The sequence below is a fragment of the Flavobacterium sp. CSZ genome (assembly GCF_015350725.1).
GTDB lineage: Bacteria > Bacteroidota > Bacteroidia > Flavobacteriales > Flavobacteriaceae > Flavobacterium.
The window spans coordinates 1-57671 of the sequence record NZ_JADKPQ010000014.1; the positions used below are offsets into that span (position 1 = coordinate 1).

General features: G+C 33.7%; 56 protein-coding genes, 1 tRNA gene and 1 pseudogene (1 of these 58 running past the window's edge). 29 read left to right on the forward strand and 29 right to left on the reverse strand.

Annotation, left to right across the window (positions count from 1 at the left end; translation table 11 throughout):
- Positions 1-201: 201 nt before the first annotated feature.
- A complete protein-coding gene (gene pafA / locus IRZ78_RS16195) occupies positions 202-1821 on the forward strand; it encodes an alkaline phosphatase PafA (protein ID WP_194617537.1) in 1620 nt (539 codons plus the stop codon).
- A gap of 132 nt (positions 1822-1953) precedes the next feature.
- Here the strand turns inward: pafA and ald are convergent, their stop codons facing one another.
- Complete coding sequence (ald, locus tag IRZ78_RS16200) at positions 1954-3072, reverse strand: alanine dehydrogenase (protein WP_194617538.1); 1119 nt, start codon at positions 3070-3072, stop codon at positions 1954-1956.
- A gap of 201 nt (positions 3073-3273) precedes the next feature.
- On the opposite strand from ald, the gene IRZ78_RS16205 reads away from it, so the two are divergent.
- Positions 3274-3732 carry an Lrp/AsnC family transcriptional regulator gene (locus tag IRZ78_RS16205; RefSeq protein ID WP_173972809.1) on the forward strand — a complete coding sequence of 153 codons (459 nt, stop codon included), beginning with the start codon at positions 3274-3276 and terminating at the stop codon, positions 3730-3732.
- 114 nt (positions 3733-3846) lie between these two features.
- Here IRZ78_RS16205 and IRZ78_RS16210 read toward each other — a convergent pair whose 3' ends face one another.
- A complete protein-coding gene (locus tag IRZ78_RS16210; protein ID WP_194617539.1) occupies positions 3847-5295 on the reverse strand; it encodes a glyceraldehyde-3-phosphate dehydrogenase in 1449 nt (482 codons plus the stop codon).
- A gap of 208 nt (positions 5296-5503) precedes the next feature.
- Positions 5504-6904 carry a trypsin-like peptidase domain-containing protein gene (locus IRZ78_RS16215; RefSeq protein WP_194617540.1) on the reverse strand — a complete coding sequence of 467 codons (1401 nt, stop codon included), beginning with the start codon at positions 6902-6904 and terminating at the stop codon, positions 5504-5506.
- Between the two features lie 159 nt (positions 6905-7063).
- Between IRZ78_RS16215 and dapF the strand changes: the two genes are divergently transcribed.
- The 4 genes from dapF to IRZ78_RS16235 all read left to right on the forward strand — a co-directional run bounded on the left by dapF (position 7064) and on the right by IRZ78_RS16235 (position 10730).
- A complete protein-coding gene (gene dapF, locus IRZ78_RS16220; RefSeq protein ID WP_194617541.1) occupies positions 7064-7846 on the forward strand; it encodes a diaminopimelate epimerase in 783 nt (260 codons plus the stop codon).
- 66 nt (positions 7847-7912) lie between these two features.
- Positions 7913-8446 carry a GNAT family protein gene (locus tag IRZ78_RS16225; RefSeq protein ID WP_194617542.1) on the forward strand — a complete coding sequence of 178 codons (534 nt, stop codon included), beginning with the start codon at positions 7913-7915 and terminating at the stop codon, positions 8444-8446.
- A gap of 10 nt (positions 8447-8456) precedes the next feature.
- A complete protein-coding gene (mltG, locus tag IRZ78_RS16230) occupies positions 8457-9497 on the forward strand; it encodes an endolytic transglycosylase MltG (protein ID WP_194617543.1) in 1041 nt (346 codons plus the stop codon).
- A gap of 579 nt (positions 9498-10076) precedes the next feature.
- Entirely contained in the window at positions 10077-10730 is a 654-nt protein-coding gene (locus IRZ78_RS16235) for a peptidoglycan-binding protein LysM (protein ID WP_194617544.1), read from the forward strand.
- A gap of 47 nt (positions 10731-10777) precedes the next feature.
- Here IRZ78_RS16235 and scpA read toward each other — a convergent pair whose 3' ends face one another.
- The 10 genes and pseudogenes from scpA to dnaA form a co-directional block, all read right to left on the reverse strand.
- Entirely contained in the window at positions 10778-12919 is a 2142-nt protein-coding gene (scpA, locus tag IRZ78_RS16240; protein ID WP_194617545.1) for a methylmalonyl-CoA mutase, read from the reverse strand.
- A 44-nt stretch (positions 12920-12963) separates the two neighbouring features.
- Entirely contained in the window at positions 12964-14328 is a 1365-nt protein-coding gene (locus tag IRZ78_RS16245; RefSeq protein WP_194617546.1) for a methylmalonyl-CoA mutase subunit beta, read from the reverse strand.
- A gap of 23 nt (positions 14329-14351) precedes the next feature.
- Entirely contained in the window at positions 14352-14687 is a 336-nt protein-coding gene (locus IRZ78_RS16250) for a septum formation initiator family protein (RefSeq protein WP_194617547.1), read from the reverse strand.
- A 154-nt stretch (positions 14688-14841) separates the two neighbouring features.
- Positions 14842-15450: a uridine kinase gene (udk, locus tag IRZ78_RS16255; RefSeq protein WP_194617548.1), complete on the reverse strand. Its 609-nt coding sequence runs from the start codon at positions 15448-15450 to the stop codon at positions 14842-14844.
- A gap of 377 nt (positions 15451-15827) precedes the next feature.
- Positions 15828-16709: an SDR family oxidoreductase gene (locus IRZ78_RS16260; RefSeq protein ID WP_194617549.1), complete on the reverse strand. Its 882-nt coding sequence runs from the start codon at positions 16707-16709 to the stop codon at positions 15828-15830.
- A gap of 77 nt (positions 16710-16786) precedes the next feature.
- Complete coding sequence (locus IRZ78_RS16265) at positions 16787-17914, reverse strand: methionine aminotransferase (RefSeq protein WP_194617550.1); 1128 nt, start codon at positions 17912-17914, stop codon at positions 16787-16789.
- A 46-nt stretch (positions 17915-17960) separates the two neighbouring features.
- Positions 17961-18308, reverse strand: a pseudogene (locus IRZ78_RS16270) (energy transducer TonB); the annotation flags it as partial.
- Positions 18309-18518: 210 nt separating this feature from the next.
- Complete coding sequence (locus tag IRZ78_RS16275) at positions 18519-19232, reverse strand: SAM-dependent methyltransferase (protein WP_194617551.1); 714 nt, start codon at positions 19230-19232, stop codon at positions 18519-18521.
- 69 nt (positions 19233-19301) lie between these two features.
- A complete protein-coding gene (locus IRZ78_RS16280; protein WP_194617552.1) occupies positions 19302-19766 on the reverse strand; it encodes a low molecular weight protein-tyrosine-phosphatase in 465 nt (154 codons plus the stop codon).
- Positions 19767-19775: 9 nt separating this feature from the next.
- A complete protein-coding gene (gene dnaA / locus IRZ78_RS16285) occupies positions 19776-21203 on the reverse strand; it encodes a chromosomal replication initiator protein DnaA (protein WP_065451227.1) in 1428 nt (475 codons plus the stop codon).
- Between the two features lie 187 nt (positions 21204-21390).
- Here dnaA and IRZ78_RS16290 point away from each other — a divergent pair, with 187 nt between their 5' ends.
- Positions 21391-21795 carry a thioesterase family protein gene (locus IRZ78_RS16290; protein ID WP_173971691.1) on the forward strand — a complete coding sequence of 135 codons (405 nt, stop codon included), beginning with the start codon at positions 21391-21393 and terminating at the stop codon, positions 21793-21795.
- Between the two features lie 31 nt (positions 21796-21826).
- Here IRZ78_RS16290 and IRZ78_RS16295 read toward each other — a convergent pair whose 3' ends face one another.
- The 3 genes from IRZ78_RS16295 to ribD form a co-directional block, all read right to left on the reverse strand.
- Positions 21827-22459: a YigZ family protein gene (locus IRZ78_RS16295; RefSeq protein ID WP_194617553.1), complete on the reverse strand. Its 633-nt coding sequence runs from the start codon at positions 22457-22459 to the stop codon at positions 21827-21829.
- A 233-nt stretch (positions 22460-22692) separates the two neighbouring features.
- On the reverse strand, positions 22693-23295 hold the full coding sequence (locus tag IRZ78_RS16300; RefSeq protein WP_194617554.1) for an HAD family phosphatase: 603 nt from the start codon (positions 23293-23295) through the stop codon (positions 22693-22695).
- Positions 23288-24337: a bifunctional diaminohydroxyphosphoribosylaminopyrimidine deaminase/5-amino-6-(5-phosphoribosylamino)uracil reductase RibD gene (gene ribD, locus IRZ78_RS16305; RefSeq protein WP_194617555.1), complete on the reverse strand. Its 1050-nt coding sequence runs from the start codon at positions 24335-24337 to the stop codon at positions 23288-23290. Before ribD ends, IRZ78_RS16300 begins: the two co-directional genes overlap by 8 nt.
- Positions 24338-24443: 106 nt before the next feature.
- Between ribD and IRZ78_RS16310 the strand changes: the two genes are divergently transcribed.
- The 3 genes from IRZ78_RS16310 to prmC all read left to right on the forward strand — a co-directional run bounded on the left by IRZ78_RS16310 (position 24444) and on the right by prmC (position 26691).
- A complete protein-coding gene (locus IRZ78_RS16310) occupies positions 24444-24929 on the forward strand; it encodes a GNAT family N-acetyltransferase (RefSeq protein WP_194617556.1) in 486 nt (161 codons plus the stop codon).
- A 4-nt stretch (positions 24930-24933) separates the two neighbouring features.
- Entirely contained in the window at positions 24934-25743 is an 810-nt protein-coding gene (locus IRZ78_RS16315) for a hypothetical protein (protein WP_194617557.1), read from the forward strand.
- An 81-nt stretch (positions 25744-25824) separates the two neighbouring features.
- Complete coding sequence (gene prmC, locus IRZ78_RS16320; RefSeq protein WP_194617558.1) at positions 25825-26691, forward strand: peptide chain release factor N(5)-glutamine methyltransferase; 867 nt, start codon at positions 25825-25827, stop codon at positions 26689-26691.
- A gap of 188 nt (positions 26692-26879) precedes the next feature.
- On the opposite strand, the gene IRZ78_RS16325 is transcribed toward prmC, so the two are convergent.
- Positions 26880-28124: an ABC transporter permease gene (locus IRZ78_RS16325; RefSeq protein ID WP_194617559.1), complete on the reverse strand. Its 1245-nt coding sequence runs from the start codon at positions 28122-28124 to the stop codon at positions 26880-26882.
- 202 nt (positions 28125-28326) lie between these two features.
- Between IRZ78_RS16325 and hisS the strand changes: the two genes are divergently transcribed.
- From hisS to IRZ78_RS16385, 12 genes are all read left to right on the forward strand, one after another.
- Positions 28327-29754, forward strand: a complete 1428-nt coding sequence (hisS, locus tag IRZ78_RS16330) for a histidine--tRNA ligase (RefSeq protein WP_194617560.1) — start codon at positions 28327-28329, stop codon at positions 29752-29754.
- 302 nt (positions 29755-30056) lie between these two features.
- Positions 30057-30127 (forward strand) — tRNA-Trp (locus IRZ78_RS16335).
- 472 nt (positions 30128-30599) lie between these two features.
- Positions 30600-31178 (forward strand): nucleotide exchange factor GrpE, encoded by a 579-nt coding sequence (locus IRZ78_RS16340; RefSeq protein WP_194617561.1) that lies wholly within the window; start codon positions 30600-30602, stop codon positions 31176-31178.
- Between the two features lie 78 nt (positions 31179-31256).
- Entirely contained in the window at positions 31257-32369 is a 1113-nt protein-coding gene (gene dnaJ / locus IRZ78_RS16345) for a molecular chaperone DnaJ (protein ID WP_194617562.1), read from the forward strand.
- 163 nt (positions 32370-32532) lie between these two features.
- Complete coding sequence (locus IRZ78_RS16350) at positions 32533-33462, forward strand: ATP-binding cassette domain-containing protein (RefSeq protein WP_194617563.1); 930 nt, start codon at positions 32533-32535, stop codon at positions 33460-33462.
- Positions 33463-33540: 78 nt separating this feature from the next.
- Positions 33541-34857, forward strand: a complete 1317-nt coding sequence (locus IRZ78_RS16355) for an ABC transporter permease (RefSeq protein WP_194617564.1) — start codon at positions 33541-33543, stop codon at positions 34855-34857.
- Positions 34858-35059: 202 nt separating this feature from the next.
- Positions 35060-36223 (forward strand): sigma-54 dependent transcriptional regulator, encoded by a 1164-nt coding sequence (locus IRZ78_RS16360; RefSeq protein WP_194617565.1) that lies wholly within the window; start codon positions 35060-35062, stop codon positions 36221-36223.
- Between the two features lie 100 nt (positions 36224-36323).
- Complete coding sequence (locus IRZ78_RS16365) at positions 36324-36989, forward strand: DEAD/DEAH box helicase (RefSeq protein WP_194617566.1); 666 nt, start codon at positions 36324-36326, stop codon at positions 36987-36989.
- A gap of 69 nt (positions 36990-37058) precedes the next feature.
- Complete coding sequence (locus IRZ78_RS16370) at positions 37059-37874, forward strand: alpha/beta fold hydrolase (protein ID WP_194617567.1); 816 nt, start codon at positions 37059-37061, stop codon at positions 37872-37874.
- Positions 37875-37902: 28 nt separating this feature from the next.
- Positions 37903-38121, forward strand: coding sequence for a DUF2007 domain-containing protein (locus IRZ78_RS16375; protein ID WP_072961853.1), 219 nt, complete (start codon positions 37903-37905; stop codon positions 38119-38121).
- A gap of 65 nt (positions 38122-38186) precedes the next feature.
- On the forward strand, positions 38187-38990 hold the full coding sequence (locus IRZ78_RS16380; protein WP_194617568.1) for a Cof-type HAD-IIB family hydrolase: 804 nt from the start codon (positions 38187-38189) through the stop codon (positions 38988-38990).
- 12 nt (positions 38991-39002) lie between these two features.
- Entirely contained in the window at positions 39003-39530 is a 528-nt protein-coding gene (locus IRZ78_RS16385; protein ID WP_194617569.1) for a GNAT family N-acetyltransferase, read from the forward strand.
- 102 nt (positions 39531-39632) lie between these two features.
- Here IRZ78_RS16385 and IRZ78_RS16390 read toward each other — a convergent pair whose 3' ends face one another.
- On the reverse strand, positions 39633-40151 hold the full coding sequence (locus IRZ78_RS16390) for a hypothetical protein (protein ID WP_065451486.1): 519 nt from the start codon (positions 40149-40151) through the stop codon (positions 39633-39635).
- A 504-nt stretch (positions 40152-40655) separates the two neighbouring features.
- Between IRZ78_RS16390 and mtaB the strand changes: the two genes are divergently transcribed.
- Positions 40656-41990 carry a tRNA (N(6)-L-threonylcarbamoyladenosine(37)-C(2))-methylthiotransferase MtaB gene (gene mtaB, locus IRZ78_RS16395; RefSeq protein WP_194617570.1) on the forward strand — a complete coding sequence of 445 codons (1335 nt, stop codon included), beginning with the start codon at positions 40656-40658 and terminating at the stop codon, positions 41988-41990.
- A 203-nt stretch (positions 41991-42193) separates the two neighbouring features.
- Here mtaB and IRZ78_RS16400 read toward each other — a convergent pair whose 3' ends face one another.
- The 10 genes from IRZ78_RS16400 to IRZ78_RS16445 all read right to left on the reverse strand — a co-directional run bounded on the left by IRZ78_RS16400 (position 42194) and on the right by IRZ78_RS16445 (position 49305).
- A complete protein-coding gene (locus IRZ78_RS16400) occupies positions 42194-42607 on the reverse strand; it encodes a hypothetical protein (RefSeq protein ID WP_194617571.1) in 414 nt (137 codons plus the stop codon).
- A gap of 205 nt (positions 42608-42812) precedes the next feature.
- A complete protein-coding gene (locus tag IRZ78_RS16405; protein WP_194617572.1) occupies positions 42813-43322 on the reverse strand; it encodes a hypothetical protein in 510 nt (169 codons plus the stop codon).
- Positions 43323-43431: 109 nt separating this feature from the next.
- Positions 43432-44148 (reverse strand): 3-ketoacyl-ACP reductase, encoded by a 717-nt coding sequence (locus tag IRZ78_RS16410; protein WP_194617573.1) that lies wholly within the window; start codon positions 44146-44148, stop codon positions 43432-43434.
- Positions 44149-44262: 114 nt separating this feature from the next.
- Positions 44263-44850 (reverse strand): phospholipid scramblase-related protein, encoded by a 588-nt coding sequence (locus IRZ78_RS16415; RefSeq protein WP_194617574.1) that lies wholly within the window; start codon positions 44848-44850, stop codon positions 44263-44265.
- 130 nt (positions 44851-44980) lie between these two features.
- Positions 44981-45346: a TonB-dependent receptor plug domain-containing protein gene (locus IRZ78_RS16420; RefSeq protein WP_194617575.1), complete on the reverse strand. Its 366-nt coding sequence runs from the start codon at positions 45344-45346 to the stop codon at positions 44981-44983.
- 92 nt (positions 45347-45438) lie between these two features.
- Complete coding sequence (locus tag IRZ78_RS16425; protein ID WP_194617576.1) at positions 45439-46380, reverse strand: hypothetical protein; 942 nt, start codon at positions 46378-46380, stop codon at positions 45439-45441.
- A 2-nt stretch (positions 46381-46382) separates the two neighbouring features.
- Entirely contained in the window at positions 46383-46883 is a 501-nt protein-coding gene (locus IRZ78_RS16430; protein WP_194617577.1) for a sigma-70 family RNA polymerase sigma factor, read from the reverse strand.
- Positions 46884-47195: 312 nt separating this feature from the next.
- Positions 47196-47714 (reverse strand): hypothetical protein, encoded by a 519-nt coding sequence (locus tag IRZ78_RS16435; RefSeq protein WP_194617578.1) that lies wholly within the window; start codon positions 47712-47714, stop codon positions 47196-47198.
- A gap of 5 nt (positions 47715-47719) precedes the next feature.
- A complete protein-coding gene (locus tag IRZ78_RS16440; RefSeq protein ID WP_194617579.1) occupies positions 47720-48556 on the reverse strand; it encodes a hypothetical protein in 837 nt (278 codons plus the stop codon).
- Between the two features lie 38 nt (positions 48557-48594).
- Positions 48595-49305: a TPM domain-containing protein gene (locus tag IRZ78_RS16445; protein WP_194617580.1), complete on the reverse strand. Its 711-nt coding sequence runs from the start codon at positions 49303-49305 to the stop codon at positions 48595-48597.
- A 220-nt stretch (positions 49306-49525) separates the two neighbouring features.
- On the opposite strand from IRZ78_RS16445, the gene IRZ78_RS16450 reads away from it, so the two are divergent.
- The 6 genes from IRZ78_RS16450 to IRZ78_RS16475 all read left to right on the forward strand — a co-directional run bounded on the left by IRZ78_RS16450 (position 49526) and on the right by IRZ78_RS16475 (position 57016).
- The gene (locus tag IRZ78_RS16450) at positions 49526-50407 is read left to right on the forward strand and encodes a PPK2 family polyphosphate kinase (protein ID WP_194617581.1); all 882 of its coding nucleotides are present in this window, start codon (positions 49526-49528) and stop codon (positions 50405-50407) included.
- A gap of 194 nt (positions 50408-50601) precedes the next feature.
- Positions 50602-52059 (forward strand): hypothetical protein, encoded by a 1458-nt coding sequence (locus tag IRZ78_RS16455; protein WP_194617582.1) that lies wholly within the window; start codon positions 50602-50604, stop codon positions 52057-52059.
- Positions 52060-52155: 96 nt separating this feature from the next.
- Complete coding sequence (locus IRZ78_RS16460; RefSeq protein ID WP_194617583.1) at positions 52156-53937, forward strand: cytochrome c peroxidase; 1782 nt, start codon at positions 52156-52158, stop codon at positions 53935-53937.
- A gap of 322 nt (positions 53938-54259) precedes the next feature.
- Complete coding sequence (locus IRZ78_RS16465; protein ID WP_194617584.1) at positions 54260-54850, forward strand: porin family protein; 591 nt, start codon at positions 54260-54262, stop codon at positions 54848-54850.
- A 127-nt stretch (positions 54851-54977) separates the two neighbouring features.
- Positions 54978-56027: a histidine kinase gene (locus tag IRZ78_RS16470; RefSeq protein WP_194617585.1), complete on the forward strand. Its 1050-nt coding sequence runs from the start codon at positions 54978-54980 to the stop codon at positions 56025-56027.
- A gap of 275 nt (positions 56028-56302) precedes the next feature.
- Positions 56303-57016 (forward strand): LytTR family DNA-binding domain-containing protein, encoded by a 714-nt coding sequence (locus tag IRZ78_RS16475; RefSeq protein WP_194617586.1) that lies wholly within the window; start codon positions 56303-56305, stop codon positions 57014-57016.
- 2 nt (positions 57017-57018) lie between these two features.
- Here IRZ78_RS16475 and IRZ78_RS16480 read toward each other — a convergent pair whose 3' ends face one another.
- Positions 57019-57671 carry the 3' portion of a DUF6268 family outer membrane beta-barrel protein gene (locus IRZ78_RS16480; RefSeq protein ID WP_194617587.1) on the reverse strand. It continues 283 nt past the right edge of the window, so only the last 653 of its 936 coding nucleotides appear in the window; the start codon falls outside the window, past its right edge; it ends in the stop codon at positions 57019-57021.

Genomic DNA, 57671 nt, shown 5'->3' on the forward strand with positions numbered 1-57671 from the left:
GCGAAGCCTGCCCAAAACCTCTTTTGCAAAAGATTTAGCGGATAGCCGGGTCCGCCGCAGCGGAGATACCCAAATAAATTTATGTGTAATTTTCTGTAATAATTTCTGTTAAATTATAATCGTTTTTAAGTTTTAAATTATTGTGGGTTAGCCTATCTAAATGTGAATCTGTATTTTTGTATTAAATATTATAATTGAAGTATGAAAAAAAGTATTGTATTGTTGACATTGTTTGTTATTTCAAATTTAAGTGCTCAACAGCGACCTAAGTTGGTGGTAGGTATTGTAGTAGATCAGATGAAAATGGAGTATTTATATCGGTTTTCGGATGATTTCTCGCCAAACGGATTTAAGAGATTAATGAATAATGGATATACTTTTCAGAATATGCATTATAATTATATGCCTACTTATACTGCTCCGGGACATGCATCTATTTACACTGGAACTACACCAGCGACTCACGGAATTGTGGGTAACGAATGGTTTAGCAGAATGCTTGGCAAGCAAGTGTATTGTACAGATGATGCAGGTGTAAAAACGGTAGGTGATGGTACTGCTGAAGAAGGAGCAATGTCTCCTAAGAATTTACAAAGTACTACTATTACGGACGAAGTAAGAATGGCTACTAATTTTGAGGGAAAAGTTATTGGAGTTAGCCTTAAAGATCGTGGTGCAATTTTACCGGCGGGTCATTTTGCAAATTGGGCTTTTTGGTACAGTAAAACGGGTTCTTTTATCTCTAGTACTTTCTACGGAGAAAAATTGCCGGAATGGGTTACTGAGTTTAATAATGAGAAACATTATATGCATTACATTAATAAAGGTTGGGATTTGTATAAACCTGTTTCTACGTATAACGAAAGTTTACCAGACAATAATCCTTATGAGGGTAAATTGTACGGAAGTGCAGCTCCTGTTTTCCCGTATGATTTAAAATCAATGTTTGAAAAGAATGATGCCGGAGTTCTAAGAGCAACTCCTTTTGGAAATGATTTATTGGCTGAATTTGCTAAGAAAGCTATTGAAAAAGAAGAATTAGGAAAAGATAATATTACAGACTTTTTGACTGTAAGTTTCTCTTCTACTGATTATGTAGGTCATTTATTAGGGCCACGTTCTATGGAGTTACAAGATACTTATTTAAGATTGGATCAAACTATTGCCGACTTCTTAACTTATTTAGATAAAACTGTAGGGAAAGGAAATTATTTACTTTTCTTAACTGCAGATCACGCTGGTGCTGAAAACGTGATTTATTTGAAAGACCGAAAATATAATGTAGATAATTATCCGTCTAAAGATGTGAAAAAGAGTTTACAGGATTTCTCTGTTAAAACATTTGGAGTTGATTTGATCTTAAATTATTCAAATTTCAATGTTTTCTTTAATAAGCAAATTATTAAAGATAAAAAGTTAGACTTAGTAAAAGTTAAACAAGCCTTTAAAGAATTTTTGATTTCACAGCCACAAGTTAAAAAGGTTTATACTGAAGAGGAAATATTGGCTAATTCAGGAAATGACTATTATTTAAATTTTGTTGCAAAAGGTTTTGATGTAACTCAAAATGGAGATTTGGTTATTATAGATAAGCCTGGAGATATTGAATATTCGACTACAGGAACATCTCACGGAACACCTTATAGCTATGATACTCATGTACCGGCTATTTTTTACGGATGGCATATTAAAAAGGGAGAATCTTATGATAAGAAAGCCATTACTGAAATTGCTCCAACAATAGCACAGAAAATTAAAGTTACTTTTCCAAATGGGACTGAAGCAAAAGTGTTGCAAGAAGTATTAGATGAGAAAAAATAGTTTTCACTATTCGAGATAAAATAAAAACCTGCCATAATTTGTGACAGGTTTTTTTTATGTCTAAAAAAAAGACTTTTCAATTAAGAAAAGCCTTTAAATAGTGTTTAGTAAGCACTTATTTTAATGTTAGCACTATGCGTTTGCTAACACTAACTCTTCGTTAAAAGGAAGATTCCAAGCTTCAGCAACTCCTTTGTAAAGAATTTTTCCGTTAGCGATGTTTAATCCTTTTTTCAATTCTTCGTTTTCGCTACAAGCTTTTTCCCATCCTTTGTTTGCTAATTGTACTGCGTACGGTAAAGTAGCATTCGTTAAAGCTAAAGTAGAAGTATAAGGAACTGCTCCTGGCATATTCGCTACACAGTAGTGAACAATATCATCAATGATAAAAGTTGGGTTCTCATGTGTTGTAGGGGTACAAGTTTCGATACATCCTCCCTGATCAACAGCAACGTCAACAACAACTGTTCCCGGACGCATTAATTTAAGCATATCACGAGTGATTAAGTGAGGTGCTTTTGCTCCTGGAATCAAAACTGCTCCAACAATTAAATCTGCTGTAGCTATTGCTTTTGTAATATTGTAGTGATTAGACATTTCAGTATTTACGTTTGCAGGCATAATGTCATCTAAATAACGTAAACGTGGCAAGCTTAAATCCATAATAGTTACCTGAGCACCTAACCCAGCAGCCATTTTTGCAGCCTGAGTTCCTACGATTCCTCCGCCTAAAATTAAAACTTTAGCAGGAGGTACACCTGGAACACCACCTAAAAGAATTCCTCTTCCTTTTAATGGTTTTTCAAGATATTTAGCTCCTTGTTGGATAGCCATACGGCCAGCAACTTCAGACATTGGTACCAATAATGGTAAACTACGGTCTGCTTTTTCTACTGTTTCGTAAGCTAAACATACAGCACCTTTCTCAAGCATTGCATGAGTTAATGGCTCTGATGAAGCAAAGTGGAAGTAAGTAAATAATAATTGATCTTTTTTGATTAGTGGATATTCAGATGCAATTGGCTCTTTTACTTTGATGATCATTTCAGCAATAGCGTAAACTTCTTCGATAGTTGCTAAAACTACAGCACCTGCATTTGTATATTCTTCGTCACTAAAACCACTTCCTAAACCAGCAGTTGCCTGAACATAAACTACATGTCCGTGTTTTTTCATTTCAGAAACTCCTGCAGGAGTTAAAGCTACACGGTTTTCGTTATTTTTTATTTCTTTTGGAACACCTATTATCATTTTTGTTGGATTTTTTTGTTTTTGTTGAGATTCTTTTACAAAACTACAGATAGAGAATTTATTATGGATTAAGGACCTATAAATAAGAAAATATTATTTTATTTAATACTTTTACAGAAAAATATTCTATTTGAGAGTGTTTAAACTCGTCGAAAGAGAAAAAATGACTTATTTTTATTAATTACAGAAAACGTTTTCGTTATGGCTTTAGATGAAATTGACAAAAAAATCTTACGTCTCTTACAGGAAAATGCGCACTACACGCTAAAAGACATCGCAAACAAAATAAATTTGTCTTTAACCCCTGTTCATGATCGGGTAAAACGTCTTGAAAAAGATGGAGTTATTGAAAAGTATGTTTCGATTTTGAATAAGAAAAAACTAGGTAATAATCTTACGGTTTATTGCCAGGTTACTTTAACGAAGCAAACTTATGACACATCAGAAGGATTCAATCAATCAATTCTTGATTTACCAGAAGTGGTAGAGTGCAATTATGTTTCAGGAAATTTTGATTATATGCTAAAAATTATCATTCCGGATATGGAAAGCTATCATCAGTTTCATCAAAAAAAATTATCGGTATTACCGGAGGTTTCTCTTATCAATACTGTTTTTGTAATTTCTGAGGTAAAGAGTACAACTGTTTTACCTATATAATTCTACAAGTTCTATTCTGTTTTAAGCCATTAAGATCTTGTTGAGTAGTTTCTAAGAAAAAACCACCAGACATGGCCTGATGGTTTTAGATAAATGGTTGGTTTTGGTTTTATATTAATAGTAAGTAAAACGTCTTACTTTGGCAATGTATTTTGCTAATCTAATTACCTGGTGGCTATAACCGTATTCGTTATCATACCAAATATATAGTATAACATTTTTTCCGTCTTTGGATACAATTGTAGCATTACTATCATAAATAGATGGAGCAGATGTACCAACAATATCAGATGATACTAATTCGTTGTTTAATGAATATTTTATTTGCTCGACCAATTCTCCTTCAAGAGCATATTTTTTCATGATTTTATTAATGGCAGGAATCGAAGTTGCTTTTTTAACTTCTAAATTCAAAACTACCAAAGAACCATTTGGTACAGGTACTCTAATAGCGTTTGAAGTTAATTTCCCTTCTAATGATGGTAAAGCTTTTGCAACAGCATTTCCGGCACCAGTTTCGGTAATAACCATGTTTAAAGCTGCAGCTCTTCCGCGACGGTATTTTTTATGCATATTATCGACCAGATTTTGGTCGTTTGTGTAAGCGTGAATAGTTTCTAAGTGCCCTTTTACAACTCCTAATGTATCTTCAATTGCTTTTAAAACAGGTGTGATAGCATTTGTAGTGCAGGAAGCAGCCGAAAAAATATTTATTTCATCAGGATTATATTGGTTGTGATTTACACCGTGTACAATATTCGGAATTCCTTTTCCGGGTGCTGTCAATAAAACTTTACTCGTTCCTGGTGATGTTAAATGTCTTTTTAAAGCTTCTTCAGTAGTAAAAGCCCCGGTATTATCGATCACTAGTGCATCATTGATTCCGTATTGGGTATAATCAATTTCTTCAGGGGAATTTGCAGTGATAATATGTACGGTTGTTCCGTTGATAATCAATGCATTGTTTTTTGGATCAGCAATCACAGATCCCTGAAAATCGCCGTGAATAGAATCATATCTCAAAAGAGAAGCTCGTTTCTCTAATGTAGATGCATCATTTTTATCACGGGTTACAATCGCTCTCAGTCGCAATTGGTTTCCTTTTCCGGTTTTAGACATTAATTCTCTTGCCAATAAACGTCCGATTCTTCCAAAACCGTATAAGACAATATCTTTAGGCTGGATTTCTTCAGATGATTTGGCTTTTTTCAATTTTTCGAAAACAAAATATCGAGCATCAGGATATTTTTCATCTTCTAAACGATATTCGTAAGTCAGTTTTCCAAGATCTAATTTCGCAGGCGGAAGATCTAATGATAAAATAACTTTTGCGATTTCAACCGAATCAAAAATGGTGATAGGTTTGCCTACAAACTCACCTGCATATTGATGCAAATTGATAATATCGCTGACATTTTTATCCAATAACTGATTTTTGAATAAAACCATTTCAATGGATTTGTCATACCATAAATCGCTTATGATTTTAATTAATTCGACACCAGCTCTTCTTCGGTCGACTTGTAATGATACCTCTTTTTGGTACAAAGATTTTTTGCTCATAATTGATTAAATTGAAAAAATAAATACACGAATATTTTTAAATTTTGCGCAAAAGTATCTATTTCAATCGATTTCGTAAACTATTTTATGATTTATTTTTGAAAAATAAAAAAAGCCACCTTATTGCTAAGATGACTTTTTTTGAGTTTTCAGTGTCAGTCTCAGTGATCAGTTTTTTGCGACTGAAGACTGCGACTGTAAACTGTGATTAAATAATAATTCTAAGGATTTCTCCGTTTTTATTGATCATTTCAAGACGTACACTTTGTCCTTCATCTTTTCTGTTTAAAAGTTTAGAAACGGTCTCGATATTTGTTGCTTTTACATTATCAATACTCAGGATAATATTACCTTGTAATTCGTTTTGATATTGCATTAAATTTTCATTGTTGATATTTCTGATTTTTACACCATAATCAATTCTGAATTTCTTTTTGTCGGCAGCATCAATATTTTCTAATTCAATTCCTTTAAATTCGGTACTAAAGAATTCATTTTTACTCAAAGTTACCGGAACTGTTTTCGTTTTGCCGTCTTTAATATAAGTTACTTTGACAACATCATTTGGTCGTTTTGTATTGATGTATCCTGAAAGATCAGCATATGTTGCAATATTTTGATCATCAAGTTTTACAATAATATCTCCTTTACCAAGGCCTGCTTTTTCTGCACCTGAATTTTTAGAAACTTTACTAATGTAAAAGCCTTGGGTTTCAGTAACGCCTAATTCTTTTGAAGCTGTACTGTTCAATTCTCCGCCTTCGACACCCAGAATTCCTCGTTGAACATTTCCAAATTCCATAATATCTTCGATAATTTTTCGGGCAATATTAGAAGGAACAGCAAATGAGTAACCAACGTAAGAACCTGTCATAGATGAAATCATGGTATTAATACCAATTAATTCTCCTCTCGTATTCACCAATGCACCACCACTATTTCCTGGATTTACAGCAGCATCAGTTTGAATGAAAGACTGGATTCCGTTAGTGTCTAAATTTCTGGCTTTCGCCGAAACAATTCCGGCAGTTACAGTAGAAGTTAGGTTATATGGATTTCCAACAGCCAAAACCCATTCACCAATTTTCACAGAATCTGAATTGGCAAAGGCTGTATAAGGTAGTTTTTCATTAGCATCGATTTTTAGTAACGCGATATCCATTTTAGAATCGGTACCAATTAATTTTGCTTTATATGACTTTTTATTGTTTAAAGTGATTTCTATTTCTGTAGCATCTTTGATCACGTGATTGTTCGTGACAATATATCCATCTTCAGAAATAATGACACCAGATCCGGTTCCAACTTGCTCTTGTTGCTGTTGGCCACCGTAGCCATAGAAAAATTCTAGCATAGGGTTGCTAACTGTTCTTCGCGAAACATTTTTTACGTGAACAACAGTGTGAATTGTTTTATCTGCGGCAGCTGTAAAATCGACCGTTTCAGCAGATAAAGCAACATTTTTTCCAAACGAATTAGGGGCAAGAGTTACAACAGAATTTTGTCTTCCAAAAAAAGAATTGTTGCTTTCAAATAATAACTTGTAAGCACCAAGTGTAGTAGCACCACTGAGTAGTGAAACCAAAAATAAGGTTGAAAGTCTTTTCATAGTTATATTATATGTTTAAGTTGTTATAATTTATGTTTATGTAATTTCATGTAAAAATAATTCAAAAAATTAACGAATAAAATGGTTTAACGCTCTTTAACATTGATTAACATTTCATTAATTTTTTGTTCGTACTTTTGTATTACTAATGTAAAAAAAATGCAAATAGAATTTTATAAATATCAGGGTACAGGAAACGATTTTGTAATGATTGATAACCGTTCAGATTTCTTTCCAAAAGATGACATTAAATTGATTGAACGCCTGTGTGACAGACGTTTTGGAATAGGAGCAGATGGACTTATCCTGCTTGAAAATGATACTGAAACTGACTTCAGAATGGTGTATTATAACTCAGATGGAAATCAGAGTTCAATGTGCGGAAACGGCGGTCGTTGTTTAGTGGCTTTTGCTAACCAATTAGGCGTGATTAAGAACGAAGCTACATTTATAGCAACAGATGGTTTGCATCACGCTTCTGTAGGCGATGATGCTATTATTTCATTGCAAATGATTGATGTTGATGAAGTACAAAAGAAAGAGTCTTATACTTTTTTAGATACCGGTTCTCCGCATCATGTTCAAATTGTTAATGATTTAGAACATTATAATGTAAAAGAGAATGGTGCTGCAATTCGTTATGGTGAATTATATGGAGAAAAAGGAAGTAATATCAATTTTGTGAAAAAAGTTGATGATAGTACTTTTTCACTTCGTACTTATGAAAGAGGAGTGGAAGATGAAACCCTGGCTTGCGGAACAGGAGCAACAGCAGTGGCGATAGCAATGAACGCTATAGGTCAAACAGATAAAACTTCTATAAACTTAAATGTTGAAGGAGGAAAACTTGTTGTGTCTTTTGATAAATTAGGAGATCATTTTACCAATGTTTTCCTTACTGGTCCTGCAAAATTTGTTTTTAAAGGTACAATAGAGATATAAAAATTCAAATTCCAAATTCCAAGAATAATAATCTAAAATCATCAATCTAAAATCTGAAATACATTAATGATCACACTCAAAGGAGAAAATATTTATCTACGCGCATTAGAACCCAATGATCTGGAGTTTGTTTATGCAATGGAAAATGATGAAAGCATTTGGGAAGTCAGTAATACACAAACACCTTATAGCCGGTTTTTAGTTCGTCAGTATCTCGAAAATGCACAACAGGATATTTACGAAGCCAAACAATTGCGTTTGGCAATCTGTCAGGATCAGGATTTTCCGGCGATTGGATTAATTGATTTATTCGAATTTGATCCAAAAAATAACAGGGCGGGTGTTGGAATTGTTATCCAGAAAGGCGAAAATAGAAATCAAAATATTGGTTCTGAGGCTTTAGAACTTTTAATCAAGTATTCTTTTCGTAATTTAAATTTACATCAGTTGTATGCAAATATAGATGTAGGAAATGTAGCAAGTATAGCTCTTTTTACTAAATTTGGCTTTGAGAAGATAGGAATCAAAAAAGATTGGATTTTGCTTAATAACCACTATCGAGACGAAGCAATTTTTCAATTAATTAATAAACAAATTTAAACTTTATACTTTGAGCTTAAAAAAAATCATCACAATAACTGCTGTAGCCGTAATTTCAGTTTTAATGATTTACGGATTTATTTTAATTAGTAAAATATTCAGTGCCAATACTAAATTTGAAGAAAAGGAACTTTACGTTTACGTTCCTTCAAATGCAAATTATACAGATGTAAAGAAAATATTAGCGCCTTACATTAAGAATTTCGACAATTTTGAAATGGTAGCCAATAAAAGAAGTTATCCTGAAAATGTAAAGTCAGGTCGTTTTTTACTTAAAAAAGACATGAATAATATCGATTTGGTTCGTGCAATGAGAGCCAATATTCCTGTAAAATTATCTTTTAATAACCAGGAACGTTTAGAGAACTTTGCCGGAAGAGTAGGTGCAGAGATCGAAGCAGATAGTTTATCTTTAATAAAAGCGATTAAAGACCCGGCTTTTCTAAAAGAAAATGGTTTTAATGAAGAAAATGTTTTTGCGATGTTTATCCCAAATACTTATGAGATTTATTGGAATACTTCTGCAGAGAAATTCCGTGATAAAATGATTAAGGAATACCATAATTTCTGGACGGCTGAAAGGATTGAAAAAGCCAAAAAACAAGGTTTAACTCCGGTTCAGGCTACAATTTTAGCTTCTATTGTTCATAAAGAATCGGTTAAAAAAGATGAAAGACCTCGTATTGCTGGTGTATATTTGAATCGTTTGCGTTTAGAAATGCCATTACAAGCAGATCCAACAGTAATTTATGCTTTAAAACTTAGAGATAATAATTTTGATCAGGTGATCAAGAGAGTTTTTTATAATGATTTGGTTATGAGGTCTCCATATAATACTTACGTAAATATAGGACTGCCTCCGGGACCAATCGCTATGCCTGATATCACAGCTGTTGATGCAGTTTTAAATCCTGAAAAGAATGATTATATTTATTTCTGTGCCAGTATAGATCGTTTTGGATATCATGAATTTGCATCAACTTATGAGCAACATCAAATAAATGCAAAAAAATATTCAGACTGGATCGCTAGCCAGGGAGTTACAAGATAATTTCTTTTCATTATTAATGATTAAAAATAGTAAAAAACCGAGGCATAAAGCTTCGGTTTTTTTTATGCTATATACTTAGGTAGTTTTATTTGAAAAATAATTATTTTTTTGACAAATACAGAAGATTATTTAATTGAAGATTTTCTCAATTTTGATTCTCATTTTTAAAAATACAATCAAAAATTATCAATTAATATTCTCTATTTTATTTATACTTTAAAATTGAAATTTACAAAAGATTATATTTTAGTTTACATAAATTTAATGAAAGAACCAAATTTAAATGGCATAAATTATCTTTAAAAATCCCAAACGTTTGGTAAGTTTAATCTTGCTATTTTAACTAATTTGCTAAAAAAATGATAAAAATTGCATTTTTTAGATTTATATTTTGGTGCTTTTCAAGCAAAATAAAAGTCTTGCTTTTCTCCTCGTAATCTGCATCAATAAAGGGATTAGTGGCTATATTTATATTCTTAAAAATAAGTAACTTGTTGATTTACAGGGTTGTTTTGTATTTCTTATCTTTGCACCGTAGAAATTTCAAAGAGGTGACAGTGATTTGAAGAAAAACAATTTATGATAAAGAAGTGGTATTTTTATGCGAGTTTGATCGTTATTATTACATTTTTAAGTTTGGGTTTTAAACCCTTTAATCTGGAAACCAAACCTTGGTTTTTAATAGAAAAAACAGATGGATCAGAATACGTGTTTCCATCGCAAGAAGAGGATGATTATCCTACAATAAAAAAGGTAAATGTTCTATTTACAGAAAAACGCCTAATCAGTTTTAAAGAAGCGGTAGCCTTTAAAGAATCTCAGGGAAAATACCGATTGGTAAATTCGTTAGGTTATATGGGTAAATACCAATTTGGTTCTAAAGCTTTAAGAGCTGTTGGTGTTAAAAATGACAAAGCCTTTTTAAAAGATCCTGCATTACAAGAAAAAGCATTTATTGCATTACTGTCAAAAAACAAATGGATTTTACGTAATGAAATAGAAAAGTATGAAGGCAAGATTATCAGTGGTATCGAAATTACCGAATCGGGAATTTTAGCCGCTGCACACCTTGGAGGAGCTGGTTCAGTCAAAAACTTTTTTAAAAATAGAGGAAACAGGCATTTTAGAGATGCTTACGGTACTTCATTAAAAAGTTATATGAAAGCCTTTGGAGGTTATGATCTTTCTCGTATCGAAGCAAATAGTGATGCTACAATACACGATCAAATTTAGATTAAGCATAAGCAAAAAAATCCCGAATAGATTCGGGATTTTTTTTTTTAGTCAATTAGAATTTCCAGAATTTTAATAGCCGCTTCGCTAATTTTAGTTCCGGGCCCAAAAACGGCAACCGCTCCAGCATCAAATAGAAATTGATAGTCTTGTGCCGGAATTACTCCTCCCACAATAACCATGATATCTTCACGTCCGTGTTTTTTAAGTTCTTCGATAACTTGCGGGACCAATGTTTTGTGGCCTGCTGCTAAAGATGAAACGCCTAAAATGTGTACGTCGTTTTCAACCGCTTGTTTGGCAGCTTCGGCAGGAGTTTGAAAAAGTGGACCTATGTCGACATCAAAACCCACATCGGCATAACCAGTTGCCACTACTTTTGCACCACGATCATGACCGTCCTGTCCCATTTTGGCAATCATAATTCTCGGACGTCTTCCTTCTTGTTTGGCAAAGGCATCTGCTAATTGTTTTGCCTTTTCAAAATTCTCGTCGTTTTTTATTGCTGCACTATACACACCGCTAAAGGATTTAATTTGCGCTTTATACCTGCCAAAAATACTTTCGAGAGCATCACTGATTTCGCCTAATGTTGCTCTGTTTCGAGCGGCTTCAATAGCAATTTCTAATAAGTTTCCTTGTCCGGTTTTAGCACAAAGTATTAATTTTTCCAGTGATTGATTTACTTTTTTAGTATCTCTTGTTGCTTTTATTTGTTCCAGTTGCGCTAATTGCTGTTTGCGGACCATTTGATTATCCACATCTAAAATATGCAAAGGATCTTCTTTTTCCAGACGATATTGGTTTACTCCTACAATAATATCTTGTCCGCTGTCAATTCTTGCTTGTTTTCTGGCTGCAGCTTCTTCGATTCTTAGTTTCGGAATTCCCGCTTCAATGGCTTTTGTCATTCCGCCAAGTTCTTCAACTTCTTCGATCAGTTTCCAGGTACTTTTTAGAATTTCATTTGTCAGGCTTTCAACATAATAACTTCCTCCCCAAGGATCAACGGTTTTGGTAATTTTAGTTTCTTCCTGTAAAAAAATCTGTGTATTACGGGCAATTCTTGCCGAAAAGTCTGTTGGTAATGCAATCGCTTCATCAAGTGCATTGGTGTGTAGGGATTGAGTTCCTCCAAAAGCTGCTGCAGTTGCTTCGATACAAGTTCGGGCAACATTATTGAAAGGATCTTGTTCAGTTAAACTCCATCCACTGGTTTGGCAATGTGTTCTTAAGGCTAATGATTTATCACTTTTAGGATTAAATTGCTGAACTAATTTTGCCCAAATCATACGACCGGCACGCATTTTGGCAATTTCCATAAAGTGGTTCATTCCAATTGCCCAAAAGAAAGAAAGGCGGGGAGCAAACTCATCAATCGTCATTCCTGTAGAAAGTCCGGTTCGAATATATTCTAAACCGTCTGCCAAAGTATAAGCCAATTCAATATCAGCCGTTGCTCCGGCTTCCTGCATATGATATCCCGAAATAGAGATAGAATTGAATTTGGGCATTTTTTTGCTCGTAAATTCAAATATATCGGCTATAATCTTCATAGAAGGTGTTGGCGGATAGATATAGGTGTTACGAACCATAAATTCTTTTAGAATGTCATTCTGGATCGTTCCTGATAATTTCTCTATTGCTACACCTTGTTCTTCGGCAGCCACAATATAAAAGGCCATAATGGGCAGAACAGCTCCGTTCATCGTCATCGAAACCGACATTTCGTCTAGCGGAATCTGATCAAACAAAACTTTCATGTCTTCGACAGAATCGATAGCAACACCGGCTTTCCCGACATCTCCAACCACTCTTTCATGATCTGAGTCATAACCGCGGTGTGTTGGTAAGTCAAAAGCGATAGAAAGTCCTTTTTGTCCTGCTGCAAGATTTCTTCTGTAAAAGGCGTTACTTTCTTCTGCAGTAGAAAATCCGGCATATTGTCGAATCGTCCACGGGCGTCTAACGTACATAGTAGCATAAGGGCCTCGCAAATTGGGCGCAAAACCTGCTCCAAAATCAAGAAACGCTAAGTCTTCGATATCTTTTTCAGAATAAGTTTCTTTAAGCTCGATTCCTTCGGCAGTAGTGAAGTTATGAGTTATAGCTTCGGGGTTATGCGTCGGTTCGCTTAACTCATGACTTTTAAATTCTAACTTTATATGTTTAAGGTCTTTTCTTATCATGGAAATACTCTTTTGAGTAGTTTATTAATTACTTTGAAAAATGATTATTCAAGTTCCAATCGTTCTTGTTCCAGCTTTTCGGCTAATCTTTTTTCGATTATCGGGGTAATTAATGTTTTTCTTGGTTTTATTTTTACAAAAGGAAACAACTCTAAATCGTGTTTCATTCGGTCTTCTTTGTTGGGATATTTATTTGTTCCTAATAAAACTTCTTTTTTAGAATCAAATAATTCCTGTTCTTTTGTGGCACTTTCCTGGATTTTCTTTTTGATGGTTCCATCGTTTAGAAGTTTTAAGAATCCACCGCTGGCTTCAATATCTTTAAATAAAGCCAGACTTTTTTCAGCCAATTGCATGGTCAGACTTTCTATGTAATAGCTTCCGTCAGCTGGATTATTGACTTTGTCAAAGTAACTTTCATGTTTTAAAACCAACAATTGATTTCTGGCAATTCGGTCACCAAATTCGTTGTCTTTATGGTATAAGGAATCGTATGGTAAATTTGCCAGAGCATCTGCGCCACCTAATATAGCCGACATACATTCTGTTGTGGTGCGAAGCATATTTACATTGTAATCGTAAATAGTCTTATTGCGTTTGGTTGGCGTTACCAAAAAATGACATTCTAAATCAGGATTGTATTCTGAAGCGATTAATTTGAAAAGCATTCTTAAAGCGCGAAGTTTTGCAATTTCAAAAAAATAATTTGTTCCAACCGATATTTGAAAAACAATTGGTTTTGTAATTGTGGGTAAACGATTCAAATATTCGTTGGCATGTGCTAAACTATACGCAATTTGTTGTGTAATATTAGCACCGGCATTTTGATACAAACCGGAATCTATACTTATTAAGTTGAGATTTGTAGTTGCTTTTGCAATTTTTTCGATCGTTTCGAAATTATTTTTATCAGAGGTTGTAAACCAGTTCCCTTCTCTTGCAAAATGACCAATTGGGTCAATATTGCAATAAAAAACAGCTTTTTTCTGGATCGAAATGGTATCTAATACTTTTACGAAATCGATTGAAATAAAAGATAAATTGAAGTAAACAGTTCTATTTTCTAAAGGAAGAGTTTCTAATAATTTTTGAATATCTATTTTTTCGTTTTCGATAGTAAAACGTAAATTTTCAGCACCTCTTTCGATAGTGTTTATGGCTCTTTGAATCGATTTCTCGATATCATAGACAAAGATGTTTTGACAAATTTTAAAATTAGATGCCTCAGTTTTAACCGAAGCAGCCTTAGAAAATTCATCTATATGATAAAACGGTTTAACCTGAATGTCTTCCGGAGAATTCCAAATTACGGTTTCGTTATAATCTGCTCCATCTAATTCAAACTGAATTTTTTGTTTCCATTGTTTGGATGAAATCGGATTAAAATCGTCGAATAGGGTAGTAGCCATTGGGTTTGTGTGCTTTTTTCTGATTATTCTTTTGTATCTTGAATGGTATCTCCTTCAAATTGAATGATGTAAATATCTTCGCTGTCTTTTTTCATGTAATATTTTTCGCGAGCATATTTTTCTATTTGTTCAGGATTTTTAAGCTGCTTGATCTGTTCTTGATCTTTTTTTATTTCGTCCTGATAATATTTTTTGTTGTCTTGTAATTCGTTAATCTGTCCGTCAAGAAAACGATGATCAAAATAAGAGTAATTGTCTAAAAATAACATCCAGACTACGAAAAAGAGCAAAACCCAAACATATTTATTGCTCATTAATTTGAACCAGCGTTTGTCTTTATATGGGTTTTTTAATTTCATTTTCTCTTTAACTAATTACTTCTTTTAATTTCGATTGGTGTTCTAGCCCCGATGGAGCCGGTATCCTTTTTATGCCCGCCACAGCGGACATAAAAAGATAAAGGCGAGAGCGGGAAATAGCTCCTCATTCTATGGAATAAATTTACGATAAAAATTATGAAATTCGTTGATTAATTACAGCGCGAACTACATCAATGGCTACCGTGTTATATTTATCGTTTGGAATAATAATGTCTGCGAAAGCTTTTGACGGCTCGATAAATTGCTCATGCATAGGTTTTAAGGTGTTTTGATAACGTGTTAAAACCTCGTCGATATCACGTCCGCGTTCTGAAATATCGCGTTTTAAACGACGAATTAATCTTTCGTCAGAATCAGCATGAACGTAAACTTTAACATCAAAAAGATCACGAAGTTCCGGATTGGTCAAAATTAGAATACCTTCGACAATCATTACTTTTCTTGGATGCGTTGATACCGTATCGTCTGTTCTGTTGTGTTGTATGAAAGAATAAACAGGCTGATCAATAGTTTGGCCTTCTTTTAATGCTTTTAAATGTTTTACCAATAATTCAAAATCGATCGCACGTGGATGATCAAAATTGATTAATGCTCTTTCGTCGAAAGACAAATTATGGGTTTCTTTATAGTAGGAATCCTGAGAAATTACGCCAACTTCAGTGTCTGGTAATTCGTTCATAATTTGATGTACTACTGTTGTTTTTCCACTTCCTGTTCCTCCTGCAATTCCAATAATGAGCATATATTTTTTGTTTGATATTTGTTTGGCAAAAATAATAATTTAAGTGAATTGTCTGAACATATTATTTATTTAAACCATATAAGTGATATAAGTAAATTTAAGCAGCAAAATATTTAAGTAAAATGATATTTTAACTTAAGTTAGATTGCTCTTATGTTAAAAAGATTGCGATTTTTATGATCGAAATATAATTTTTTTGTTTAAAACATATAAGTTAATATTAGTAGCGCGATATCTTAAATAAAACCATACTTAACTGAACTTATATTATTTATATGATAAAGATAAAATAAAAAAATCCCGAAAGTAAACCTTCGGGATTTGGTGCAATCAGTATAGTTTTAATAAAATATTCTGAATTTAGTAAGCACGTAAAATTATTTATTCTTTTTTGCTTTTATCATCATTTCAAGCTGATCCCAAAGTTCTTCAGGAATTGCCTCTAATAAATTAAATTGTCCAGCGCCTTTTAGCCATTCGCCACCATCAATAGTGATAACGTCTCCGTTTACATAAGCTGAAAAATCAGAAACTAAGTAAGCGGCTAAATTGGCTAATTCCTGATGATCGCCTACGCGTTTCAACGGCACTTTTTTGGCCATGTCGAATTTTTCAGCAAGATCTCCGGGTAGTAATCTGTCCCATGCGCCTTTTGTTGGGAATGGTCCCGGTGCAATGGCGTTAGAACGAATTCCGTATTTCGCCCATTCTACAGCCAAACTGCGTGTCATGGCCAAAACTCCCGCTTTTGCAGTAGCACTAGGTACCACATAAGCTGAACCTGTCCAGGCATAAGTGGTTACGATATTTAATATTGTAGCCGATGTTTGTTTGGTATCGATCCAGTGTTTTCCAAAAGCCAGTGTACAGTTTTTTGAACCTTTTAATACGATATCTATAACACTATCAAATGCATTTGCAGATAGACGCTCAGTTGGAGAAATGAAATTTCCGGCAGCATTGTTCAAAAGAACATCTACTTTTCCAAAAGCTTTTAAAACTTCCTGAAGCATATTCTCAACTTCTTCATAATGACGAACGTCGCATTGAAGCGGTAAGCATTTTCCTCCAGTTTCGGTTTCAAGTTCGGTGGCCGTATTTTTTAGCTTTTCTAAATCTCTTGAAGTAATGGCTACCTGAGCGCCTAATTCTAAGAAATATTTGGTCATGGCTTTCCCTAAACCGCTTCCTCCGCCTGTTACTACTATGACTTTACCTTTTAAAGCGTCATCTCTTAACATTTTATCTGTATAGCTCATATTTTTTTCTTTTTATTACAATATTAATTAAATAAATAGGATGCACGCATAATAATGTTATAAAATTTTGATAAACTTTATATATCACATAATTTTTTTGCTGCCGATTCTAAAGTAAAATCATTTTTGGCGAAGCAAAAACGTATTAATTTTTGGTCTTTATGATCTGAATAAAAAGTAGAAATTGGAATTGCAGCTACACCATGATCTGTGATTAATTTTTTGCAAAAAGTAACATCGTCATCCTTTGAAATGTTTGCATACGATGCCACCTGAAAATAAGTTCCTTCGCAGGGTTTTAGTTCAAAATGGCTATTTTGAAGCAGTTTCTGGAAATAATCTCGTTTTTCCTGATAGAATTTTCCAAGTAAATTGATGTCAACAACATTTAAATATTCACTTATGGCGGCTTGAGAAATACTATTTACGCTGAAAACCAAAAACTGATGTACTTTTTTGATTTCTTTCATTAAATGTTCGGGTGCAACGGTATAACCAATTTTCCAGCCTGTAATATGAAATGATTTTCCGAAAGAAGAAACCATAATACAACGATTTAAAAGGAAATCTTTGGTATGAGCTGAAAGGTGTTTTTCTTCGAAAGTAATATATTCGTAGACTTCATCAGATAAAACAATAATTTCAGGAAATTTAGAAAGTAATTTTTCCAGTTGAAGAAAATCATCTTCTGTCAAAATTTTTCCCGTTGGATTATGCGGATTATTGATGATGATCATCTTGGTTTTTGATGAACACGCTTTTTCGATCGTTTCCCAATTGGGTGTGTAATCATCATTTAATGCTACGCGAACGGGTTTTGCATTACACAATAAAACTGGAGATTCGTATGAATCGTAGCTTGGATCCAGAATAATAACCTCGTCGCCGGTTTTTACCAAAGCTAAAATCGTAGTGAAAATTCCTTGCGTTGCACCCGCGGTAACCAAAATTTCTGTTTCTGGAACAATAGTTCTGCCATACGAACTCTGAACCAGTTTAGCAATTTGATTCATCAATGGCGGAAAACCTGCCATTGGTGTATATTGGTGAACGTTTTCTTTGGATAATCTCGCAATAATATCAGTTAATCTTTCATCTACAGGAAAATTTGGAAATCCCTGCGAAAGATTAATGGCATTATGTTCGGATGCCATTTTAGACATTACTGTGAAAATGCTTGTAGTTACGTCTGGAAGTTTACTCATGATAAAGTTTGATTAGGGGAAACTTGTGAGTGAAATGCTAAATAATCTAATTAGATTTAATAATTATTGGTACTGAATATAAAACTCTTATCTTTTTACCATTTTGTTCTCCAGGAGTCCATTTTGGACATTTTTTTAGAACTCGAATTGCTTCAGTTCCTGTTCCATAACCTGCATCTCTAAGGATTTTTATATCAGTTAATGAGCCATCTTTTTCAACTACAAATGTTGCGTAAACTTTTTTTCCATTTAAGTTAATGTTTGCAATTTCGGCGTCTTGAGGGTACTTGAAATTATTGTTAACAAATTTGAAAAATTTCTCCATACCTCCGGGAAAGTCTGGTTTAACTTCTATACCCGCAGTATTGTAAACAGCATTGTCGTTATCAGTTATAATAGTTTGTGAAGATTCTGGTCCATCTAGTACTAAATCTGAGTCACTATGACTACCACTCTTAATTTTAACAATAGGTATTTCTGAGCTTTTTGTTTGCGAAGCTTTTGTTTTTGAATCCTTTTTAGTGCTTTGTGAAAATGTATTTTGTACAAAGCAAATCAAAATTAGTAATAGAAACTTTTTCATTATGATGGTTTTAAAGTTAGTTTACATTTTGTGAATAATGAAAATCGTAGGTCGATTATGTAAGTCAACTTTTAGTTTCTTCCAGTCAGCCACACGCATGGTTTTAATAAATTCTGTTGGTAACGTAATATCCGTCGCAATACAAAGATGAGTGGAAGGATTTACGATTTGCAAAATATCTTCAACCAATTTATTGTTTCTATAAGGAGTTTCAATAAAAATTTGAGATTGGTTTTTATCCTGAGATAATTTCTCAAAGTGTTTCAATGCCGATTTTTTTTCGTCTTTATCTATTGGTAAATATCCATTGAAGGTAAAACTTTGTCCGTTCATTCCGGACGCCATCATTGCTAATAAAATAGATGAAGGTCCAACAAGGGGTACAACCTGAATTCCTTTTTCGTGTGCTAATTTTACAATTACAGCTCCGGGATCAGCAACTCCGGGACATCCGGCTTCGCTCATTAAGCCTACATTTTTTCCTTCTAATAAAGGTTTGATGAAGTCTAAATGTTCGCTTGGTTCGGTACGTTTATTAAGTGTGAAAAGTATTAGTTCTGATTGCTTTTTTTCTGGAGAAACTGCTTTTATTGATTTTCTGGCCGTTTTCTCGTTTTCAACAATATAATGATCTATAAAATCGATACTTCTTTTTACGGTTTGAGGCAAAACATCCATAGGATCGCTTTCGCCCATTGTAGTTGGAATTAAATATAGTTTCCCTGGAAGTTTCATTTGTGATGGTTTAGGATTAAAAGAAAAATGTACTTCAATTATCAGTTAAGTAATTAAAATACATTAAAATTATGAATGTTTTTCGATAAGTTTTGTGGCAATTATTTCGGCAGCTTCGTCTAGCATTTGATAAACGCTGTCGAAACCATTTGCAGTTCCGTAATAAGGATCTGGAACATCTACGTTTTCGTCCGGAAATAATTCGTTCAAAATAAGATGTACTTTGTTTTTGTGTTCCGGAGTTTTGGCTAAATGAATGACGTCTCGGTAATTTGAACTATCCATAACATAGATATAATCAAATTCGTCAAAATCAGCTGTTTTAAATTGTCTGCCTTTTTGGCCATCAATACACAGGCCATTTTTTTTGGCAACAGCTATAGAGCGTTTGTCCGGTGAATGACCCACGTGCCATGATCCGGTTCCTGCAGAATCAACTATAAAGTTTTCAGGTAATTTTGATGCTAAAATACCTTCGGCTAAAGGTGATCTGCAAATATTTCCCAAGCAAACCATTAAAATTTTTACTGGCATGATTCGCGTTTATAGCGTTAGTTTTTTGTTGATGTCTTCTACAAATTTCTTGAATTGTTTGTCTGTAGAAACTAAATTGTCAACGGTTTTACAAGCGTGCAATACGGTAGCGTGATCGCGATCTCCAATTTGTGATCCAATGTTTGCCAAAGAAGCTTTTGTAAATTTCTTTGCGAAAAACATCGCCAATTGTCTTGCCTGAACAACGTGCCTTTTTCTGGTTTTAGACTGAAGTGTTTCAATATCCAACTGGAAATAATCAGACACAATTTTTTGGATATAATCAATAGAGATTTCTCTCTTTACGTTTTTAACAAATTTCTCTACAACGCTTTTTGCTAATTCGATCGTTACTTCTTTTTTATTGAAAGAAGATTGTGCGATCAATGAGATAATGGCGCCTTCAAGTTCTCTAACATTCGATTTAATATTACGGGCAACATACTCGATAATATCTTCCGGCATTTCGACACCATCACGATACAAAATATTTTTCAGGATTGAAATTCTGGTTTCGTAATCTGGCTGGTGCAATTCGGCAGATAATCCCCATTTAAAACGAGATAACAAACGCTGTTCGATATCCTGCATGTCAACAGGAGCTTTGTCCGAAGTCAAAATTACCTGCTTTCCGTTTTGGTGCAAATAGTTGAAAATGTGGAAAAATACGTCCTGAGTTCCTGATTTTCCAGATAAAAATTGAACATCATCAATAATCAAAACGTCGATTAATTGGTAAAAGTGAATGAAATCGTTACGATTATTCTTTTTAACCGAATCAATATATTGTTGTGTGAAAATCTCGGCAGAAATATATAAAACCGTTTTTTCAGGATATTTGTCTTTTACTTCTACACCTATAGCATGTGCTAGGTGTGTTTTTCCTAAACCAACTCCACCAAAAATCAATAAAGGATTAAATGATGTTCCTCCAGGTTTGTTGGCAACTGCCATACCTGCAGAACGAGCTAAACGGTTAGAATCTCCTTCAAGGAAATTGTCAAAACTATAATTAGGATTTAACTGCGATTCAATTTTTAAATTTCTGATTCCCGGAATTACAAAAGGATTCTTAAGTTCGGGATTCAGGTTTTTAAACGGAGCATCAACCTCTTGAGGTTTCATTGGCACTCTGTTGGAACTTGGCAGCTGTTCGGTAAAAGGCTGTTTATTTCCATAAGTGTTCTCCATTTTAATTTTATAGAGTAACTTTGCGTTTTTTCCCAGTTCTTTGGTAAGCGCAACTTTCAATAATTTAACGTAGTGTTCTTCTAACCATTCGTAGAAAAATTTACTTGGCACTTGAATATATAACGCGTTGTCGGTTAGCTCAACTGATTTGATTGGTTCGAACCAAGTTTTATATGCTTGATCTTGAATATTGTCTTTTATAAAGGACAAACAGTTTTCCCATACCGATTGAGCAGTTTTAGTCATAGATTCAGATAAATTTTTTTATTATTGATAAAGATTCTCCTAATAAAAAAGGAGCAATTTTATTCCGTATTTCGGGATAACAAATATGTGAACAAATTTCTGTAAAAAAAAATATTTTGGGCTCTAATTTTATAAAAAAAAGTTGTAAGTGAACTTTTGGAATTTAATTTTTTTTAATATATAAATAATGAAAAATCATCAAACGCAAGTGCGTGTTCGTTACTCAGAAACCGATCAAATGGGAGTCGTTTATCACGGAAATTATGTCCCTTATTTTGAGATAGGACGCGTGGAATGGCTTAGAAACAAAGGGATTTCGTATAAAAGTATGGAAGAAAGCGGAATTGGTTTGCCTATTGTTTCGATGCAAATAAATTATAAAAAATCAGCACGCTATGATGAGCTTCTTACAATTCATACAACTTTCAAAAGTCAATCCTCAGTCAAGATTGAATTTGACTGTGAGATTTATAATGAGGCGAATGAGTTATTAACAACTGCGGTATTTATTTTAGTATTTATTTCGTTAAAATCGGGTCGTCCAACTGCCCCTCCGGATTATATTTTAGAATTGTTTAAAACACTTGAATAATTGTTAAAATGAGATGGGTTTTTGTATTAATTTATATAATTTTAATATCGATTTCAAACATTAAATCAAAAATGTCGAATACTGATTCGGCATTTTTTTTGCGCGTCTTTGTCTTGATTTTGCCAATTGGTAAACCTGAATCTTCGTCAATTTCCATTTCCTGAGATGTGATTTCCAGCTTTTTTTCTTTGATAACCCGCATTACTTTGTTCATGTTTTTGTAATCAAAAGAGATTAAAAAGTGAATATCAATTGTTTTTTCTACGATCTCACAAACTTCAAGAGTCAATTGAGCCGTTGTTTTGTAAGCGGCAATTAATCCGCCAACACCTAATTTTATTCCTCCAAAAATCCGAACTACGACTACCAAAACGTTTGTCAGGCCAAAAGATTGTATTTGTCCGTAAATTGGTGCTCCGGCAGTATTGCTTGGTTCGCCATCATCATTGGCGCGATATGAAATTTTTGGCGCAGTACCAAATTGGTACGCATAACAATAGTGTACTGCGTGCGGATGTTGTTTTTTTAAAGTTTCGATGATGGGTTTTACTTCGTCTTCGTGTTCTATAGGAAAGGCGTAACCAAAGAACTTGCTTCCTTTTTCTTTAAAAAGTACTTCTTCAGATTCAAAGGCTATGGTTTTATAAGTGTCGTCGTATTCCAAAAGTAAAATTCTAAATTATATTTAATGTTTTTTTGCAGAGTTGATTTTACCGCAAAGTTTGCCAAGGTTTTATTGTTAACTGTCTGTTTGCAAGCTTAAAAAGTTCGCAAAGCTAAATCAATACAAAGCTTTGCGAACTTTGTATTCGTAATTCGTTAAAATCTTCGCGAACTTTGCATATCCCGATAGCTATCGGGATTGCGTCTTTGCTGTAAATTCTCTCCAAATTCAATTTACAATATCTTTTTCTCAAATAAATCAACCACATCTTCCTGACCCACTTGCAGATTCCAAACATGGAAACCTAAAGCGGCGGCTGAATCTGTGTTTTCTTTTTTATCATCGACAAACAAAGTGCGCTTTGGGGATAGTTCGTGTTTGTTGATCAGGTATTGAAAAACTTCTGCGTTTGGTTTGCGCATTCCAATTTCAAAAGAAAAATAAACTTTTTCAAAACATTGATAGAAATCGCTGTAAAACGAAATGCCGCTTTTGTTTTCGAAAGTAGCGATATGAATAGAATCTGTATTGCTCAATAAAAACAAACGGTATTTTTTTGAAAGCATTTGTAGAAACTCTAATCGATATAATGGAAAATCTGCTAAAACCGCATTCCACGCTTTTAAGATTTCTTCTGTCGAAGCATTTGGTAATTCTTTCTGGAAACCTGCCAGAAAATCATCATGCGATATGTCTCCTGTTTCGAACAAAAGATTCAAACGATCCAATTCTGCATTCCATTCGGTCATGCCCAATTGCTGCAATCCTGAAATGGTCGCTTGTTTATCTAAATTGATAAAAATATCTCCAAAATCAAAAATTATAGTATCAATCATGATTTCTAATGTTTAATAATTCGTCGCTTTGAATGTACGTTTTGGTTGGATTATTCTTTTGAATAATTGGTGCTTTAGTTCCTTTTCCAAAAGAAATATTTCCGATAAAAATCCGGGCTTCATCCCAAATATTCTGATCTATAAAAGATTGTAAAGTTTGCAATCCGCCTTCAATAATAATAGACTGAATTTGGTTTTGATGCAAAACAGCCAAAATTTGTGGTATTATATTTTGATTAAAATCAATTACTTCAAAGTTAGTGTTTTCTGCTGAAATGTTGGTTTCAGATTTTGTAAATACAATTGTTTTTACGGTATTATCAAAAACAAAACTTTCTTTTGATATGCGATTATTTTGATCCAGAATAACTCTTACCGGATTATTTCCTGACCAGTCTCTGGTGTTTAACTTCGGGTTATCATCGATCACAGTTTGGGTTCCCGCTAAAATAGCTTGTTCTTCGCTGCGCCACTTATGAACCAATTGTCTTGAATAGGTATTGGTAATCCAAACCGGTTTTCGATCCTGACCGATTTTTTTTTCCGGAGAAAGAAAACCATCCAGAGTTTCGGCCCATTTTAATATTATATAAGGTCTTTTTTGCTGATGAAAAGTAAAAAAGCGTTTGTTGAGTTCGTTGCATTCTTTTTCTAAAACGCCAACAGTTACATTTGCTCCGGCAGCAATTAATTTTTTAATACCGTTTCCTGCTACTCTTTCGTTAGGATCAACGGTTCCAACCACTACGTTCGGAATTTGATGTTCTATAATCAAATCGCAGCACGGAGGTGTTTTACCAAAATGGCTGCAAGGTTCCAGACTTACATAAATAGTAGCTTTTTTTAATAATGATTTGTCTTTTACAGATTGAATGGCATTTACTTCGGCATGTGGTTCTCCGGCTTTTTTATGCCAGCCTTCGCCAATGATTTGATTTTCGTAAACAATTACGCTACCCACCATCGGATTAGGATATGTAGTTCCAAAGCCATTTTCTGCCAATTTTATGCAGCGTTTTATGTATTTTTCATGTATATTCACGGTACAAAAGTAGTTATTTTTGTTTAGTTCGATAGTTAACGATATTGTTAAGAAACTATCAAAAAAGTATTTTTACTTTTGTAATAAAATACACGAATAAAGAAAAATGGAAAATTGGGTTATCAGAGCAATTAAAAAAGAAGACAATCAGGCAGTTGCTCAATTAATAAGATCGGTTTTTGATGAAATGGAAATTCCGAAAGTAGGTACAGCGTACGAAGATCCTTATTTAGATTTAATGTTTGAAGAATATAATAAGCCACAATCAGTTTATTTTGTGGTCGAAAATGAAGGCAAAATTGTAGGTTGCGCAGGAGTGGCACCGCTTGAAAATGGAGATCCTGAAATATGCGAATTGCAAAAGATGTATTTCCTGCCTGAAACTCGTGGTTTAGGGATTGGAAGTAAAATGATGAATAAATGTCTAGAGCAGGCAAAAGATTTTGGATTCGAAAAATGTTATATCGAAACAATGCCTTTTATGTATGCCGCTCAAAAATTATATAAAAAATCGGGTTTTGAATATTTAGATGCTCCTTTAGGAAATACAGGGCACAGTTCTTGCCCAGTGTGGATGTTGAAAGTTTTATAAGCTTATGAAAAATTTTGTTTTTGGAATTGTTTTGGTTACAGTTTTGTTTTCTTGCAATGGCTCTAAGGAAAAGAAAGTTGAAAGAAAAACTGTTATAGCGAATAAAGCTATTGTTAAGGATACTCTTCGTGAGAATGAAATTACTTCAGATGAAGAATTTAAAAGTGACTTTGAGATTTTGTTGCCAAGGAGTTATCGAACTTATGACAAAATGAATCCAGCTTCGTCGCTGACCAAAAATTGGATTGAGTTGTATGAAGATAATGGGGAATATTTTTTAGGGAAAGCTGATTTTAAAATCGAAAAAGGATTTGACGAATGTTCGGGAGATTCTTTACAATCGATTATTTCTAAAAAGAAGACTGTAGTTTTTATAAATTATCCAGAACTTAAAGTAGGAAAAATAAAGTCTCTGAAAATTGAGGAAGATAAAATCTGGCCTAAAGAAAAATTGAGTTTTACATTTAATAATGATGTTTATACTTTGAGAGCGGAAGGAAAAGTGCTTTCGACTGAAAAAAGAAGTTTAGATGATAATAAAGAGGAAATTTATAAAAAAGTAGAAAACTATAAGTTGTTTTTGAAAACAAATAATGGCCCCGAAAAATTGCTTTTGCAGGTAGAGACCTTCAATGATACTTTTGTTGAATTGCTTTTTGCCGGAGATATTGATAATGATGGTAAACTGGATTTTATTTTTGGTGCTAACAGAGATTATGAAGAAACACGGGTAATGCTATTTCTTTCTTCGAAGGCAGAAAATGAGGAGCCGGTAAAAAAAGTTTCAGAGATAGCAGTTCAGTTTGATTGCTAGAATTGTAAACTAAACTGATTGCTGGAAAAATAAGAATACAATATTTGCTTAAAAATTGAGGCATTAAAAAATAAACTCAAAATGAGAATCAAACAATATCGAACTCAATTTATAAAAGAATTATCGCCTTTTTATGATGCTTATGAAGCGGAGAGTTTTTTTTATTTAATATTAGAGGACAAACATAAATTGCGTCAAATAGATTTGGCATTGAATCACGAACTGACTTTTTCGGATAGTGATTTTGTGGTGTGGGATTCGTTATTGGCGCAGTTGAAAAAGGAAGTTCCGATTCAGTATTTATTAGGAAAAACTAATTTTTACGGTTTAGATTTCGAGGTCAATGAAAATGTTTTGATCCCAAGACCTGAAACCGAAGAATTGGTAGAATGGATTATCAATGAGAATTCTAAGACTGATAGAGCTAAAAAAATAAAAATCCTGGATATAGGAACCGGGAGTGGCTGTATTGCCATTTCGTTGGCAAAAAATATTCCGAACGCTCAGGTTTATGCTATGGATGTTTCGAAAAAAGCAATAGAAACTGCTAAGCGAAATGCTGTGAACAATAAAACAGATGTTACTTTTATTCTTCAGGATGTCTTGAATGCAGAAGAATTGAAATGTAATTTTGATATTATAGTTTCGAATCCGCCGTATGTGCGTAATTTAGAGAAAGAAGAAATCAAGAAGAATGTGCTGGATTATGAACCGCATTTAGCACTCTTTGTAGAAGATAATGATGCTTTGATTTTTTATCGAAAGATTGCTGGGCTGGCGCAAAATAATCTGTTAGAAAATGGGCAATTGTATTTTGAAATCAATCAGTATCTTGGTTGTGAAATGAAAGATTTATTAGAAAAAATGAATTTTAAAAGCATCGAATTGCGAAAAGATATCTACGATAATGACCGTATGATTTTTGGTAAGGTTTCTAAAACGGTATAATTAAGTTCTTGAAAAAATGAAACTTCTAATCTGGCCCCGATAGCAGTGAAAATCCTTTTATGTCGGTGTTCGGCATAAAAGATTGCAACGAATAGTGGGGCAAGTTTTCTTTTGAAATGATTAATTGCTGCTTCAAATATTTATTAAGAAGCTGAGAACTGAAAACTGCGACTGAAAACTAAAAAAAATTATTCGTAACGCAAAGCTTCGATAGGATCTAGTTTTGAGGCTTTTATAGCAGGATATAAACCCGAAACAATCGCAACGGTAAAACTGGTTGCAAATGCTGCAAAAATGGCTACCCACGGAATCACGAATGCAAAACTCATTGCAGTTGCAATTGCAAAACCTAAAAGGATTCCGATTATAATACCAATCAAACCTCCGATTTGTCCGATCAGTAAAGTTTCGATAAAAAACTGAACGGCAATAGTGATTTTTTTTGCGCCTAAAGCTTTACGAACGCCTATTTCGCGTGTACGTTCTGTAACCGAAACGATCATGATATTCATTAAAGCGATTGAAGATCCTAAGATGGTAATCACGCTGATGATCCAGGATGCCCAGCCTAAATATTTTGTGATGCCCAAGATACGGTTGATTAAATCGTCGCTACGGCCAATTCCGAAATTGTTGTCGCGCGTTGGACTTAATTTTCGTACGCGTCGCATAGTACTTGTGGCATTGTCGATAGCTTCGTCAAGAAGTTCTTTTTTGGCCACCATTACGCTCAAAGTATAATTGATGTTTGGGGCAGTAAATAAGGAACGTGCCACCTGAATTGGAATTAAAACGCGTAAATCCTGACTGTTGCCAAACGTAGATCCTTTTTCTTTTAGAACACCAATAACTTTAAAACGCGCACCACGAATCGAGATTATTTTGTCGATTGGGTTCACATCTTTTAATAAACCTTTTTCGAAATCAGATCCTACAACGCAGGAATAGGTATTATTATCGATATCAAATTGATTGAAACTACGGCCAAGGCTTATTTCTAAACCTGAGTTGGATATAAAATGTTCGTCGACACCAAGAATCTGGATTTCCGGATCAGTTTTTTTCTCCAGATATTTTACTTCTGCCGTTCGGGTTGCTGTAAAGGATAATGAAGTTTCGGTAAAAGGGTATTTGTATTTGTTTTTGAAAGCAACGGCTTCAGGATAGGAAATAATTGGGTTTACGATTTCACGCTCGTTACTTCCGCGGTTTTTAAGGTTGTTTTCGTATTGGTTAATATTGAAGGTATTCGCTCCCATAGAAGCAAAATTGGTCGAAATGGTATTTTCGAGTGCTGTTACCACCGTTAAGATTCCCACCAAAGCGGTAATCCCGATAGCGATAATTAATACGGTAAGAATAGTGCGCAGTAATTGTGTTTTGATAGAACCAAAAGCAATTCGGATATTTTCTTTAAATAATTTTAGCATCATGACCAATTTGTCACGAAAATACGTTTTTTGTTACAAGTTTGTTTTCGAACTGGCATTATTTATTTTAAAAAATAAGATATTTGCAGTCGATTTGTGATTAGTAGTAAATCTATAATCCCAATAAAATTAACGTAAAAGAGTTTATGAGTTAAGATTAGAAAATAATCTAAAATCTAAAATCTAAAAATCTAAAATCATAAAGATGGCTTCAAAACCAAGCATACCACAAGGAACAAGAGATTTTTCGCCTGCAGAGGTGTCAAAACGTCAATATATTATTCAAACGATAAAAAATAATTTCGAGAAATTTGGTTTTCAGCCAATCGAAACGCCATCTTTTGAAAATTCAGATACCTTAATGGGTAAATATGGAGAAGAAGGTGATCGTTTGATTTTTAAAATTTTGAATTCAGGTAATTTTTTCTTTAATAAAAATAAAATTGAATTACCGGAATCTATCGAAGCATTGCAGTCTAATTCGGCTGAAACAATAGATTTGAATCAAAGAATTGAGCTGAATAAATTTACAGGAAAGATTTCTGAGAAAGCTTTACGTTATGACCTGACTGTTCCGTTTGCAAGATACGTTGTACAGCACCAAAACGAAATTGAATTTCCTTTTAAAAGATATCAGATTCAACCGGTTTGGAGAGCTGACAGGCCGCAAAGAGGACGTTACAGAGAGTTTTATCAATGTGATGCCGATGTTGTAGGTTCGAAATCATTATGGCAGGAAGTAGAATTGGTTCAGTTATATGATACGGTTTTTACATCTTTAGGTTTAGAAGGTGTAACGATCAAAATCAATAACCGTAAAATATTATCGGGAATTGCTGAAGTTATTGGCGCATCTGATAAATTGATCGATTTTACGGTGGCTCTTGATAAGCTGGATAAAATTGGTGAAGATGGTGTGAAAAAAGAAATGATCGAAAAAGGTATTGATGAAAAAGCTTTGGTTAAAGTGCAGCCGCTTTTTAGTTTTACCGGAACGTTCTCGGATAAAATTGCTCAGCTTTCAGATTTATTAGCTGAATCTGAGGAAGGAATGAAAGGAGTAGAGGAATTGAAATTTATTTGTGACAATGTGGCAACTTTAGGTTTGGCAACAGCCACCTTAGATCTTGATGTTACGCTTGCCCGCGGATTGAATTATTATACGGGAGCTATTTTTGAAGTAGCAGCACCAAAAACCGTTTCGATGGGTTCTATTGGCGGCGGCGGAAGATACGATGACTTAACAGGTATTTTTGGTCTGAAAAATATGAGCGGGGTTGGAATTTCTTTTGGTTTAGACCGAATTTATCTGGTTCTGGAAGAATTACAATTATTCCCTGAGACTGTTGCAGCAACATCAAAAGCATTGTTTATCAATTACGGAGATGCTGAGGCTTTGTACGCTTCGCAAGCGATTCAGAAATTGAGAAAAGAAAATATAAAAGTAGAGTTGTATCCTGATAATGTAAAAGTGGGGAAACAGTTTCAATATGCAGATAAGCGTTTGATTCCGTTTGCAGTAATTGCGGGCGATCAGGAAATTGCAAACAATTCTTATTCGCTTAAAAATTTAGTATCAGGAGAACAGGTTTCTGTTGATTTTGAAGGGTTGAAAAACGCTTTGTTAGCATAATTGAATGGTAAAGTATTTTGCCACTCCCGATAGCTATCGGGATAAAAGGATTATTTAGATTTTTGTTTCACGCAGATTTTGGAGATTCAAGCACATTTAATTTGATCGTTATGTGAAATAAATCGGTATTAATCTGCCTAAATCTTTTTAAAATCTGCGTGAAATAAAAAATTAGAGGTTAACTGTTTGAATCAAAGGTTTTTGCTTTGAATCGCACAGATTTAAAGGGTTTTCTTTTAAAATCTCTGCTTGAAATAGTTGCCGGAGAAGAAAAAAAACTTTTAATTTGCCGACCTTAAGTTACGGGCGTAGTTCAAGGGTAGAATAGCGGTCTCCAAAACCGTTGATGGGGGTTCGAATCCCTCCGCCCGTGCAATTAAATTATTTTTTACCGCAAAGAGCGCAAAGATTTTTATCTAAAAATATTAAAAAAAAAACACAAAAGTTCGCAAAGCTAGATCAATACAAAGCTTTGCGAACTTTTTATTTTTTTAAAAGCCAAGCGTAAAAATATTAACGTCCTTTGCGGTAATTTTTTTTGTCAAAAAGCATAAAAAAAAGCTTCGTCTGAAATAGACGAAGCTTTTTTTAATATAAGGTAAAGTTGAATTAATAATTATTTATAAAGCCGAAGCTAACCCTTAAATTCAATTTTGATTGGTGATAATTTAATTTCTAATTTTGGAACTCAAATTTACTATAAACTAAAACGTAATAGTCTTAAAATTGTATTAAATTTTAATTCATAGTTTTCGTTTTTTAAACGGCTCAGTTGCAATAAAGTGACAATTTGACATTTTACAAGATTTGGCAGTACTTTTGCAATCCAACAGAAAGAATAAAAAATGAAGTTTAAGAATATTTTTAAAAATAAAAGTAATATGACTACGGAAAATACAGAGTTCGATCAAGAATTAGATGATGCAACGTTAGAAAATAATGCCAATGGCGAGCAGTTAATTGTTGAAGAATTAAGTGTTGAAGAGCAATTAGCTCAAGACCTTGCGAAAGAAAAAGATAAATTCTTGAGATTATTTGCTGAATTTGAAAATTACAAAAAAAGAACTTCAAAAGAGCGTATCGATTTGTTTAAAACTGCAAACCAGGATGTTTTGGTAGCAATGCTGCCTGTTTTGGATGATTTTGACAGAGCGATTGTAGAAATCAACAAGTCTGATGATGAAAATTTGAAGAAAGGTGTTGAGTTGATTCACGAAAAATTGAAAAATACTTTGGTTTCTAAAGGTTTAGAGCAAGTTGAAGTAAGAGCAGGTGATGCTTTTAATGCTGATTTTGCTGAGGCAATTACCCAAATTCCGGCTCCGTCTGAGAAATTAAAAGGGAAAATTGTTGATGTTATTGAAAAAGGATACAAATTAGGAGACAAAATTATTCGCTTCCCTAAAGTTGTTACCGGAAACTAAAAATACGAATTAGATTCTGAATGTCAATTTTTTAAGAATTGGATTTTGGATTTTAATATTTGGAATTTAACCTAAATTATGAAAAAAGATTTTTACGAAATACTAGGCATTTCAAAAAATGCTGACGCTGCCGAAATTAAAAAAGCTTACCGAAAAAGTGCATTGAAATATCACCCGGATAAAAATCCAGGCGACAAAGAGGCAGAAGAAAACTTCAAATTAGCTGCAGAAGCGTATGAAGTTTTAAGCGATCCTAACAAAAAAGCGAAATACGATCAATACGGACACCAGGCATTTGATGGTTCCGGCGGATTTGGCGGTGGCCACGGTGGTATGAATATGGATGACATTTTCAGCCAGTTTGGTGATATTTTTGGAGGCGGATTTGGTGGTTTCGGTGGAGGCGGTGGCGGTGGCCCTCGTCGTGCTAAAGGAAGCAATCTTCGAATCAAAGTAAAACTGACTTTAGAAGAAATTGCAAATGGTGTTGAGAAAAAAGTAAAAGTAAAACGTAAAGTTCAGGCTAAAGGAGTAACATACAAAACGTGTTCGACTTGTAACGGTCAGGGGCAGGTAATGCGTGTAACCAATACTATTTTAGGAAGAATGCAATCTGCGTCAACTTGTCCTACTTGTGGAGGTTCTGGTCAGATTTTAGACAAAAGACCTTCTGAAGCAGATTCACAAGGAATGGTTCAGGAAGATGAAACAGTATCAATCAAAATTCCTGCTGGAGTTGTTGATGGTATGCAATTGAAAGTTTCTAATAAAGGAAACGATGCTCCCGGAAATAGTATTCCCGGAGATTTAATTGTAGCTATCGAAGAGCTGGAGCACGAATTCCTGAAACGTGAAGGTGAGAACATTCACTATGATTTATACATCAGTTTCCCGGAAGCAGTCTTAGGAGTTTCTAAAGATATCGAAGCCATCAACGGAAAAGTTCGTATTAAGTTAGAAGAAGGAATCCAATCCGGAAAAATCCTGAGATTAAAAGGAAAAGGTATCCCAAGTATAAACGGTTACGGAAGCGGTGATTTACTAGTTCACGTGAATGTATGGACGCCAAAAACGTTGAATAAAGAGCAAAAACAATTTTTTGAAAATGCTTTAAACGACGATCACTTTATTCCAAGTCCTGAAAAATCAGAAAAATCATTTTTTGAGAAAGTAAAAGATATGTTTTCATAAGCTAAACTTTTTTAAAAATGTTTAAATAAATTTAAAAACCCATTCTAATGCAAATTTAGAATGGGTTTTTTTCGTAATTATACAAAGATTCGCTTCGAATTATTTACTTTTACAGGCTGTTGATCATAATGATCCAACTGAAGCAGAAAATCTTAAATATAGCATGAGCAACTTACTCGAAGTACATAAAGTCGTAAAACAATACGGTGATTATGTAGCGCTTAACGAAGTTTCATTAAATGTGCCAAAAGGCAGTATTTATGGGCTATTAGGTCCAAATGGAGCCGGAAAAACTTCCCTTATACGAATCATCAATCAAATTACTTTGCCCGATAGTGGCGAAATAATCTTAGATGGAGAAAAATTACAGCCAAAACACGTGCAGACTATTGGTTATCTTCCCGAAGAAAGAGGATTGTATACTTCTATGAAAGTAGGAGAGCAATGTTTGTATCTGGCACAAATGAAAGGACTTACTAAAGCCGAAGCAAAAGTGCAGTTAGAGTATTGGTTTGACCGTTTAGGAATTCAGGGTTGGTGGAACAAGAAAATCCAGGAACTTTCTAAAGGAATGGCGCAAAAAATTCAGTTTGTGGTTTGTGTATTGCATAAGCCAAAGTTGTTGATTTTTGATGAGCCTTTCTCAGGATTCGATCCTGTAAATGCCAATGTTATCAAAGATGAAATTCTGGCACTAAAAGAGCAGGGCGCAACCATTATCTTTTCGACACATCGTATGGAAAGTGTTGAGGAACTTTGCGATCATATTGCTTTAATTCATAAATCGAATAAATTAATCGAAGGAAAATTAAGCGATGTCAAACGTCAGTTTAGAACCAATAGTTTTGAGGTCGGAATTTTGACCAGTAATGTCGAAGGTTTGATGTACGATATCACACAAAAGTTTACGGTTTCGCCGGCAAGTTTTAAATCATTAAATGATGATTTAAAATTAGATATCCAGATTGGGAATTCGACTCCAAATGAGTTATTGAATATCCTGACACAACGCGGACAAGTAACTCATTTTTTAGAAAAAATACCAAGTGTAAATGATATTTTTATTCAGACAGTAACCGAAAACAAAAAATAAAATTTCAAAAAATAAATTCCAAATTCCAATGTTAGAGCGATCAAAATTGGAAATTGGAATTTGAAAATTAAAATATTTATGAGCATCATTTCGTTGATTATAAAAAGAGAATTCATTGCAAAAGTTCGCAATAAGTCTTTTGTTGTCATGACTTTTTTAAGTCCGTTGCTGTTTGTTGCAATTGCAGGATTTATTGGGTATTTGAGTTCGATGAAAGCCGAAACCAAACGAATCGCCATTCATGATGAAACAGGTTTGTTTGCGAATGATTTTGTAAAACAGAACAAAAAAGAAGCAGTATTTAAGTATCTGGATCTTTCTCAAATAGATGCAAAAGCGCTAAAAGATAGTATTACGAACGAAAGTTTTGATGGTTTAATTATTATTCCAAAAACAAATAATTTAAAAGATTTAGAAAGTAAAATTGAATTTATTTCGAATAACAGTCCAAGCATTTCTTTTATCGAAAAAACGCAGGATGTTATTGGGGAGAAAATTACAAAGATAAATCTTGGAAAAGCAAATTTGGATACTTTAGCCATTCAAAAAGCACAATCAGCAGTTAACATTCATTTGATAAAAGCTTCTGGCGAAGAAAGTTTAAAAGGATTAAATGAAATTAAAATCGGGATTGGCGGCGCATTTGGCTATTTGATCATGATGTTCATTATCATTTACGGAAATATGGTCATGCGCAGTGTGATCGAAGAAAAAACAAACCGAATTATAGAAATCATTATTTCATCGGTAAAACCATTTCAGTTAATGATTGGTAAAATCATCGGAACTTCACTGGCCGGATTATTACAATTTATGATTTGGGCTATTATCGGTTTAGGATTAATGTTTGCAGCTTCGGCATTTTTTGGTGTAAATGTTGGGCCAACAGCCAGAATTTCACCTGAATTGATGCAATCAGCCCAAAACGAAATGTCAGGAAGTGCTCAAATGTATATTAGCGAATTATGGAATTTACCAATCGCCAGTATTATAATAGGTTTTATAATTTATTTTATTGGAGGATACTTTTTATATAGTTCGTTTTACGCAGCAATTGGAGCCGCAGTTGACAATCAAACCGATTCTCAACAATTTCTTTTGCCTATTTTAATGCCGCTTATTTTAAGTGTTTACATCGGATTTTTTACGGTTGTCAATGATCCACACGGAAGTATTGCCGTAGTATTTTCGATGATTCCACTGACCTCACCAATTGTAATGTTGATGCGACTTCCGTTTGGAGTGCCGTGGTGGCAAATCGCAATTTCGGTATCATTATTGTTTGCTACGTTTTTCCTTGTAGTTTGGTTCGCAGCCAAAATTTACCGAATCGGTATTTTAATGTATGGCAAGAAACCAACCTGGAAAGAATTGTATAGATGGCTTAAATATTAGTTTTTTTGAAGTTGCAAAGGTTCAGAGGTACAAAGGTTTAAAAAAAAATGAACTATATAACTTAGAATAAAAAGCAAGTTTTAAAATTATATTGAGCATTAAAGATAGATAGATTACTAATAATGGGTTAAAAGGTAAGAAAGCAACAAAGATTTTAAACTTTGTACCTCTGAACCTTTGCAACTTTGAACCTTTAAAAAAAATGAGTAAAATACTAATTATAGAAGACGAAGCATCGATCAGAAGAGTTTTGGTAAAGATTTTATCAGAAGAGAATGATACCTATCAGGTAGATGAAGCAGAAGATGGAGTTGCGGGTCTTGAAAAAATAAAAAATAACGATTACGATTTGGTTTTGTGCGATATCAAAATGCCAAAAATGGATGGTGTTGAGGTTTTGGAAGAAGCTAAAAAAATCAAACCGGAAATCCCAATGGTAATGATTTCAGGTCACGGAGATATGGAAACGGCGATTCATACCATGCGTTTGGGAGCTTTTGATTATATCTCAAAACCACCGGATTTAAATCGTTTATTGAATACGGTTCGTAATGCTTTAGATAAAAAACAACTTGTAGTTGAGAATAAAATCTTAAAGAAAAAAGTCAGCAAAAACTACGAAATGGTAGGCGAGAGCGAAGCCATCAATCATATTAAATTGATGATTGACAAAGTAGCGCAAACCGAAGCCAGAGTTTTAATTACGGGACCAAACGGAACCGGAAAGGAATTAGTAGCACATCAATTACATGAAAAAAGCGAACGTGCTAATTTTCCTTTAATCGAAGTAAACTGTGCCGCAATACCAAGCGAGTTAATCGAAAGCGAATTGTTTGGTCACGTAAAAGGTGCATTTACATCAGCAGTAAAAGATCGTGCAGGAAAGTTTGAGGCAGCAGACAAAGGAACTATTTTCTTAGATGAAATTGGAGATATGAGTCTTTCGGCGCAAGCCAAAGTGTTGCGCGCTTTGCAGGAAAGTATGATTACAAGAGTTGGAGCCGAAAAAGATATAAAAGTCGATGTTCGCGTAGTTGCCGCAACAAACAAAGATTTGAAAACTGAAATTGCCGAAGGTCGTTTCCGTGAAGATTTGTACCATCGTCTGGCTGTAATTTTAATTAAAGTTCCGCCATTGAATGAAAGACGTGATGATATTCCGGCTTTGATCAGACATTTTGCTGCTAAAATTGCTTCGGAGCAAGGAAATGTGGTTAAAATATTTTCGGCGCAAGCCATAAAATTATTGCAGGAATACGATTGGACAGGAAATATCCGCGAACTTCGAAATGTAGTCGAAAGATTAATCATTTTAGGAGGAAACGAAATTTCTGAAACCGATGTAAAAATGTTTGCAAGTAAATAGGTGCTTCGCAATAGGCTTTAAGCTTTAAGCTTTAGGCTATCAAAAAGAATAAATAATTTTTGCTTAAAGCATAGAGCTTAAAGCTTAAAGCATAAAAAAGATGAAACTAAAAAAAATAAACGAAAAATTACAAAATGCATTAATCGAAAATGGTTTAACTGAAGCAAATGTTTTGCAGCAGGAAACTTTTTCGACGATAAAAAGTGGTGCAGATTGCATTATTCTTTCTCCTGCCGGAAGCGGAAAAACGACAACGATTGTTTTGAATGTTATTCAGCAATTGTCAGGTCATACTGAAGAGTCGCCGCGTGCTTTGATTTTTGTTGAGGATAAAGCCAAGGTGTTAGAAATGGAAGCTCTTTTTGAGAAGTACGGAAAATATTCTAATCTGGAGGTTTACGGAGTACACGATAAAGGTGATACGGATTATGATAAAAATTATATTTCTACTGGAATAGACGTTTTAATTGGTACGCCAAATAAATTAAGTGATATGTTTACAACAGCAGGTTATAACGTAAACCGTTTGAAAATGTTTATTATCGATGATGCTGATCCAATGCTGAAATTACGTCACGAAACTAAAATCATGCGTATTTCAAACAGTATCACCAAAACACAACGTCTTATTTTTGCTGAAACATTGACAGAACGTATCGAGATTCTGGCCGATAAAATGATGCTTGAACCTTATTTATTTGATATGGATGAAGAAGGTGAAGAGGAGCTTGATGAGGAAGAAGATGATATTCAGGAAGAGGAATAACGTTGCAGTTTTCAGTCTCAGTCTTAGTCTGAAAACTGTGACTGCGACTGAAAACTAAAAAAGTAATCTATGGAAATGTTGAAAACACTTAAATTTTTAATAATTGTGCTTCTTGCATTTTTTGTTATTATTTATGTAATCATTGTTTCCTATGTTTATTTTAATCAGGTTGATATGGTTTTTCAGAGTAGTAAACTCCCAAAAGATTATCAGTTTGATTATCAGCATAAATTTGAAGAATTGAATATTACGTCTTTTGATGGGGCAAAATTAAATGGTTTATTATTTAAAGCTGAAAATTCTAAAGGTTTGGTTTTTTATCTTCATGGAAATGCAGGAACTTTGGAAACTTGGGGTAAAATTGCTAAAATCTACACTAATTTAGGGTATGATATTTTTATTTTAGATTATAGAAGTTTTGGTAAAAGTGAAGGAGAAATTGAGAATGAAGAACAGTTGAATCAGGATATTTCTATTGCCTATAAATCATTGAGTAAAAAATATCCTGAAGATAAAATTATTATTGCAGGTTATTCAATTGGTTCCGGGCTTGCAACTATTCTGGCTTCTCAGAATAAACCAAAAGCTTTAATTTTGCAATCGCCTTATTATAGTTTTACAGAATTGTCGAGCAATAGAGTGCGATTTTTTCCTGATTTTCTGAAAAAGTTTAGTTTAGAAACATTTGGATATCTGCCAAAAGTAAAAGCACCAATTTATATTTTTCATGGCATGAAGGATCAATTGATTTCGTATCAAAATTCAGTTCGTTTAAGTCAGCTTTTAAAAAGTAACGGGCATTTTTATCCGCTAAAAAATCAGGAGCATATTGGTATGAATGAAAACAATGATTTTCAGAATCAGCTAAAAATAATATTACAATAGAAATAAAAAATAATAAAAATAGAATGTTATGGGATTAATGAAAGTGTATTCGGGAAGTGAAGTTTTAGCACTTGCTTTACAAGAAAGATTAGAAGAAGCGGGAGTAGAAACTACAAAAAAAGACAATATTCAGTCCGCTCGTTTAGGAGGTTTTGGACAATCTGATTTGGCCGTTGAGGTATTTATTCAGGAAACAGATTTTGCAAAAGCAAATCCGGTTATCGAAGAATTCAGAATGAGTATATAAAGGAAAGTTTTTAGTCTCAGTAGAGAACTGTTTACTGTGACTGAAAACTGAAAACTAAAAAAAAAATGCAGTATAAAATGCTAGTGCTCGACATGGATGATACCTTGTTGACAGACGATCATAAAATTTCAGATTTAAATAAAAAAGTACTTCTTGAAGCGCAGGCAAAAGGTGTTCATGTAGTTTTGGCTTCGGGCAGACCAACATCAGCAATGACGGCTTATGCTAAGGAATTGCAGCTTGATTTGTACGATTCTTATATTATTTCGTTTAATGGAGCAGTAATCAGTACTGTAAAAGATGATCTTGTGTTGTTTGAACAATGCCTGACGCCGGAACAAATTCATGATTTGTACGATTATAGTGTAAAAATGAAAACGCATATTATTACCTATATTGACGGTGAAATTGTTAGCGAAACAGATTCTGAGTATATCGACATCGAAAAAGAAATCACCGGATTACCACACAATAAAGTAGCTGATTTTAAAGCAGCAGTTACCAAACCAGCGGTAAAATGCATTTTGTTGGCAGAACCTTCTTATCTAAAAGAAGTAGAAAAAGATTTAAAATTGGCAATGCCGCATTTGAGTGTTGCGATGTCTAAACCTTTTTTCCTGGAAGCCGCTCAAAACGGAATTGATAAAGCAGCCAGTTTAAAACTTTTGGCTGAAAAGCTAAATATTCATCAAAGTGAAATTATCGCCGTAGGAAACGCAGGAAATGATTTAACTATGATCGAATATGCCGGACTTGGCGTTTGGGTTGATAATGTTACGCCTGAATTACGTGACAGGGCAGATGTTATTGTGGCTTCAAATAATAATGACGGAGTTGCTGAAGTGGTACAGCGCTATATTCTATACTAAATTATTCCTGAGATGAAAGAACCAATAGAAACAGAACGTTTGATTTTAAGAGAATTGATAGCATCAGATGACCAAGGAATGTTTGAATTAGATTCTAACCCGAACGTACATATTTTTGTTGGTAAAAAACCGGTAAAAGATATTGAGGAAAGTCGCTCTCATATCAAAATTATTCAACAACAATACAGGGATTTAGGTGCAGGTCGCTGGGCAGTTGTTCTAAAAGAAACGGGAGAGTTTATAGGCTGGTCCGGAATAAAATTTATTACCAATGAAATCAATCATCATAAAGATTTTTATGAAATTGGATATCGTTTTATCGAAAAACATTGGGGAAAAGGATATGCGACCGAAGCCGGAAATGCTTTTGTAGACTATGCTTTTAATACAATGAAAGTAGATGCGTTATACGCTTACGCTGATAAAGGGAATGAAAACTCGAGAAGAATTCTTGAAAATTTGGGTATGCGTTACGTAAATTCTTTTGAATATGAAGGAGAAATGGAAGTTTGGTACGAACTAAAAAATCCAAACTTATAAAACCTAAGAAATGCGTTCCAAATCTTTGCAAACTTAATCTCGTTTAAGATTCACAAAGATTTGGAAAACAGCTCGTAGTTTTTCTAATACTTTAATTAGATATTATTTTTTAGCTACAGAAACAAAATATTTATTTCCGTCACCCATTGTTAGTTTTACACGCTCGTCGCAAAGATCGATTGCAAAATTCGCGCTTTCATAACAAGTACAAGTAGTATTTTTGTCTTTAGACATTTCAGTTTTACAATTGTTGTTTTTAAAAGTAGACAATTGTGGTGTATACAAACTAACCAAATCAGTAGAAGCTGTTACTAAAGAAATAATACTTGCTGAATTATTACTTGTAATTCTGTAAACGATTCTATCTGTATAGTTTACTTCATTTACTGTTACTTTGCGAATATAAGTGTAAGCTGTTGAGCCTTCACCCGGTTCTTTTACTTCAAATTTAAATCCAACCGCACGAATTGCAATATCAAATTGAGATTGAGAGTTTAAGCTCGCCCATGTTGTCAATGTACTAATAGAAGGAAATGGATTAGCAGCTGGAGCAGCAGTTTGCGCTTGCGAGCTAAAAATAGTTAAGAACATCAAGCAGATTGTGGGTAAAAATGCTTTCATATGGAATTTTAATTTATAAATTTTGCCTACTCTTTCTGGTTTTCGGCCTTCCCATTTTTTTATAACAACAAAACAACAACATAACGAGGGAAAATCAAAATTGTTATGCCGATTTATTGTTTAAATAATATAATTTTTACTCACTACTTTTATAGGAGGTGAAATTACTTTTTATGAACGAATTAAACAAAGTTAAATGTAAGAAAATTTGAATTTAACACGCAAAAAAATGTATTTAATCGATGATATTTGCATTTAATCGATAATTTTGTCATTTTATTCTTATTGAATTCATGAATTCTTTTTTAAACAAGTAAATTTTATTCCCTGTTTGTTTGGTTTAACATATAGTTTTTTAGGATAGACTAAATATTGGTTTGCTCCAAAATATTGATATATAGTGTATTATTGATTTTATTTTAAAGAATATTGTACGTAAATTTGCAAACTCTTTAAAAGAGATGTAAATATAATATCTTACTACTTAAAACGTAGTTTATTCCCATGGAAAACAGAAAAAAAGTTGCCTTTTATACGCTTGGTTGCAAACTGAATTTTTCAGAAACTTCTACAATCGCCAGAAACTTTAGTGACGAAGGTTTTGATCGCGTTGATTTTGAAGAAATAGCAGACATTTATGTTATCAATACTTGCTCAGTTACTGAGAATGCTGATAAGCAATTTAAGCAGGTGGTAAAAAAAGCAATGAAACTTAATGATAAAGCTTTTGTAGCTGCAGTAGGCTGCTACGCACAATTAAAACCAGAAGAATTAGCGGCTGTTGATGGTGTTGATTTGGTTCTTGGTGCTACCGAAAAATTTAAAATTACCGATTATATTACCGATTTGAGTAAAAACGACATGGGTGAAGTTCATTCCTGCGAAATTGCCGAAGCTGATTTTTATGTAGGTAGTTATTCCATTGGTGATCGTACCCGTGCTTTCTTAAAAGTTCAGGATGGTTGCGATTATAAATGTACCTATTGCACGATTCCGTTAGCAAGAGGAATTTCGAGAAGTGATGCTTTAGAAAATGTATTGCAGAATGCCAAAGAAATTTCGGCTCAAAATATCAAAGAAATAGTTTTAACTGGAGTAAATATTGGTGATTATGGAAAAGGAGAATTTGGAAATAAAAAACACGAACATACTTTTCTTGATTTAGTTCAGGCTTTGGATAAGGTTAACGGAATCGAACGTTTACGAATTTCATCTATCGAACCTAATTTGCTAAAAAATGAAACAATAGAATTTGTTTCTAAAAGCAGAACTTTTGTCCCTCACTTTCATATTCCGTTGCAATCAGGAAGTAATGATATTTTAAAATTAATGAAACGTCGTTATTTACGTGAAGTATATACAGAACGTGTAAACAAGATTCGTGAAGTAATGCCGCACGCGTGTATTGGTGTTGATGTGATTGTTGGATTTCCTGGTGAAACCGATGAGCACTTTTTAGAAACCTATCATTTCCTTAACGAAATGGATATTTCATATTTACACGTGTTTACGTATTCAGAAAGAGACAATACTGAAGCTGCAAATATGCCAGGAATTGTTCCCGCAAATGTTAGAGCAAAACGAAGCAAAATGCTACGCGGATTATCGGTTAAAAAACGTCGTGCTTTTTACGAAAGTCAACTAGGATCTAACCGAACGGTTTTATTCGAAAGTGAAAACAAAGAAGGTTACATTCACGGTTTTACCGAAAACTACGTAAAGGTAAAAACGCCGTGGAATCCGGCATTGGTAAATACTTTACAAGAAATCAATCTGACAAAGATCGACGAAGACGGAAGTGTTCGTTTAGAGTTTTTAAATAAATTGGCGGAAGCATAAACATATAGTTTGCGCAAAGTTTGTCATTGCGAGGAACGAAGCAACCACACTAATAAAAACAGAAAAGCCCTTTGTGAAAAGGGCTTTTCTGTTTTCGAAAAATTTTGTCAAAGTTGAAACGTTAGTTGTATTTAGAATAAATTCTATTTCTGATCTTCCAGAATTACCAATTTCAGAGAATGAATAGCAAACACTAAAGATATTTATTTCAATTCAATTTTCTTTCGAATCAATTTTAAACTTTCGTCATTAGGATCCCTTTCCATTTTATAAACTGTTTTGTTTTCAATAAAAATGCTGTTTTGTAAATCTTCAGCAGTAAATCCATCACAGCCTGTGGGAACTGAAAAAGTTTCTACAATTTGTTTCCATTCTGAATTTTGTAAAGAATAAGTAGTCATAGTATACATACATCCGTTCATGGGAGCCTGAAAAACTGAAAAATCATCTTTTCCATCATTGTTTAAGTCGCCTTCATTAATAAGAGTAGCTTCGCAACAATTAATAGGTATTGCTTTTAATGATGGATTACTAAAAGAAATAGTATACTCATCCGGAGTTCCGTCTTCTATAGGATTTCCTTCTCCTTGTTGTTTTTGTAACAGTGGCAAATTCATTTTTCCCGTCACCATCAAAATCACCTTCGATTTTTGTACCCACCAAAAGTTTACTTGTTTTTTCCTCTTGCGAAGTTTTCCTTTCCGTTTTTATGGAAACAGAATCTTTTTTTGAGATTTCAGGATTTATATCCTCAGTTTTGCTTTTTTGAGAGCAGTAAACCAAGATGAATAATACTCGTAAGATAACAAGTTTTTTCATATTCTACTTCTGATCTTCCGGAATCACCAACTTCAAAGAATTAATATAATCCGTATCAAACTCAACAACTCTGATCTTCTCCGGATTAAAACTCAATTCACCACCAAACTGACCTTTTATATCCAGGAAATCAATGGTAAGTTCTTCGTCGTTTAATTCTAGTAATTTCCCTAAATAAGCTGATTTAGCTGATTTTTTAGAGATCTGAAAAATACCATATTTGTTATTTACATAATTCAGGATCGAACTTAAATCACGAATTGGGATAATATCTTCGGCGTTTGTTTTTAAACCTTTCAAACGAATTACTTTCTCTGTAAATTCAAGATCTTGATCTCTGTGAACGGCTTCGATATTTTTGTTTTTCAAAATCACAAAACCATCCAGTATAAAATCCTCGGGATTGTTTCGCAGTAAAATCCAGTCATCAGAATAATCAATTAGAAATCCGGTAAAAAGTTCTTTTTTATCTGTGAATTCTATTGAGATTAATTGTCTTAAATATTTTTCCATCATATTTTTTTTAAAATTCCAATCTTTAAAGTTCCAAATTCCAATTCATGAAGTTTTTTACAATCAACAATTGGAATTTGGAATTTAAAAATATTGAAAATTATTTTTTTTAAGGATTAGTAGACCAAATGCTGCTGTTTTTTATAAACACACGACGGCTTAATTTCAATTGTGCAATAATTAATTCGGCTACATCTTCAGATTGCATTACTTTATCCGGATTACCATCTGTAAGTTTTAAGTCTAAAGCCAAATCTGTGGCAACCGTACTCGGAGTTAAGGCCGTAACACGAATATTGTATTTACGAACTTCCTGCATCAGAGAATCAGTTAATCCTAAAACAGCAAATTTCGATGCACTGTAAGCACTTGTCAATGCATTTCCGTTTAATCCTGCTGTCGACGAAATATTGATAATATCACCAGTTTGTCTTTCGATCATATTAGGTAAAACAGCGCGGGTTGTATAATACGTTCCCATTAAGTTTACCTGAATAATTTTTTCCCAGTCAGATGGTTCCAATGTCATGAAATTGCCAAAAGCAGCGATTCCGGCATTGTTGATTAAAATGTCTATGGTTTTAAATTCGGCAAAAGCTTTTTCTACAGCACTATTGATAGAAGTAATGTCCGAAACGTCAGCAGATAAAGCCAGGGATTTTACACCTAAAGCAGCAGTTTCAGTCGCCAATTGATCAACATCACTCTGAGTTCTTGAAACTAAAATTACGTTTACTCCTTCTTTGGCAAGTGCAATCGCAATTGCTTTTCCAATTCCTTTTCCTGCACCTGTAATTAAGGCATTTTTATTTTTTAAGTCTGTCATGATTTATTTTTTAGAAATGCAAAAAGCATCATTTTAGTAACACAAAAATACAGTTTTTGCTTGCTAAAATGATGCTTTCAGCTATTTTCTTAATCTAAGTTTAACAACTTTAATCTATTCTTTCAGTACCATGTCTATACACATAACAGCAGCAAGGATTAATTGTCTAAGCGGACTATCAGGTGCAACAGTTTCTTCGATTTGCAGCACGTAATTATCAGCGCTGGTAAAAAACTCTTTACCCATTCCTGCCCATTTTTTGCTTACCTGAGCCAATTGTTTATTTTCGTGACTGAATTTAAAATCCCAGCCCGTCCATTTTCCCTGAAGAGTAGCAGCGGTTCTTTCGTTTTTATCCAGAATTTCAAATTTTCCACCAATAGAAAATAATTTTTGTTTAAATGTTCCCAGTAAACGGTCTTTCTCGTCAAAAACTTCAACAGTCGAACGTAACCAGGCGATACCACGTTTTACCGAAATTATTTTTTCGCCGGAAGCGGTAGTAATTTCAATATCAAAAGGAGTCATTCTTTTATAATCTGTAAAACGTAACATTTTGGTAAAAAAGCCAAGATTGTTTTCTCTGCAATTCATAATAATCTGATTGGTTTCAGGATTATAAATATCGTAGTTATTAGCAGCTTTAAACATTCCGATATGTTCTTTTACAAGAAATAGATTCTGATTTAAAAGTGGGTTCATGAAATTTTGTTTGAATTTTATATATTACTAGAATAAGTTTTGAAGGTTTTTCAAAAGGAGATCAAATGTAAAACTAATTCTGTTAATAAATCAATATTAAATTCGAATGAAATTGACTGAATTGAAATGGTTACTCTTTTCTTTTTGATGTAATAATAATAACTCCGTTTACAGCCCGACTACCATAAATAGAAGTAGCATCAATTCCTTTTAAAACTTTAATGCTTTCAATGTCATTTGGGTTTACTTTAGAAAATTTTTTTGAATCGATTATAACCCCATCTAAAATGGTTAATGGTTCATTTGATAAAGGTCGTGATATAGCACAGATAACTATTTTTTTAGCTGGAATTGTGTCTTTTGATTTTATAAAAGGTGTGGTTTCTATTTCTGAATATTTTTTTTCATGTTCTTTAGAAACTGGCTTTTCCTGCGCTTTTACTACGAAACATACAAGCATAGAAAGTGCTAATGAAATAAGTTTTACGTTTTTCATGACGGTAATTTTAAATAAATGATGGCTTTAATCTTTGTCAAAGTCTAAAACTCTGACAAAGATTTTTAAGATTAAATTTTAGATTTTTTCTTTTAGTTTTTAGGAGTTGGCTTACCTGATTTGGTAGTAATAATTACAACTCCTTTTTTACCTTTTTCGCCATATTTTGATGTTGCTTCCAGATCCTGAAGGACTGTAATGGTTTTTATTTCCTGCTTATTCAAAGGCGCGTAGGGACTTGTGGGATTTGTGCCAAATAAATCATTTTCAGAATAGTAAATTCCGTCAATGATATATAACGGAGCATCTAAAACTACCAGAGAATCTACATTTTCAGGTTGTAAATTCGGAAGTTCTGCCTGCATCATTTTGTCTCTTTTTTTGTCATCGCTGTGCGATATTGCATTTCCGTTAAGAACAATTAGCGGAGCACTTTTTTTAGCCATTTGTGGTTGCTTATCAGCAAAAGCAACTTTAGCTGATTCTCTTTCTACAGTTCTGGAATAATCTAAATTTTGAGCTGCTTTATCTTTCAAAATAGTATTATCCTCTTCTATAGCATAATCTGCTTGTACGGGTGCAGCGGCTGGTTCTTCGATAATTATGGCATCTGCTGTACCTGCTCCCACAGCCTCAGTAACATACATAGGTGTTTCTGCTACGTTGTTTTGTCTGGTGACTTGCTTATCTAAAATTTTAAGCGCTTCGGGTTTTGGAACTAGCGGTGATTCTGAAGCAACAACTGTTTTATTTTTCTCTAAAATGTTTTGTTCTATATTTTCTTTAATTACAACTTTAGTATCCTGAATGGCTGTTTTGTCTGATTTTATAAACTGAGATCCTACCGAAATAAGTAATAAAAGAGAAGCTGCGATGGCAATTTTTTTCCATAATGCGATTGCTTTTTTATCTTCTTTTTTATCGAGTTTATCTTCAACGCGGGCCCAGACTTTGTCCATTCCGGGAAAGTCTTTTTGTTCCGAGTTTTCTGCGGCTTTTTTAAATTTATCGAATATTTTATCCTGATTGTCCATGACTATTTTACTTTTTGGTAATACAATTTGTTAACTAATTCCTTTAGTTTCGTTTTAGCGGCATTCAATTGTGATTTTGATGTGCCTTCAGAAATGTTTAGCATTGCGGCTATTTCTTTGTGTCCGAAACCTTCGATAACAAAAAGATTAAAAACAGTTTTGCAGCCGTCTGGAATATGATTGAGTAAATTAAGTAAATCCTCTTCTTCTAATGTATTAATTTCATCCGTAAAAGGTTGCGCAAGCAATTTGACATCATCAAGATACATATTAAAATTGGTGTTCTTTTTGATCGTTGCCAAACAATGGTTTACGGTTATTTTTCGCGCCCATGCCTCAAAAGCCAGAACCTGTTTTAGTTGTTCCAGTTTTGTAAATATGGTATAGAAAGCGTCAGCCATAGCTTCTTCTATTTCTTCTTCCTTTTTGAGGTATCGTTTGCAAAGTCGATACAATTTTGGAGCCATATGCTCATAAACCTGACGCTGCGCATCGCGGTTCATTTTTTTGCAGTTAGAAATTAGCGTTTCGTTTATCACAATTGTTGTCTTTATACTAAAGAGGGTTAAAAAGATAAAAAGGTTGGGACGGTGATTAAAAAAAGTTTTTTTTTAAAGGTTCAAAATGGCAAAGGTTCAAAGTAACAGAGGTTTTATTGGCGGATATTCTTTGCGGGAGACGCACTGCTGTGCGCCTCTACGTTATTATGGGAGTCATTGCGAGGAACGAAGCAATCTCATCTAGTATTTTTTTGACTAGCAAATTTGCTTTTGTTAGTGTGGTTGCTTTGTTCCTCGCAATGAGAAAAACTGAGATTAATTTTTATCTTTCATGTTTCTATACCAATTTTCTATTTTTTTAACAGATTCTTCATCTGTTTTTGGATTACAATTCAAACCCAAATTAATTTTAGTATTTGAGATATAAGAATTTAGAAAAATTATGGAAAAACCTCCAACTTCACCATTTTCAATTGAAAGAGTCGATGAAAATATATTCATATACCCACAGCATTTTTCTTTCGATCTCATAATTGACATTAAATATTGAATATCATTTGGTTTTACCCAATTGTTTGGAAACTCTCCTAACATTGATACGTAATTAAATGCTGAGTCTTTATTATATTTCTCTGTAAAAACTTTAATAAATGATTTTGGATTCAAATCTTTTGGGCTTAAAGTTTTAAAATATTTGCTTTTTGTATCAAAGTCTTTAATATTGAACGTACCAAAGTTTTCTTTTCGAGTTTTCTTTATTTTTAAATCATAAAATAAGTATCCGCCACTCAAAAGAATGATAACTAATAGCAACGAAAGAATTATTTTTCTCATGAAATTTACTTAACTGGCAAAACCAACTTAAAAATCTTAGTTTCTAATAATTCAGTATCATTATCTTCACAAAGCAAAAACTCGATTTTGTTATTTTCTTTTTTATAGAAAGTCAAACCTTCGAATTTATTGGTTGAAGTTATTTTTTGAGTAAAATCTATTTTCATGGTTTTAAGGTCGATTCGTCCAATAAAACTTCCCAGGATTTCGCCGTCATCGTAAGTTGATTTGGTGTTTTCGGCGGTAGAAAGGAAATAAATTTTGTCTTCGACCAAAATAGCATCGGTAAAACTGGAGCGAATGCCTTTTATTTTTGGCAGTTTATAATTGGTAGCAACCAAAGCAAATTCTTCGCCTAAGTTTTTAGCGTGAATGGTGAAAATGGTGTTTTTGTTTGATATTCCGTTTCCACGATTGAATAAGTACCAGTTTTCGCCATCGAAGATTGCACCTTCGAGATTAAAATCTTCCGGTTTTATTTCGCCAAAACTTTGCATTAAGCCGTATAAATCGACCAGATTGTTTTTTTGTAAAATAGTTTTGTTTTTAAGATCAAACTCGATCATTTTGTTTCGGTTTTCGGTAGAACCTGAACCAAAAACATATAAAGTATCGTTATGATGTGTTAGCGATTCAAAATCGGGTTTTAGGTTCTTGGGTATGTTTTGTGTTGGATTATCAATTAAAGCGTGTTGGTTTAATTGTTGGTTTTGCATATTATATTCGTATAAAAATCCGCTGTTGTCGCCAATGATATACAATGAATCGTTATTGAAAAATAATCCTGATGCAGAACCGATGCCTATGATTTGAAATAATATTTCTAATGTGAATTTTTCCATGAATGTTTGTTTTGAAAGCTATGTACTAAGTAATGATTTTATTTGAGAATATTTTTTATCTCAATTAACGATTTATATATTCCATCATAATAGTTGTTGTTTTTAAAATTTGGAATCATAAAGTCTGCAATTAGTTTGTCGCAATCTTTATTCGTTAAATATTTCATGGCAGTTTCAGTTGTTGATATTGCTACCACTCTTAATTTCTTACTGAAAACTATTATTGTGCCACCTTTCTCAAAAACTCCACCAATTTGCCATTCCATAAGTTTATTATTTGAGAAGTTTCGAATTTCATTATCAGGATATAATTCATCAATCGATAGAATTACAATTTCCATTTTATTTTTATATTTTATTTCATTTGATATATGCGTTATTTTTTTACTCTGTTCAGTTGAAAATACAGAATCAATTTCTATAAGATTTGTAAACGGTAATATGACAGATGTTTTGATTTTAAGTTTTTCGCAAGTTTTATTTAATTCTCGAGTTAGTTTATAATTGATGGAATTGATCTCATTTTTCCAATTTGAAAAATTAAAATCATTTTTTTTAACTGTGAGATAGTCATCTAAAAACTTAGAGTATATTTTAGCTTGTTGTAATATGATTGTATCAGAAACAAAAGACTTATTAGATTGAATAGAATCACATATTTTTAATGAAATATCTGAAATAGATTGTCCATTTGATTTTAAGTTTATGAAAATTACATAGAATAAAATTAGAAATCGGATTTTCTTCATTTTTAGATTTTAGATATGAGCCCTGATAGACCCGAAGCTTCGGAATAAATACTTTAAAAAGAAATTGTATTTTTTCCTGACAGAACAAAGCTACCGGAGGAAGCTCTTGTTGTGGCTTGAAAAAAAAACAATTTACCGAAAAAGTATTGCAATGAGCAGTCCCGATAGCTATCGGGATTCGTAAAATTACTATATTTATAATTATAAAAATGAAAATGGTATGAAATCGATAGAGCCGAATGATTTTAGAGTTACAGATAAAATAAAATTATCAAAAATTCCGACCTTATTAAAGGTAAAAGCGGATGATGACGAAAAAGAAGAAAAACTGGATAAAGTACAGGCAAAATTGAGTGATTTGCAGGATGTCATGTACGCACATAATAAATACGGGGTTTTAATTTGCCTTCAGGGAATGGATACTTCGGGAAAGGATAGCTTGATTAGAGAAGTTTTTAAGGAATTTAATCCACGTGGAGTAGTGGTGCATAGTTTTAAAACGCCTAATTCGGCTGAATTGGAACATGATTATTTGTGGAGACATTATAATGCGTTGCCGGAAAAAGGAAAGTTTGCGATTTTTAATCGTACGCATTATGAGAATGTTTTGGTAACGCGTGTTCATCCTGAATTTATTTTGGCAGAGAATTTACCGGGAATTAATTCGGTTGAGGATATTAAACCTAAATTCTGGAAAAGGAGAATCGAGCAAATTAATAATTTTGAAAGTCATATTGCAGAGAACGGAACGATTGTGATGAAGTTCTATCTTCATTTGAGTAAAGAGGAACAAAGGCAACGTTTGTTACGCCGTTTGGAAGAAGGAAAACACAACTGGAAATTTTCGCCTGGTGATTTGAAAGAACGTGAATATTGGGATGAATATCAGGAATATTATGAGGAGGCTATAAACAAAACGTCGACAGAACATGCGCCATGGTATGTGGTTCCTGCTGATGATAAAGAAATGGCACGTTATATTGTGGCCAAGATCATCTGGGAAGAAATGAAACAATACACTGATATAAAGGAACCGGAACTGGATGAAAAAATAAAAGCCAATTTTGAGGAGTATAAGGAACAACTAAAAAAAGAGTCTTAAAGTAAGGCTCTTTTTTTAGCTTTGATGTTACGGGAAGTTTACGTGTGTTTTGAATTACTAATTTAATGTTAATTTTTTTGTGGTTTTTCTGAGTTTTTGATCTCAGTCTTATTTTTTTGATAATATCTAAATCATTTTAAGTTAAAGGGTAGGGATTTACTTTGTAAAAAAAAATAAAACCAATTTTTAGCTAAATGAAAAGAATTATTCTACCCCTGGTTATTTTAGGTTCGTTGATTACATCTTGTAACAATAACGACTCTAAAGACGAAACAGAAACACCAACGAGTGTTGTATTAAAGGATCAATCTGTAACACCAAGTTTATTGAAGGCGCAGGCAGGTTTTGAGAGTCTGAAAATTTATTCTCTTTTTAGTTCAGATGATGTATTTCCGGACAGTCCAAAATTTGTTTTTGGAGGATCTGCCGATGGTTCTGGTTTATTGAAAAACACTGACGGAACTTTTACTTTTTTAGTAAACAACGAAGATAACTTTGCTGTTTCGAGAATTACACTTGACAAAACCTTTAAACCTACTAAAGGAGAATATTTGTTAAACTCTAGCGGTGGAACCTGGAGATTGTGTGGGGCAACTATGGCTACAAAAGAAGAACATGGTTTTGGACCGCTTTATTTAACTTGTGGAGAATCTGGTGAAGAATCTCGTACGCATGCATTAGATCCTTACGGAAGTGTGGGTTCTGCATCTGTGTCTAAAGAATTATCGGGTTTTGGCCGTTTAAGTGCTGAAAATGCTTTGCCATTGCGTACATCTGCCTATAAAGGGAAAACGGTAGTTGTAATTGGTGATGACGATTCTGGAACTTACGGAGGTCAGGTTTTTATGTATGTATCGAATGCTGTGGGTGATTTGACCAATGGTTCTTTGTACATGCTAAAAAGAAATGATGATAACCAAAGAGAAAAAGATATTGAAGTAAGTAAAACATATCCGGTTTCTTTTGTAAAAATTGACAATCATACAACGCTTACAGGTGCGCAAATCAATGCATCAGTAAATACTCTAAAAGCGATTAAATTTGGTCGTGTAGAAGATTTAGATTACCGCAAAGGTGGTGACGCTGCTGATCGTGAAGTGTATTTTAATGTAACCGGACAAGCTACAACTGGAACAAATGCAGATGGTTCAAGAACAAAATACGGTAGAGTTTACAAATTAAATCTTGATGCTGCTGACCCGCTAAAAGGAACTCTTGAGGTTATTCTTGACGGAGATAACCGTTCTGGAATTGCTGGTAAATTTCAAAATCCGGATAACATTTGTGTAACTAAAAACTATGTTTACGTTCAGGAAGATGCTAACGGATACGGTGACGAAACTCACGATGCTTATATCTACCAATACAATATTGCTACAAAAGCATTGAAAGTTGTGGTTGAATTAGATCACCGTCGCACTGCTACAGATGCTGCAAAATATAATGTAGGAGGAACTTCTAAATTTGGAGATTGGGAATATGGTGCTTTGATCGATGTATCTGATCAGGTTGGTATTGCTGATACTTTTATGTTGAGCGTTCAGCCACATACCTGGACTGGAGAAAAATATTTAAGCCCTGACGGAGGAACAAATCGTCCAAAAGAAAATCAGGCAAGTCAAATTGTAGTTATAAAAGGTTTGGCGAGATAAATTTTTAAATCATTACAAAACAGTCATCCACTATTTCTATTTGAAGTAGTGGTTTCTGTTTTTCTGAATATTCCTCTTTTTAATTTTTATTAAATCATGAAAAAAATATATTGTTTGTTCTTCCTAGTGGTATTTGTTGCTTGTGAGAAAAAAAGCAAACATCAGGAAATAAATGAATTATTTCAGTCTGATATTACTTTGCTGGTCGAGAAAGTAGCCAAGCTGAAATATTCTGTACAAGCGGATTCTACCGAAGCGCAAATTCAGCGACAATTTCTGGAAGCGCATGAGAGTTATAAAAAAGTCGAAATGATCAGCGAGTATTATTCGCCGGCAGTTTCTAAATCGATCAACGGTCCAGCGATTCCTGAGTTTGAAGAAAATGATAAAGTGACTGTTCCGCCAGAAGGTTTTCAGGTTATCGAGGAATTGGTTTTCCCGAAATACAATAAAGACAGTAAAAAGGAACTGGTTCAGGAATTGGGTGTTTTATCTGCAAATTTAATTCGGTTAGAAAAAGTATCCAAATCTAATGAACTAACTGATGCGCATGTTTTTGATGCGATGCGACTTGAAGTGTACAGAATTATTACTTTAGGAATTACAGGTTTTGATTCGCCGGTGGTGCTGAATTCAATTCCTGAAGCTTCAGTAGCTTTAGAAACTATCGAGAAATATTATCGGGTTTATCTGGAGAATAAATCAGTTTCGAATGGAAAACAAGTACTTGCGATTCTGGAAAAAGGGAAAAAGTATTTAAAAACAAATACTAATTTTAATGCTTTTGACAGGGCAAATTTTATCAAAGAAGTTTTAAATCCGTTAAGTAAAGGACTTTACAAATCACAAGCCGAATTAGGAATTCCGGTAATGAAAGAGCAAAGAGGTTTGAAAGTTACGGCACAAACTCTTTTTGATACAGATGCTTTTGATGCAGAAGCATTTTCAGGTTTTCCCGATTATCAAACAACGCCGGAAAAAATTGCTTTGGGCAAAAAGTTATTCAATGATCCTGTTTTATCCGGAAACAATACGCGTTCCTGTGCCTCATGTCATCATGCCGAAAAAGCTTTTACAGACGGGTTGGAAAGAGCGGTTTCATTAGACGGAAAATCGATGATTCAGCGTAATACACCAACATTAACCAATATTGCTTTTCAACGCGTATTTTTTGCAGATTCAAGAGTAAGTTATCTCGAAGATCAGGCAATCGCAGTTATTAAAAATGAAAATGAAATGCACGGATCTCTGGAGCAATCAGCTTTGGCGATTCAGAAGAATGCAGATTATGTGAAGGATTTTAAAAAGGCTTTTCCGAAAGGGGAAATTAATGAATTTGAAATCAAAAATGCTTTAGCATCTTACATTCGTTCGCTGAGTCATTACGATTCTAAATTTGATGCTTATATGCAAAACAAAGCAAAGTTTAAAGCTGATGAAAAAGCAGGTTTTAATTTATTTGCAGGCAAAGCCAAATGTGCGACTTGCCATTTTATCCCGCTAACCAACGGAACTGTTCCGCCAAACTTTGACAGATCTGAAAGTGAAATATTAGGAACTCCCAATAAAGCTAAAAAACTCGATGGAGATCTGGGCAAGTTTGTCATCACACAAGCCGCCATTCATAAATATTCTTTTAAAACTCCAACCATAAGAAACATAACACTTACAGCGCCTTATATGCATAATGGTGTTTATAAAACGCTCGAAGAGGTAATTGATTTTTATGATCAGGGCGGAGGTTTAGGCTTAGGATTCGACGTTCCAAACCAAACTTTACCAGAAGACAAATTGAATTTATCTGATAAGGAGAAAAAACAGCTGATCGCGTTTATGAAAACGTTGACAGATGAGAGGTATTCGGAGGAAACAAGATAGAGTAAAGAGAATAGAATATAGATGATAGAGTAGGGAACTATTTGTGTTCTCTGTGGGTGGATTTTACCGCAAAGAGCGTAAGCTTAAAAAAAAAACACAATGTTCGCAAAGCTGGTTCAACACAAAGCTTTGGCGAACTTTGCATTCTGTAAATAATTAAAAACTTTTGCGCTCTTTGCGGTTAAATTTTTTACCACATTTTTTACAGATAAAAAACTTAAAATAATCCTTTGGTCAAAACATCAATGTAGTTCATCAAACTAATTTTAATAGCGTTTTAGGTTTATGCTCCTTTGCATCAAATTAATAAAATACTATTATCATGAACAAATTATTATTGCTTACTACAATTTTCTTATTAGGATTAGTTTCTAAAATTAATGCACAATCCCCACTTCCTATTCATGTGGGAATAAAGGGAGGATCTAATTATTCTGAATTACCGGTTTCAGATGGTTTTAGTTCTAAGCATGCTTTTGGTTATTTTGGTGGCGCTATGGCCCGATTTGATTTTAAAAGATTCTATATACAGAATGAAATATTGTATAGCGAGAAATCGTCTAAAATTGAAAAAATTTCCGGAACAGGATCTAAAAATGCAAAGTGGAAAAGTATCGACATCCCTTTGGTTGTTGGATACAAGGTAATCGATCTCTCGGCTCTGAATGTGAGAGTTTTTGGTGGAGGAGTCTATTCTTATGTGCTCGATGAAAATTTTTCATCATTAAATCAGTTAAAAGATTCGTATAGGAAATTTGATAAATCGAATATTGGATATCAGGTTGGTGCGGGAATCGAAATTTGGAAATTTACTGTTGACGTAACCTATCAGGGCGGATTAAACAATGTAAATAAAAATTTTAGTTCTAAACCTAATTCGTTTAATGTTAGTGTTGGCTACTTTTTTCTATAAGTTTATCGCTTTATCTTTTAACCCTAAGCAGCAAAGAATCTTTTTTGGTTCTTTGCTGCTTGTTTAGAAAATATAGGGCTAATTTTGACTTCGTATTTCTTACAAATTACTTATTTCTTTTTTTTAAATGATTACAATACATAAAAACAGACATTGGATATTTTTAGTCTTCTTTTGGTCTTTGCTGGGGATCACTATTTGGGCACAAATGATCGAAGAGTACAATTTTTGGTCGGCTACTACACAGGCCGTTTTAGTATTATTGTGTTCTACTTTCTTAGCCCATTTTTTGAGTGATGTAATATTGCCCAAAGCATTGCGGAAAAACAAAATGAACTGGTTTGCAGTGCAAAGCGTTATTGTTGTGCTGCTTTTGTCCTTTTGTCTGGCATTAATTTATACTATTTTTTCGGATGTAGGATCGCGAGGCCGGTTGTATCATGATGAAGATCATTTAAACTCAATTCAGTTTTTATGGGTAAGATTTTGGGGTAGTATTCCCGCAGCTATTTTAATAAATGGTACTGCTTGCGGACTTCGGTTTTATCAGGAACATAGTGTTATCGAAAAAGACCACGCACAATTACAGCAAGTTCATCTTGAAGCACAAATTAAGATTTTGCAAGATCAGATCAATCCGCATTTGATGTTTAATGTCCTGAATCATATTCATATCTTGATGCAAAGCGATGTAAAACTGGCATCTGTTTTATTGGTTCAGTTTTCAGATATTTTACGTTATCAGTTGTATGAATGTAATAAGGAATATGTGCCATTACATCTTGAAATCAAATACCTCAAAGATTTAATTGCTGTTGAAGAAACCCGCTGGGGAAATGAATTAGAAGTAAAAAGCAAATGGAATATCGAAGACGGACAACTTCAGATTGTACCGTTGCTTTTGGTTCCGTTGATCGAAAATGCTTTTAAACACGTTTCAAGGCTTCCTAACCAAAGAGGTTATGTGCATTTATCGTGTGAACAATCCAACAGTCAATTGTATTTTAAAATAGAAAATTCACATACAGAACAATACAAAATCCCATCTAAAAGTCAGGGCTTAGGACTCGAAAACGTAAAGAAAAGACTAGCGATTCAGTATCCCGAAAAACATCAGTTGAATATCAATAAAACCGATTCAGATTTTATTGTGACAGTGGTTTTAGACTTAAAGTGATTTTTTTGCCACAGATTAGAAGGATTAAAATGATTTTTTGCCACGAATTAGCTTCGCCTGTTCGCTGTCGCTCGGGTTACGAATTAGCACGAATTTATAATTTACTAATCTTAATATAATGCTTTGCGAACTTGCGGTTAAATTTTTTAGCCACTCCCGATAGCTATCGGGATAAAGGATTAAAAGGATTTTAAAAATTCAAAAGAAAAAAATCTGCCAGATCTGCTAAATCTGCGTGAAAAAAAAAAGTAAACATTCAACCAGAAACAAAAAACATGAACATGAAATGCCTCATTATAGACGACGAACCTATAGCAAGAAACGGAATAGCAGATTTTGTTTCGAAAATTGATTTTCTGGAAGTTATTGGCACCTGTGCTTCGGCATTAGAAGCCACTGCGTACATTCAGGAAAAACAAGTCGATTTGCTGTTTCTGGATATTAATATGCCTTATTTATCCGGATTAGAGTTTTTAGAATCTCTTGACAATCCGCCCTTGGTGATTTTTACCACCGCTTATTCAGAACATGCTTTAGATGGATATCGTTTACAGGTGGTAGATTATTTGTTGAAGCCCATTACGTTTCAGCGTTTTTACCAGGCTTCTTTAAAAGCAAAACAATGGTACGAAATGATTCAGTCTCCCAAGCAAAATCAATTAGATCCCTTTTTGTATGTGCGTCAGGAAGAAGGATTTCAGAAGATCTCCTGGGTCGATATTTTATATATCGAAGGAATGCAGAATTATGCCAAACTTCATTTTAAGGATAAAGTTATCGTCATACATCAAACCATGATTTCACTAGAAGAAACATTACCAAAGGAAATTTTCTTTAGAATTCATAAATCGTTTTTGGTAAACATTACCCATATCGATTCTGTCTCCGGCGGAAGATTGTTTATAAAAGGACAAGAACTACCTATTTCAAGAACACGCCGTGAGGCATTATTGAAAGAGGTAGTCTATAAAAACTTATTAAGCCGATAGCTCTAGAATTTCCATTTTAGGGCTATTGCTCCATAAAAAGTGGTGGTGAATTTAGGATCTGCCATATCTTTTTCCTTAAAAATATCTTTGATTTTTCTGTTAGTAGTCGAAAAATTACGAACAAGGGTAGTTCCTGCGGTAGGTTCTAATGTCCAATGTTCGCCAAATTTTAGCTGAGGTCGTAAACCAGCAATAATTTGCTGATAACCCAGTAGTGAAGATTTATTGCCAATTTTGGTTTCTGATGTCATTCCGCTTAGTTCTATAACCGCTTTTATATCGAAAGTATCAGACATTCGGTAACCAACTTCTGCACCTTCAGGAAAAGTAATTTTAAAATGTAAAGCCCCTCTGGATTCCCAATTAAAATAAATTCCGGGAAGTACCATCGGAACACCAAAACTATTCGTTAAAACTGGTCCTACACCCAAAGCCAGATTAGGATTGAATTGTTTGATAAAAAGAACACCACCCTGAATTAAGACATCATCCTTATTAATTTCGACCATATCTGTATAAACACCAATAGAAGCCATAATCAATAAAGACCAGGAAAGAGAAATAGAGCGTAAATGCTTGACACCAATTTGCGCATTGAGAAGTTCAGTTGGAAAACCACCTTGAAATTCTACCGGAAGATCCTGAATTTCGTAAT

Excerpts from the sequence above, each read along its gene's own strand:
- IRZ78_RS16300 (WP_194617554.1), bottom strand. The coding sequence starts at position 23,295 with ATGATTGATACTATAATTTTTGATTTTGGAGATATTTTTATCAATTTA.
- IRZ78_RS16235 (WP_194617544.1), top strand. The coding sequence starts at position 10,077 with ATGATAAAGAAGTGGTATTTTTATGCGAGTTTGATCGTTATTATTACA.
- IRZ78_RS16205 (WP_173972809.1), top strand. The coding sequence starts at position 3,274 with ATGGCTTTAGATGAAATTGACAAAAAAATCTTACGTCTCTTACAGGAA.
- IRZ78_RS16455 (WP_194617582.1), top strand. The coding sequence starts at position 50,602 with ATGAAAAGAATTATTCTACCCCTGGTTATTTTAGGTTCGTTGATTACA.
- IRZ78_RS16435 (WP_194617578.1), bottom strand. The coding sequence starts at position 47,714 with ATGAGAAAAATAATTCTTTCGTTGCTATTAGTTATCATTCTTTTGAGT.
- IRZ78_RS16350 (WP_194617563.1), top strand. The coding sequence starts at position 32,533 with ATGAGCAACTTACTCGAAGTACATAAAGTCGTAAAACAATACGGTGAT.
- IRZ78_RS16475 (WP_194617586.1), top strand. The coding sequence starts at position 56,303 with ATGAACATGAAATGCCTCATTATAGACGACGAACCTATAGCAAGAAAC.
- IRZ78_RS16260 (WP_194617549.1), bottom strand. The coding sequence starts at position 16,709 with ATGAGCTATACAGATAAAATGTTAAGAGATGACGCTTTAAAAGGTAAA.
- IRZ78_RS16400 (WP_194617571.1), bottom strand. The coding sequence starts at position 42,607 with ATGAATTTGCCACTGTTACAAAAACAACAAGGAGAAGGAAATCCTATA.
- IRZ78_RS16215 (WP_194617540.1), bottom strand. The coding sequence starts at position 6,904 with ATGAAAAGACTTTCAACCTTATTTTTGGTTTCACTACTCAGTGGTGCT.
- IRZ78_RS16360 (WP_194617565.1), top strand. The coding sequence starts at position 35,060 with ATGAGTAAAATACTAATTATAGAAGACGAAGCATCGATCAGAAGAGTT.
- IRZ78_RS16465 (WP_194617584.1), top strand. The coding sequence starts at position 54,260 with ATGAACAAATTATTATTGCTTACTACAATTTTCTTATTAGGATTAGTT.
- dnaA (WP_065451227.1), bottom strand. The coding sequence starts at position 21,203 with ATGACTAAAACTGCTCAATCGGTATGGGAAAACTGTTTGTCCTTTATA.
- IRZ78_RS16470 (WP_194617585.1), top strand. The coding sequence starts at position 54,978 with ATGATTACAATACATAAAAACAGACATTGGATATTTTTAGTCTTCTTT.
- IRZ78_RS16450 (WP_194617581.1), top strand. The coding sequence starts at position 49,526 with ATGAAATCGATAGAGCCGAATGATTTTAGAGTTACAGATAAAATAAAA.
- prmC (WP_194617558.1), top strand. The coding sequence starts at position 25,825 with ATGAGAATCAAACAATATCGAACTCAATTTATAAAAGAATTATCGCCT.
- IRZ78_RS16420 (WP_194617575.1), bottom strand. The coding sequence starts at position 45,346 with ATGAAAAACGTAAAACTTATTTCATTAGCACTTTCTATGCTTGTATGT.
- IRZ78_RS16445 (WP_194617580.1), bottom strand. The coding sequence starts at position 49,305 with ATGAAGAAAATCCGATTTCTAATTTTATTCTATGTAATTTTCATAAAC.
- IRZ78_RS16340 (WP_194617561.1), top strand. The coding sequence starts at position 30,600 with ATGAAGTTTAAGAATATTTTTAAAAATAAAAGTAATATGACTACGGAA.
- mtaB (WP_194617570.1), top strand. The coding sequence starts at position 40,656 with ATGGAAAACAGAAAAAAAGTTGCCTTTTATACGCTTGGTTGCAAACTG.
- IRZ78_RS16225 (WP_194617542.1), top strand. The coding sequence starts at position 7,913 with ATGATCACACTCAAAGGAGAAAATATTTATCTACGCGCATTAGAACCC.
- dapF (WP_194617541.1), top strand. The coding sequence starts at position 7,064 with ATGCAAATAGAATTTTATAAATATCAGGGTACAGGAAACGATTTTGTA.
- IRZ78_RS16355 (WP_194617564.1), top strand. The coding sequence starts at position 33,541 with ATGAGCATCATTTCGTTGATTATAAAAAGAGAATTCATTGCAAAAGTT.
- IRZ78_RS16415 (WP_194617574.1), bottom strand. The coding sequence starts at position 44,850 with ATGAACCCACTTTTAAATCAGAATCTATTTCTTGTAAAAGAACATATC.
- IRZ78_RS16325 (WP_194617559.1), bottom strand. The coding sequence starts at position 28,124 with ATGATGCTAAAATTATTTAAAGAAAATATCCGAATTGCTTTTGGTTCT.
- IRZ78_RS16440 (WP_194617579.1), bottom strand. The coding sequence starts at position 48,556 with ATGGAAAAATTCACATTAGAAATATTATTTCAAATCATAGGCATCGGT.
- IRZ78_RS16275 (WP_194617551.1), bottom strand. The coding sequence starts at position 19,232 with ATGAAACTTCCAGGGAAACTATATTTAATTCCAACTACAATGGGCGAA.
- IRZ78_RS16430 (WP_194617577.1), bottom strand. The coding sequence starts at position 46,883 with ATGAACCGCGATGCGCAGCGTCAGGTTTATGAGCATATGGCTCCAAAA.
- IRZ78_RS16315 (WP_194617557.1), top strand. The coding sequence starts at position 24,934 with ATGAAAAATTTTGTTTTTGGAATTGTTTTGGTTACAGTTTTGTTTTCT.
- IRZ78_RS16365 (WP_194617566.1), top strand. The coding sequence starts at position 36,324 with ATGAAACTAAAAAAAATAAACGAAAAATTACAAAATGCATTAATCGAA.
- IRZ78_RS16265 (WP_194617550.1), bottom strand. The coding sequence starts at position 17,914 with ATGAGTAAACTTCCAGACGTAACTACAAGCATTTTCACAGTAATGTCT.
- IRZ78_RS16460 (WP_194617583.1), top strand. The coding sequence starts at position 52,156 with ATGAAAAAAATATATTGTTTGTTCTTCCTAGTGGTATTTGTTGCTTGT.
- IRZ78_RS16380 (WP_194617568.1), top strand. The coding sequence starts at position 38,187 with ATGCAGTATAAAATGCTAGTGCTCGACATGGATGATACCTTGTTGACA.
- IRZ78_RS16245 (WP_194617546.1), bottom strand. The coding sequence starts at position 14,328 with ATGGCTACTACCCTATTCGACGATTTTAATCCGATTTCATCCAAACAA.
- hisS (WP_194617560.1), top strand. The coding sequence starts at position 28,327 with ATGGCTTCAAAACCAAGCATACCACAAGGAACAAGAGATTTTTCGCCT.
- IRZ78_RS16280 (WP_194617552.1), bottom strand. The coding sequence starts at position 19,766 with ATGCCAGTAAAAATTTTAATGGTTTGCTTGGGAAATATTTGCAGATCA.
- IRZ78_RS16385 (WP_194617569.1), top strand. The coding sequence starts at position 39,003 with ATGAAAGAACCAATAGAAACAGAACGTTTGATTTTAAGAGAATTGATA.
- pafA (WP_194617537.1), top strand. The coding sequence starts at position 202 with ATGAAAAAAAGTATTGTATTGTTGACATTGTTTGTTATTTCAAATTTA.
- dnaJ (WP_194617562.1), top strand. The coding sequence starts at position 31,257 with ATGAAAAAAGATTTTTACGAAATACTAGGCATTTCAAAAAATGCTGAC.
- IRZ78_RS16290 (WP_173971691.1), top strand. The coding sequence starts at position 21,391 with ATGAAAAATCATCAAACGCAAGTGCGTGTTCGTTACTCAGAAACCGAT.
- udk (WP_194617548.1), bottom strand. The coding sequence starts at position 15,450 with ATGCTCATTATTGGAATTGCAGGAGGAACAGGAAGTGGAAAAACAACA.
- scpA (WP_194617545.1), bottom strand. The coding sequence starts at position 12,919 with ATGATAAGAAAAGACCTTAAACATATAAAGTTAGAATTTAAAAGTCAT.
- IRZ78_RS16410 (WP_194617573.1), bottom strand. The coding sequence starts at position 44,148 with ATGACAGACTTAAAAAATAAAAATGCCTTAATTACAGGTGCAGGAAAA.
- ald (WP_194617538.1), bottom strand. The coding sequence starts at position 3,072 with ATGATAATAGGTGTTCCAAAAGAAATAAAAAATAACGAAAACCGTGTA.
- IRZ78_RS16375 (WP_072961853.1), top strand. The coding sequence starts at position 37,903 with ATGGGATTAATGAAAGTGTATTCGGGAAGTGAAGTTTTAGCACTTGCT.
- IRZ78_RS16210 (WP_194617539.1), bottom strand. The coding sequence starts at position 5,295 with ATGAGCAAAAAATCTTTGTACCAAAAAGAGGTATCATTACAAGTCGAC.
- IRZ78_RS16405 (WP_194617572.1), bottom strand. The coding sequence starts at position 43,322 with ATGGAAAAATATTTAAGACAATTAATCTCAATAGAATTCACAGATAAA.
- IRZ78_RS16250 (WP_194617547.1), bottom strand. The coding sequence starts at position 14,687 with ATGAAATTAAAAAACCCATATAAAGACAAACGCTGGTTCAAATTAATG.
- IRZ78_RS16425 (WP_194617576.1), bottom strand. The coding sequence starts at position 46,380 with ATGGACAATCAGGATAAAATATTCGATAAATTTAAAAAAGCCGCAGAA.
- IRZ78_RS16390 (WP_065451486.1), bottom strand. The coding sequence starts at position 40,151 with ATGAAAGCATTTTTACCCACAATCTGCTTGATGTTCTTAACTATTTTT.
- IRZ78_RS16310 (WP_194617556.1), top strand. The coding sequence starts at position 24,444 with ATGGAAAATTGGGTTATCAGAGCAATTAAAAAAGAAGACAATCAGGCA.
- IRZ78_RS16370 (WP_194617567.1), top strand. The coding sequence starts at position 37,059 with ATGGAAATGTTGAAAACACTTAAATTTTTAATAATTGTGCTTCTTGCA.